The sequence below is a fragment of the Micromonospora rosaria genome, assembly GCF_001567585.1.
Lineage (GTDB): Bacteria > Actinomycetota > Actinomycetes > Mycobacteriales > Micromonosporaceae > Micromonospora > Micromonospora rosaria.
This window is the reverse complement of sequence record NZ_LRQV01000055.1, coordinates 1-40,786: the sequence shown is the minus strand read 5'-3', so window position 1 is coordinate 40,786 and position 40,786 is coordinate 1. Positions and strand designations below refer to the sequence as shown.

Genomic DNA, 40,786 nt, shown 5'->3' with positions numbered 1-40,786 from the left:
CTGCAACGGGCGCAGCCCGGTCAGCCCGAACCGGGCGGCGAGGGCGTCCGACACGCCCGGCCGGGCCACGTCGGCGTTGGTGTGCGCGGTGTACAGGGCCACCCCGGCGCGGATCAGCCGGTGCACGATCCGCCCCTTCCAGGTGGTGGGCGCGACCGAGGAGACCCCGCGCAGCAGCAGCGGATGGTGGGCGACGATCAGGTCGGCCCCGGCGTCGAGCGCCTCGGCGACCGTCTCCGGCAGCACGTCGACCACGCACGCGACCCGGCGGACCGGGGCGGTCGGCTCGCCGAGCACCAGCCCGACCCGGTCCCAGTCCTCCGCCCAGGCCGGCGGGTACCGCCGGGCCAGCTCGGCCACGACGTCGGCCACGGTCGGGGCACCCGGATCCCGGGGCCCGGCGGTGGTGGCCGCGCCCGGATCGCCGGCTCGGGGTGCACTTGTGCTCACGGCGGGCCAGCTTACCGGCGCGCGGCCGACGGACTGGTCCCGGCGGGCCGGACCGCGCCTGGAGAGCCGGCGCCGCCGCTCACCGCAGCGCGGCCAGCGGCGCCTGCCAGGGGAAGGCGTGCAGGTGGGCCTCGCCGGTGCCGGGTGGGTGCAGCGGGACGACGTGCTCGCCGAAGAGCACCCGCACCCCCCAGCCGCGCAGCCGGGTCAGCCCGTCCAGGAACGCCGGGTGGGCCGCCATCGCCGAGTTGGTGAACGGCACGGCCACGATCGGTACGCCCCGGCCCTGCGCCTCGACGAGCAGCCCCAGGGCGAGGGTGTCGGTGATCCCGGCGGCCCACTTGTTGACCGTGTTCACCGTGGCCGGGCAGACGATCATCGCGTCGGCCGGGGGCAGCAGGTCCGGATCGCCGGGCTGCTTGTACCGGCTGCGCACCGGGTGACCGGTCTGCCGGGCCAACGCCTCGTGGTCGAGGAACTTCGCGCCGTCGGGGGTGGTCACCACGCAGACGTCCCACCCGTCGCGCTGGGCGGCCCCGACCAGCCGGCCGACGTGCCGGGCCAGGGGCGAGCCGCAGGCCACGACGTAGAGCACCGGACGCCGGGCGGCGGCACCGGGCGGGTCGGCGGCGGGCGGCGACCCGCCGCCGACGGGCGGGCCGTCGCTCTGGTGCGGCACGGTACCGCTCACACCCCCACCCCCATCTGCTCGGCCAGCTCGGCCAGGTGGCAGTGCGGGGTACCCCGGGTCCGGCGCAGCACGTCGGCCATGACCTCGTGCGCGAGGGGGCGGCAGCGGATCTCGGCGGGGGCCAGCCGGTCGCCGCGCAGCAGCATCTCCCCGGCCGTGCCCACGTCGCCGATCTGGGCGTACGCCCGGGACAGGTCGAGCAGGTGGTGCGCGCGGCGTTCCGGCAGCAACGCGTTGAACAGCGGCTCCGCCAGCCGTTGGTGGGTCTCCACGGCCCGCCCGCCGTCACCCAGCTCGACGGCGGCGGCGGCCCGGTGCAGCTCGACGTTGGTCGGCCCGAACGACGTCCAGTAGTGGTTCTCGTCGCCGCCGACCTGGCCGGCGACCTCCTCGGCCCCGATCAGCAGGTCGTCGACGGTGGCCGAGTCGCCGAGCCGGGCGGCGGCCATCGCCCCCTGCAACAGGAGCTGCCCGTGCACCGACAGGGCCGCCGGGTCTCCCCTGCTGGTGTCGATCCGGTGGGCGATGTTGACGTTGAGTTCCAGGGCGGGCCGGGCCCGCCCCATGGCCAGCAGCGCGTTGCCGACCCGGGTGGTCGCGATGCCGGCCAGCAGCGGGTCGTCGGCCCGCTGGGCGACCGCGGTGGCCCGGTCGGCGGCGAGCCAGGCCAGCTCGCACTCGCCGATCTTGCGGAGCACCGAGGAGGCGATCTGGTACACCTGGCCGAGCAGGTTGGCGGCGAGCCTGACCTCGTCCCCGGCGGAGCCGGCGTCGGCGGCCTGGGCGTCGCGCAGCAGCTTCGGCAGGGACCGGGTCAGCTCGCCGTACCGGCTGTACTGGTAGGTGAGCCAGGCGTGGTTGACCGCCTTGCCGAGGTCGACCAGTGGCGGCGGCTGCGGGGCGGCGTCGAAGTACGCGGTCATCGCGTCGTACCGCTCCAGGGCGGCCCGGATCTCCTGCACCTCCACCTGGTCGATGCAGGTGAGGGCGTCGCTGCGGCGCTCCGGGTCCTTGCCGAGCAGCAGTTGCACGTCGATCTGGAGGATGTCGGCGATCTCGTGCAGCACGGAGAACTTGTCCAGCCGGCGGACCCCGCGTTCCACCTTGTCCACCCAGCTCTTCGACTTGCCCAACCGGTCCGCGAAGACCTGCTGCGACAGCTTGCGCCGGCTCCGCCAGTACGCCACTCGCCGGCCGATGGGCAGTTCGTCCATATCGGTCCTCCCCGGCTCCGATCGGATCGGAGCTATCAGTCGACGGCGGTGGCACGCCAACCCGCCGTGTTCAGGTTTTCGCTGGTCGCACAGGCTGTACGTCACCCGTACAGCCGGTCCTCATAGTTTTCGTGCAAGTTGCATCAGCCGTTCGTCGGCTTCAACGACCACAGATCAGCCGCAGTGACGGCGCTCGAACTGCGAATCAGTCACGCAGATGGAACAGGTGAGGGGAGATCGGAGCGAATGTGGCGGAACGTCGGACCGCGGGTCGCGCAACTGTCACCGCTGGAGCGGGTCCGGTTGCGCCGGATCGCCGTGCGGTACGCCCTGCACGGCTGGGAGGTGACCCCCGGGGCCTGCCTGGCCCGCAGCCGCTTCGTCTGTGGACGCGCCGGCTGTCCGACGGTCGGCTGTCATCCCGCCCTGGAGAACTGGGAGCACGCCGCCAGCACCGACCCCGCCCGGGTGGCCACCTGGTGGCACACCCGTCCCCACGGCGTGCTGCTGCCCACCGGTCGGGCGTTCGACGTGCTGGAGGTCCCCACCAGCCTGGGCCGGCACGTGCTCGCCGCCGTCGGTACGCACCCGGCCGGCTTCGGCGTCCGCGGCCCGGTGGTGGTGACCCCCACCGGACGGTGGATGTTCCTGGTCCGCCCCGGTGACCCGCTCCGCCCGGAGTTGGAGCACTGCTTCGACGTGGTCCGGCACGGCCTCGGCTCGTGGATCGCGGCGCCCCCGACGCGGCTGCCGGAGGGGCCGGTCCGCTGGGCGGTGGCCCCGGAACAGGCCCGCTGGCAGTTGCCCGACTCCTACCTGGTGCAGAACGCCCTGATCGACGCGCTGCGCGCCACCGGCGCCACGTTCCCCGCGGAACTGCTCTCCACCCATCTGCCCCTGCCCCGCCGCGCCACCTGAGCGCCGCCCGTACCGGCCCCTGCCACCGTCACCCGGCGACCCTGCCTGGCGACCTCCCCGCCGGAACCCGGACGTGTCCTATTGACGGGACTCGTTTTCCATTCTGGACGATCGAGGCCCCCGGCGTCACGACGGACCCGACGGACGTGCCCGTTCGGCCGACCGGCGGTCGGTGGAGCGCACAGCAGCCACCACCCTCAGTGACCGCCCCCGCAGGACCCTCGGCCCCCACGTCCGATTCGGGCGTGTCGCGCTCCGGCGGACAGACCGAGCGAGCGAGATACCTGACAGGCATTTTCATACCTCTCAGGTATGTCGCGCACAGACACCATCTCCGGGCGGGCGGGCGGCGGGAAAAGTAGCGGCAGCGGGAGCGCGTTATCCCTGGCCTCAGCGGGTATTCCGCCGCACCGCTGAACGCCTGAGGGGACGCACCCCGGACGCCTGAGGGGAAGGCACCGCCATGCTCAGCAAAGAGGACCAGCGCAGGTTCGACGCGATCACCCGCCAGTTGCGGCAGAGCGATCCGGGCTTCTTCGAACGCCTGGACCAGCGGGCCCGCTCCCGGGTCCGGCGCGGCCGGTACCTGATGTTGTTGACCATCGTGCTGTGGGCCTCGTTGCCGGCTGTCACGGTGCTCGCCGGCCGGCCGACCGGCGCCGCCTTCGCGGTGGTGCTGCTGGCCAACGCCGGGCTGCTGTGGCGGTACCGCCGTCGACTGCTCTGACCTCACCCCTGGGGCCGCCGACGCCCGCGCCGACCCCGGTCGGCGCGGTCGGCGCCGGCGGCCCCACGACGCCGGGGGGCGACCCGACGCCGGGGGCGGCCCGGTCAGCTCCGGTCGCTGGCGACCGTGTCGGTGCCGTCGGGGTCGTCGGGTCCGCCCGTGTCGACGCCGCCGCCGGGCGGGCCACCGAGGACGCGGTACGCCCGGCGTAGCCGTTCCACCAGGCCCGGACCGCCGATCGCGGCCCCGGGCGCACCGAGTTGGCGCAGCAGCAGTTCCGGCTCGGTGGCGAGGGTGGGCGGCCGGGCCGGCAGCGGCACCGGCGCCACCCAGAACCGGTCGAGGCCGTCCACCAGCGACGCCGTCGGCTGCCCGGCGAGCGCCCGGTACGCCCCGACCGCCGGCACCGCCCCGGATGCCGGCACCACCTCGGCTGCATCCACTGTGGTCGGTCCGCCTGCCGGCGCCGCGCCGCTGGTGGCGGTCGGGTCGGCGGGTGCGGGGATCGCGGCGGCGGTGGCTCGCAGCTCCCGCAGCCGGGCGAGCAGCTCGGGGCGGCTGCGTCCGCGCCAGTGCAGCAGCTCGAAGGGGTCCGCGTCGAACGCCTCGGCGAGCAGGTAGAAGGTGGCCGCGAGATGCTTGCACGGGACCGCGAAGTCGGGGCAGGAGCACTGCTGCGTCAGCTCGTCCACCCCGGCTGGGAAGAGGGGCGTGCCCGCCGTGGCGAACAGGTCCTCCAACTCGGCGGGCAGGTCACCGGCGAGCAGCCGGGCGCTGAAGAACGCCTGCGCGGCCAGGTCCGTCTCGATCCGCTGCCAGGTCGCCGCCGGGAACGCCGACAGGGCGATCCGCACCCGGTACGGCTGCGGCCGGGAGCCCTGCACGGTCGCGGTGACCAGCCCCGGGGCCACGGTCAGGGTCAGCACCTGCCCGGCGCGGGCGTACGCGCGACCCCGGGTCAGCCGGGTACCCAGCGCGAACGACTCCAGCACCTCCAGGAACCGCCGCGACCACCAGGAACTGCCGATCGTCCCCCGGGTGCTGCGGGCCCGCAGGCCACCGTCGACCCGGCGGGGTCGACCGTAGTCGGCGTACCGGTCGGTCACTCCACCACCACCCCGGCGTCCAGGGTGAACAGCTCCCGCAGGTGGTCGGTGGACAGCTCGGTGATCCACTGCTCGCCGCTGCCCACCACCCGGGCCGCCAGGTCGCGTTTCCCGGCGATCAGCGCGGCGACCTTCTCCTCGACCGTGCCGGCGCAGACGAACTTGCGGACCTGCACCCGGCGGCGCTGGCCGATCCGGAACGCCCGGTCGGTGGCCTGGTCCTCCACCGCCGGGTTCCACCACCGGTCCACGTGCACGACGTGGTTGGCGGCGGTGAGGGTGAGCCCGGTCCCGCCGGCCTTGAGCGAGAGCACGAAGACCGCCGGCCCGTCCGGGGACTGGAACCGGGTGACCATGGCCTCCCGGTCGGCCTTGCCCACCCCGCCGTGCAGGAACAGCACCTCCCGGCCGAACCGGGCGGACAGGTGGGCGCGCAGCATCCCACCGAACTCCGCGTACTGCGTGAACAGCAGCGCCTTCTCCCCGGCCGCCAGCACCTCGTCGAGGATCTCCTCCAGGCGGGCCAGTTTGCCGGAGCGGCCGGGCAGCGCGGAGCCGTCGCGCAGCAGGTGCGCCGGATGGTTGCAGACCTGCTTGAGCCGGGTCATCGTGGCCAGCACCAGGCCCCGGCGCTCCATCCCGTCACTGGACTCGATCTTCGCCAGCATCTCGTCGACCACCGACTGGTAGAGCGCGGCCTGCTCGGCGGTGAGGGTGCAGACCACCTCCATCTCCAGCTTCTCCGGCAGGTCGGAGATGATCGACGAGTCGGTCTTGAGCCGGCGCAGCACGAACGGGCCGGTGATCCGGCGCAGCCGGGCGGCGGTGGGCGCGTCGCCGTGCCGCTCGATCGGCACCGCGTACGACTGTTTGAAGCTCGACGCCGGGCCGAGCAGCCCCGGATTGGCGAACTGCATGATCGACCAGAGGTCGGCGAGCCGGTTCTCCACCGGCGTACCGGTGACCGCCACCCGGTGCCGGGCGGGCAGTGCCCGGACCGCCTCGGCCTGGCGGGTCGCGGCGTTCTTGATCGCCTGCGCCTCGTCCACCACCACCCGGTGCCAGTCGACACCGGCCAGGTCGACCGCGTCCCGGGCGGCCACCGCGTACGTGGTGAGGACCAGGTCGGCGTCGTGCACGGCGGCGGTGAACTCCTCGCCCCGCGCCCGCTCCGCGCCGTGGTGCACGTGCACGCGCAGCTCCGGGGTGAACTTCGCGGCCTCCCGCTGCCAGTTGCCGACCAGCGACATCGGGCAGACCAGCAGGGTCGGACCGGCCTGCGGCGGGTCCCCGGCGAGCAGGGCGAGCAGTTGCACCGTCTTGCCCAGCCCCATGTCGTCGGCGAGGATCCCGCCCAGCCCGAGGGACTGGAGGAACGCCAGCCAGGCCAGCCCGCGCCGCTGGTACGGCCGCAGCGTCCCGGTGAAGGACGGGGGCGGGTCCAGCGGGGTGAGCCGCCGCTCCACCTCGCCGGCCAGCAGGTCACCGAGGGCCCCGTCGGCGCTGATCTCCAGTACCGGAAGGGTGTCGGCGGTGTCGGCGTCGGTGAGCCCGAGTCGCAGCAGGTCGGCGACGGTCAGCTCGCCGGAGGAGCGGAGCAGGCGCAGCCCGGCGGCCAGCCGTTTCGGGTCCAGCTCGACCCACTGGCCGCGCAGCCGGACCAGCGGGGTCTTCAGCTCGGCGAGCGCCGCCAGTTCGTCGGCGGTCATCGGCTGGTCGCCGAGGGCCACCTCCCAGCGGTAGTCGACCAGGGCGTCCAGCCCGACCCCGCCGCCCGCGCCGGCGACCGTGCCCGGGGCGGTCCGCCCGCGCGCCTGGAGCCGGGCCCCGAGGCGGGCCGACGGGCGACGCCACCAGCCCGGCAGCAGCACCCCGAAGCCGGCGGCGTGCAGCACCGGCGCGCCCTCGCGGAGGAACCGGTGCGCGCCCTCGACGTCCAGGTCCAGCCCCTGCGGGGTGGCGGTCCGCAACGCGGACTCCAGCTCGGGCCAGAGCCGGCTGGCCCGTCCCAGCTCGGCCAGGAAGGTCTCCTGCGGGCTGTGCCCCCGGCCCGCCGGCCCGGCGGCCGGGACCAGGTCGCCGCCGATCGGCTCCGGCGGGGCGTGCCAGACCTGCTCGGCGTCGATGTGCAGGCCGGGTTGGTCGGCCACCTGGAGGCCGAACTCCACCCGCCAGGTCCCGCCGCCGGCCGCGACGAGCGCCCCGTCAGGATCGGACGTGGGAAGCGGCCCGCCAGGGTCGGACGTGGCGAGCGGCCCGTCGGGATCGGGGTACAGCCCGGCCAGCGGGTCGGGTGGGAGATCGTCGACCGGCTCGACCAGCCGGAAGCTCGCCCGGACCGCGCCACCGGCGGCGTCCCGCTGCCAGGCTTCCAGCTCGGCCCGGAGCGCCGCGAGGGCGGCCGGCGCGGCGGTGAACTCCCCGTCCGGCCCGGTCAACGCGGCCAGCCAGGCGGGCGCCGCGCCGCCGCGCGGGCCGCCCCGGGTCAGCCCGGCACGGTCCAGCCCGCCCCGCGTTAGCGCGGCCCGGACGGCGGCGTCGGTCAGCGCGTCCAGCGCGTCGGCGACGAGCAGCGCCGGCTCCGGCTCCCCCACCGCCGGATCGTCGGCCGGTACGGCGGCCCGGACAGCCGGCGGCAGGGCCAGCAGCAGCGACCGCGCCCAGGCGGCGTCGGCCCCGGTGAGCAGCGGTCTCCACACCGCCCGCGCCACCTCCCCGGCGGCACCGGAGTTCCCGGCGGCAGCCCCGGACCGGCCGGCGGCCCCGGCAGCTCCGGACCGGGTCGGCGTGGCCCGTCGGGTACCCGCCGGCCGTCGGCCGGACGGCGGGGAGGCCGGGCCGGGGTCCGGCGCGGCCACCCCCGGCAGCACCCGCCCCCGGCCGACGAGATCCTCGGCGAACCGGGCCAGCTCCACCAGCCAGCGCAGCGACGCACCGACCGCCCACGGCTGCTCCCCGGCTGTGCCCGTCCACGGCTGCTCGCCGGCTCCTTCCGCGCCTGGCCGTTCCCCGGCTCCGACCGCGGCTGCACGGGTACCGGACCCGGTGGTCGGCCCGGCGAGCGGGCGCAGCAGGAAGGGGCGGGCGGCGGCAGGGGCGTACCGCAGCGAGGGGGCCCGCCAGGTGGCGAGGGTGACCCGACCGCGCGGCGGGTCGCCCTCGGTGGTCCGGACCAGTTCCGGGGAGTCGAGCGGTACCCCGCCCCGGGTGGGCAGGGTGAGCAGGGTGCTGCCCACCTCGGCCGACGGGGCCGCCGCTCCGGCACCCGCCGGGGCGAGCAGCGCGGTCAGGGTGGTGTGGTCAGCGGCGAAGGGATGCGGGCGGTCCCGGGGCGGGCGGCCGGGGCGGCGGGGGACAGGGTCCGGCGCGACGCTCTCCTCGGCCCAGACGGCGAGCCCGGCACCGGGCAGCCACACCCCGTGGACGACCAGCACCCGGCCCCCTCCGCACGACGACTGCCGAGGATATCGGGCCGACGCGGGGGCCCGGCCGCCGGACGCGCCCACCCGCCACGCCGGTACGGTCTGCGTCGTGATCGATCTGCTCGTCCTCGGTGGGCTCGGTGTGGACGTCCGGGTGCGGGTGCCTGGTTTCCCGTTGCCCACCGTCGACTCCTGCACCGTCGACCCGATCGAGCTGCGGGTCGGCAATACGGGGGCCGGGGTGGCGCTCGCCGGGCACGCCCTCGGGCTGCGGGTGACCGTGGTCGACGTGCTCGGCGCGGACCCGGCCGGTGACCTGGTCCGGGTGGCCCTGGCACGGGCCGGGGTGCCGGCCGTGCTGGCCGAGGCCCCGGCCGGTACCCGTCGCTCGGTGAACCTGGTCGACCCGGCCGGGCGGCGGATGTCGCTCTACGATCCGCGCCCGTGGGCCGGGCCGTCGCCGTTTCCGGCGCGGGAGCTGGCCGACCTGGTCCGGCAGGCCGCCCACGTCCACGTTTCGATCATGGACTGGGCGGCGGCGTCGCTGCCCACCGTCCGCGCCGCGCTGCCCGGGGGCGCCCTCGTCTCCACCGACCTGCACGACTGGGACGGCGTGAACCCGTACCACCGGCCGTTCGCGGACGCCGCCGACCTGGTGTTCGTCAGCGGGGTACGGCTGGGTGACCGGGCGGCGGCGGTCGCCGCCGGACTGGCTCCCCGCACGGTGCTGGTCACCCGGGGTGCCGACGGTGCCGACCTGTACGGCGACGGTCCGCCCGTCCGGATCCCGGCGGCCCCCGCGCCGGCGCCGGTGGTGGACACCAACGGCGCCGGGGACGCCTTCGTGGCCGGGCTGGTCGCCGCCCGGTCGCGGGGCGCGGCGCTGCCCGAGGCGGCCGGGTACGCGGCCCGGGTGGCCGCCGCGGCCTGCACCCACGACGGCATGGAGTACCCGCCGGGGCTGCTGCCGACCCGCTGACCCGCCGCGCTGCCCCGCGCGCCGAGCCGGCGGCCCGCCGGACGTCCGGCGGGCTGCCTGGTGGCCGGCGGGCTGACTGGTGGCCGGCGGGCTGACTGGTGGCCGGCGGGCTGAGCCGCTATCCGCTGCGGGCCGGGCCGGGCCGGGGCAGGATGGGCGCATGGCTTCCACGGTGCAGATACCGCTGGTGGGTGGCACGGCCGACGGGGAGACCGTCACGGTCGAGCTGGACTCGAACGGCCGCCCGCCGTTGACCCATCATCACCTGGGCAGGGAGGGGCTGGCCGGGGCCCAGATCTACGAGCTGGAGTCGACGGCCGGCGCACCGGGCTGGCGGTACTGCTGGCGCGCCGCCGCGAGCTGAGACAACATTCGATTTTGAATGACCATGCACAGCAGTGCATACTTTTCCCATGTCCAAGGTTCTCACCTCCCTGCCCATCGGCGAGCGCGTCGGGATCGCCTTCTCCGGAGGCCTCGACACCTCGGTCGCGGTCGCGTGGATGCGCGACAAGGGTGCCGTCCCGTGCGCCTACACCGCCGACATCGGCCAGTACGACGAGCCCGACATCGCCTCGGTGCCGGGTCGCGCCCTGGCGTACGGGGCGGAGGTCGCGCGCCTGGTCGACTGCCGCGCCGCCCTGGTCGAGGAGGGCCTGGCCGCGCTGACCTGCGGCGCCTTCCACATCCGCTCCGCCGGGCGGCCGTACTTCAACACCACGCCGCTGGGCCGGGCCGTCACCGGGACCCTGCTGGTCCGGGCGATGATCGAGGACGACGTCCAGATCTGGGGCGACGGCTCGACGTTCAAGGGCAACGACATCGAGCGGTTCTACCGGTACGGCCTGCTCGCCAACCCGCACCTGCGGATCTACAAGCCGTGGCTGGACACCGACTTCGTCACCGAGCTGGGTGGGCGTACGGAGATGTCGGAGTGGCTGCTCGCCCACGGCCTGCCGTACCGGGACAGCACCGAGAAGGCGTACTCGACCGACGCCAACATCTGGGGCGCCACCCACGAGGCCAAGACGCTGGAGCACCTGGACACCGGCATCGAGACGGTCAGCCCGATCATGGGGGTCCGGTTCTGGGACCCGTCGATCGAGATCCCCACCGAGGACGTCACGATCGGCTTCGAGCAGGGCCGGCCGGTCACGATCAACGGCAAGGAGTTCGCCAGCGCGGTGGACCTGGTGCTGGAGGCGAACGCCATCGGCGGCCGGCACGGCCTGGGCATGTCGGACCAGATCGAGAACCGGATCATCGAGGCCAAGAGCCGGGGCATCTACGAGGCCCCCGGCATGGCGTTGCTGCACGTCGCGTACGAGCGGCTGGTCAACGCGATCCACAACGAGGACACCCTGGCGAACTACCACAACGAGGGCCGGCGGCTCGGCCGGCTGATGTACGAGGGCCGGTGGCTCGACCCGCAGGCGCTCATGCTGCGCGAGTCGTTGCAGCGCTGGGTCGGTACCGCCGTCACCGGCGAGGTGACGCTGCGGCTGCGGCGGGGTGAGGACTACTCGATCCTGGACACCACCGGCCCGGCGTTCAGCTACCACCCCGACAAGCTGTCGATGGAGCGGACCGAGGACTCGGCGTTCGGGCCGGCGGACCGGATCGGCCAGCTCACCATGCGCAACCTCGACATCGCCGACTCCCGGGCCAAGCTGGAGCAGTACGCCACCCTGGGCATGGTCGGCTCCACCCCGCAGCGGCTCGTCGGCGCCGCCCAGGCGGCCTCGACCGGGCTGATCGGGGCGATGCCGCAGGGTGGCGCCGAGGCGATCGCCTCCCGGGGCATCACCTCCGAGGAGGACGAGGCGCTCGACCGCGCCGCCATGGAGGCCGGCGTCGACTGACCGGCCCGCCCGCGCGGTCGCGCCCGGTCCCGGCCTGGGGTCGCCGTCGGTCGCGGTGGCCGTCAGGTGCGGACGCCGTCAGTTGCGGATCAGGGCGCGGTTGCGGATGGTGTCGAGCACGGCTCGGGTGACCTGGGAGGTTCCCCGGGCCTGCTCGCACACCTCGCTCACCCGCAGGGCGGTGGCGGCGGCCCGCGCCTCCCGCTCGTCCCACAGCCGGTCGACCTCGGCCAACAACGGCCCCTCCACCTCGCGGGCCACGCCCTTGAGCGCCGGCACGCCGAGTCGCTGGGCCAGGTCGAAGACCTTCCCGGCGTACGGCAGGGGCAGGAACGGGGTACCGACCATCGCGGCGAAGATCAGGAAGTGCAGGCGCATCCCCACCGCGAGGTCGAAGTGCCGCATCAGGCCGAGCACCTGCTCCGGTGCGTAGTCGCCGTGCAGGATGCGCCCCCGGTCGGCGGCGGTCATGTGCGACATCACCCCGTGCGAGTGCCGGATGTCGTCCCGCTCCATCGGGACGAAGAGCACGTACGCGTCGATCCGGTGCACCAGGAAGTCACCGATCTGGGCGAGCAGCCGGTGGTACCCGTCGACGTCCAGCCGTTCGGCGGCCCGGCCGGGCTCCCGCACGCTCATCCCGACCAGCCGGCGACCAGCCGGTACGCCCTCCTCGCGCAGGAGCTGCGTCGGAAAGTCCTCCGGTTGCAGCAGGAACGCCGGGTCGGCGGTGACCGTGATCGGATTGAGCAGCCCCGCCTCCTCCAGCACCACCCGGGACTCCTGGTCCCGGACGGTCACCTCGACCGCGCCGGAGAGGGTCTCCCGCACCATCGCGGTGTCCACCCCGTCGGTGAGCGGCCCCACCCCCACCGCGTACGTCAGCAGGGGCAACCCCCGCTCCTGGGCCGACCGGACCACCCGCATGTACCGCCGGGCCTCCCGGTCGTAGAGGATCCCGCCGCCGCCGAGGATCAGCAGGTCCAGTTCACCGAGGATCGGCGACGAGTCGACCCGGCTGACGCCCTCCCAGGGCACGGCCTCGACATCCGGATGCGCGATCCGGGTGTGCTCCGGGTTGCGGGAGAAGACGACGATCCGCCCGTGCGGCTCCTGCGCCCGCAGATCGGCCAGGAGACCGGTGAGAATCGCCTCGTCGCCGAGGTTGCGCCCACCGTAGGAGCCGAGCACCCCGATGGTCAGTCCGGTGCCGTCCCTCATCCGCCCGCCCCTCCTCCGCCCGCCGAACCGGGCACGATCTGCCGGGCTTTCCCACTGCCGGCCCCGACATGCCGCTCCCGCGCGCGGCCCCGACCGTGGCTACGGGTCGGCGACCAGGCGGGACACCAGGGCGGTGACCACCTCGTCGGGGTCGAAGCCGGCGTCGATCGAGGTGGTGAGCAGGTCGAGCAGGAGACCGTCGACGGCGTAGTGCAGCAGCGCCACCTCGAACGCCCCGCCGGGCAGTCCGGCGGCCAGGTGGAAGGCCACGTCGTCGCGGTACCCCCGGCGCAGGGTGTCGCCGAGGATGCGGGCGAGGTCGGGGCGGCGGGCCGCCTCCAGACGCAGTTCGATCAGGGCCCGGGTCAGCTCGGGCTGGCGGGTGGTGCGCTCGACGATGTACCGGACGTAGTCGGTGAACAGTTCCCGCGAGGGTTCCCGGGCGCCCAGGTCGGCAAGCACCTGCTCGTCCGGGGCGAACCGTTCGATGATCCGCTCGCCGAGGGCGCCCAGCAGCGCGTCCCGGGACCGGAAGTAGTTGGAGGCGGTGCCGACCGGCACCCCCGCCTCGACGTCGACGGCCCGGTGGGTCAGTCCACGCGCGCCGGTCGCGGCCAGCACCCGCAGGCCGGCGTCCGCCAGGGCCGCGCGTCGCTGCGGATTCTTCGCCATGCCGAACACCCTAGCAACATCCACGACAGGTGTTGTACTGTCAACCACGACAGCAGTAGTGATTCGGGGAGGCGGTATGCGCAAGCTCGTGTACTACGTGGGCAGCACCATCGACGGGTTCATCGCCGGGCCGGGCGGCGAGTACGACTTCTTCCCGACCGAGGGGGACCACGCGGCGTACCTCACCGCGACGCTGCCCGAGGCGATCCCCACCGCGTACCGGTCGGTGCTTGGCGGCGATCCGCCGAACGCCCGGTTCGACGCGGTGGTGATGGGCCGGGGCACCTACGACCCGGCCCGTACCGTCGGCATCACCAGCCCCTACGCCCACCTGCGGCAGTACGTGGTCAGCCGGTCCCTGCCGCCGGCCGACTACCCCGACGTGGAGATCGTCTCCGGCGACCCGGTGGCCTTCGTGCGTGACCTGAAGAGTCAGCAGGGGCGCGACATCTGGCTCTGCGGCGGCGGGAACCTCGCCGGGCAGCTCCTGCCCGAGATCGACGAGTTGTTCGTCAAGCTGTACCCGTTCGTCGCCGGCAGCGGCATCCCGCTGGTCGACCGGGGCTTCGACCCGCGCCGGTTCACCCTGATCGAGGCGCGGCCGTTCGACAGCGGCGCGGTCGTCCTGCGGTACGCCCCCGCCGGCCCGCAGCCGGCGTGATGAGCCGGCGCCGCCGCTGAGCCGGCCCCGGTCAGCCCGGAACCCCCAGCGGATGGGTGAGGAAGGGCAGCACCACCCCGGGCAGGGCCGGCGAGGTCAGAATGTCGGCGTGGGTCAGGCCGGGCAGCACGGCCAGCCGGGACACGGGCCGGTCGGTGCCGTCCCGGCCGGCGTCCCGGCGACCCCCGCCGAGCAGACCGTAGAACTCGGCCACGTGGGTCACCGGGATCGCGTCGGCGTCGGCGTAGACCAGCAGGGTGGGGGTGTCGAGGGCGGCGACCTCCGCCGACCAGTCGTAGTCGCGGCGCAGCAGGTCGGCGCTGCGCGCCCAGAGCCGGGGCCAGTCCTGGGGCCGGGGGGCGATTCGCTGGTACAGCTCGTGTGCCGGCGTGCCGCGCATCCGGTCCCCGGCCCGTTCGTCCTGCGCGACCATCGCGGCGAGCACCTGCGGGTACCAGCCCCGCTGCCGGTACGGGGTGGAGACCAGCACCAGCCGGCGGACCAGCCCGGGGTGCTGGATCGCGGTGCGCAGCGCGACCCCGCCACCGAGGGAGTACCCGAGCAGGTCCACCCCGGTCAGGTCGAGCTGACCCAGCAGGGCGGCCACGTCCTCGGCCAGCGACTCGTACCGCAGGGGCCGGTCGACGTCGGCGGTGCGGCCGTGCCCCTGGAGGTCGAGGGCGATCAGGCGGCGGCGGGTGGCGAGGGCGGGCCGGATCGGGGCGAAGTCCTCCGTCGCGCCGTACCCGCCGTGCAGCAGCACCAGTGGCCGACCCGAGCCGTGCGTCTCGTACCAGATCCGCACCCCGTTGACCTCCGCGTACGCCATGTCACCCCCTCACCGGTCGGTCAGCCGGGCGGCCCGCATCAGCAGGTACCGCTGCTCGGGCAGGCTGTTCGTGCCGGCCGCCGCCGCCCGGTAGTCGGTGCCGGCCGCCGCCCGGTCGCCGGCCATCTCGTGCAGGTGGGCGCGGGCGGCGAGCAGCCGGTGGTGCCCGGCGAGCCGGCGGTCGGCGGCCAGGGCGGCGAGCGCGTCGAGGCCGACGGCCGGACCGTGCACCATGGCCTGCGCCACCGCCCGGTTCAACGCCACCACCGGGTTGTCGGTACGTCGTTCCAGCTCCCGGTAGAGCGCGAGGATCTGCGGCCAGTCGGTCGCCTCGGCGGTCGGCGCCTCGTCGTGCAGCGCGGCGATGGCCGCCTGGATCTGGTACGGCCCGACCGGACCGACCGGCAGCGCCCGGGTGACCAGGGCGACCCCCTCGGCGATCGCGGCGGCGTCCCACCGGCTGCGGTCCTGCTCGGCGAGGGTGACGAGTTCGCCGGCCGGCCCGGTCCGCGCCGCCCCGCGCGCCTCGGTGAGCAGCATCAACGCGAGCAGGCCGGCCACCTCACCGTCGGCGGGCAGCAGCGCGTGCACCGCCCGGGTGAGCCGGATCGCCTCCTCGGCGAGGTCCACCCGGCGCAGGTCGCCGCCGGAACTGCTGGCGTACCCCTCGTTGAAGATCAGGTACAGCACGTGCAGCACGGTGGCGAGCCGGCGCTCGCGGTCCCGGTCGTCGGGCATCCGGAAGGGGACGCCCGACGACCTGATCCGCTCCTTGGCCCGGCTGATCCGCTGCGCCATCGTGGCCTCGGGCACCAGGAAGGCGTGGGCGATCTCCCCCGTGGTGAGACCGCCCACCGCCCGCAGCGTCAGCGCGATGGCCGACGCCGTCGTGAGGGCCGGGTGGCAGCAGAGGAAGAGCAGGGTCAGCGTGTCGTCCCGGTCCGCCGGCCGGTCCAGGTCCGCCGGGGCGGCCCACCGCCGGTCCGCCGGCTCCCGCCGGGCGACCAGGTCCTCCCGGCGACGCCGCGCCTGCTCGCCCCGGACCAGTTCGACCATCCGCCGGTACGCGACCTGGATCAGCCAGCCGCGCGGGTTCTCCGGCACCCCGTCGCGGGACCACTGCACGGTGGCGTCCAGCAGCGCCTCGCCGACGGCGTCCTCGGCCGTCGCGAAGTCCCCGAACCGGCGGGTGAGCACCCCGGTGACCTGCGGCGCGAGGTCGCGCAGCAGGTGTCCGACGGCGGGGGTACGGTCGGTCACCGGTCCTGCGGTGGCCCCGACATGACCGCGCGTACCTCGATCGGCATGTTCACCGGTGCCCCGCCCGGACCGGGCGCGGCCGAGATGTACGCGGCGAGTTCCACCGCCCGCTCGACGGTCTCGGTGTCGACGATCCAGTACCCGGCCAGGAACTCCTTCGTCTCGGCGAACGGCCCCTCGGTGACCACCGGCCGCCCGCCCTCGCCGGCCCGGACGATCCGCGCCTGGTCCGGCATGGCGAGCCCCTGCGCGTCGACGAACTCACCGGCCGCCATGAGCTTGCCGTTGACCTCGCCCATGAACTCGATGTGCGCCCGGATCTCCTCCGGCGTCCAGGTGTCGACCGTCGGGAAGTCGGCCCCCGTCGTGTTGTACTGCATCAACAGGATGTACTTCACCGTGCGTCTCCTCACGTCCGCGCACCCGTCCGGCGCGCTCACCCGGGGGTCGACGCTGCTCCGGCGTTCTCGACATCCCCGCCGACATCTTTCCGGGAAACTTTTCCGCCCCTGGTCAGGCGCGGGCGGAAACGTCGGCCGGCGTGGCGTCCCGGCCCCTGACCAGGGCGGCGGCACCGCCCGGTTCGAGGACCCGCCGGGCGACGGCCACGAACTCGTCCCGCTGGCGGGCCCGCGCCCCGATCGCGGCACGATGCTCGGGCCGGCACCGTTCCGCCAGCGGCTCGCCGCCCGTCCCCGCCGCCGGGGTGAGCCGACGCTGCCCGGCGTACTCCTCGTTGACGCTGCGCACCACGGCCCCGGCGGCGTCGGCGGCCGGCTCCGGCCCTGCCAGCAACACCCGGTTGTACGCCTCGTCGAGCCCGCGCAGCGCCGCGTACGGGCTGTCGACGCCGGTCCCCCGCGACCCGCCCGGCCCGACCCAGTCCCGGTCCAGTTCCCGGTACGCCTGGTCGCAGGCGGCCAGGAACCCGAGGTACGCGTCCCGCCGGTCCTGGTCCCGCCGTTGCGTCCGCTGCTCGGCGCGCTCCTCCCGGGCGGCGGTGAGCTGCCCCGCCACCTGCCGGCGCACCGTCAGCGCGGTGACCAGACCGGTGAGCCCGGCGGCGGTCAGCGTGGCAAGAGCGGTGATGAGCGCGATGGCAACGGTCTCCCCCATACCGCCCATGATCGCCGTCCCCGTCCAGCCGTCCACACGGGAGCACAGCGGCCAGCCGGCGACCTGGACTAGAGTCCAGTCTCGTGGACTCCCCGCCGCCAGGCCGCACCTGGTGCCACCGCCCGAAGCAAAGTGAACAAGATCCGAGATGTTGATCTTTATCACCGCAGGTCAAGAAGTCTCTTCCCCGCGCACGCGGGGGTGATCCCACGTGGGGCTCCTCAGCGGGTGCGGGCGGCGGCTCTTCCCCGCGCACGCGGGGGTGATCCCTTGCCACCCCAGTCCTCGGGCAGGGCGACCTTCTCTTCCCCGCGCACGCGGGGGTGATCCCATCGGCGTACTGCTCCGGTGGACCGACCAGGGCTCTTCCCCGCGCACGCGGGGGTGATCCCGCGGGCGCTGCCGCTCGTCCAGCCCGCCCACACTCTTCCCCGCGCACGCGGGGGTGATCCGGAGGCCGGCAAGGCGGTCGAGATCACCGACAACTCTTCCCCGCGCACGCGGGGGTGATCCGGAAAAAGCGAGTGAAGAAACAGAATCCCGAGCCTCTTCCCCGCGCACGCGGGGGTGATCCCGCCCCGAAGCGGCTCAACGCCCGGTCGGGGTGCTCTTCCCCGCGTACGCCGGGGGTGATCCGCAGCGTATAGGGCCTTCGACGAGCAGCCGGACCTCTTCCCCGCGTACGCGGGGATGATCCCTCGCCGGTCGCGACGCCCGCCCAGTAGGTGCACTCTTCCCCGCGTACGCGGGGGTGATCCCTCCTGCTGCGACGGGGCGCCCTCGTTGATCGTCTCTTCTCCGCACACGCGGGGGTAATCCGCAGTAGCTGCCGTCCTCGTCGCCGCCGAACGGCTGTTCTCCGCAGGGCGCGCGGCGATGATCAAATCCCCTGATCCGCGTCGCCAAGAGGAATCGCTCCGTTCGCACGCAGGGGTACTTTGTTGATGCTCACATAAAGAAGGGTCAGCACCCCTGGCATTCAGCCAAGTACGCGGACGAGGACGTCCATCGACGGCCCCCACGGCGCGGCGATCCTCGCCACCTGCTGCCAACCGGCGCGGGCATAGATCTCCCTAGCCGGCGCGCGGGGGTCTGCGGCGAGGGTGGCCCAAGGCTCGGGGCGGCCAGCGAGGAGTCGTGTCATCAGCCCGGCCCCCACTCCTCGCCCCTGTTCGCCCGGCACGACCATCCACTCCATCACGGCGAGTTTGTCCGCGCCGAGGATGTGGGCCGGAGGGTCCTGGTCGGCGCTCGACCACCACCGGCCGGCGGCCATCCGCAGGCCGTACGCCGCACCAATCAGCACCCCGTTCTGCTCCGCACTGATCAGCGTGAAACCGGGCCGTCGTGCCTCGTCCGACAGCCCGGCGGCAAACCGGCTTACCTGCTCCGGCCCTTCCTCGTACGGCGGTTCGGCGTACACCCTCGCGTACAGTTCGGCCAGCCTTGGAAAGTGGGCAGTGGCAGTGCTCCCGTCATGCCTGGTGTAGAGAACGCTCATGCTCGCCAATGCTAGGGGGATCTGCTGCGTGGCATGCAGCAGCCGCCGAGGCAGCAGCTACCAGCATGTTGCTTGTAGCCGAACCAGATCCGACCGGCAGGCAGACCATCTTGTACCCTTATGCCCTAAGGGCTGCCAGCTCACGAGGCCCACACTGAGGAATCTTGGAGTGAAACGGCCCCCAGGGGGGCCGAAATCTTCCAAGGTCTATCTGCTCGGAAGATCTGCCCGGCGCACCAGGGGTGCAATGCACTGATTCGACGCCCTTCACGCCTGCGCGGTGTCCTAACAGGCCAGCCGTTTTGGAGCATGTGCAGGACCCGCAGGCCGAGCCCTGCCAAACGGCCTGGAGCGCGGCCACGACCACCGACCATCGACGCTGGCCCTAACACCAGTTGCCTGCTTAAGTCGCTGGACCTCAGTCACCGATCAGGCATGGAGCCGTTGGGACAGCTCGTCAAAGATGGGGCGCTTACGCTCGGCCACGGGCACCGCCTTGATGACGAAACGGGCCACCTGCCGCACCAATTCGTTATGGTGCTCCGTGGGCAGGCCGTCCAAGGTCGAGGTGGCCATGTGAAGCCCGTCGGTAATGTGCCCGGTACGGATCAGGCAGGCCGCTCGGTGCAGTTCGACCTGCGCCCGGAGACGACGTTGAGAACCCGGATAGAGCTGGGCGGCGCGGTTCTGCGCCTCATCCGCACGTGTCAGGTCGCCGGCATAGCTGTAGATCCAGGACTGCGCATGCCGTAGCCGGTGCTCCGGCCATCCCCACAGAGATTCGGCATCCGCGATGACCATGTCGGGTAGTCGCTCAGTAAGATCACTAACCTGCTGCATCAGCGCAACCGCCTCGGTGTGCCGACCGGCCAGCGAGAAAGCCTGCGCCCGACCGCTGAGAAGACCGCAGGTGGCAGCCGTAGGCTCGCCGGCGACCAATGGCATCACCTGGTCGGAAATAGCGACCACCTGCCCCGGCAGCCGGCCGTCGTAGCAGCCATTTACTGTCTCCCAGGCTCGGGTGAGAACCATCGTCTCCGAGTCTCGAGACTCGTCGGCAAGGCGATGCGCTGTCGACCACCATCTACGGGTGAGCATCGCCTGTCCGGCGGCAGTTGATTCGAGGGCGACGATGACCGACAGCCGCGCTGCTGCCTGCAACAGCCGCGACCGTACCGGCTCGGTCGACGCCGCGAGCAGGCCGTGCAGGACAGCCAAGTCGGAACGAAGATGATCCATCAGAACCTCGCGGGGGAGGCGATAGAAGCCCAGTCCGTAGTCCGCGACAATCTGTTCCCACTCGTCGTGTCCGACCCTCGCCGCCTCGTTCAGCATCTGGCGTAGGGCTTCCAGCCGCTCGGAGGGGCCAGCGGCCGATACGGCGGCGAGGGTGCTCATCGACCACAACACGGTCCTTCTACGCATGTCTTGATCACCTACCTGGCTTTCGTACGCGGTCATCAGGGCACCGTTGGCGTGCAAGGCCCGGTCGCAGACCTCGGCGAACTGCGCTGACGGTCTCTTCGTCCCACACTCGACCTGCGATATGTGGGTGAAGTTGAAGTTAACGAGAGCGCCGAGTTGCCGAAGAGACAGTCGCCGGGCTGTCCGGTGTCGCCTGAGGATGTCGCCAAACTTCTCCATGGTCGCCTCAGTTCGTTTCCTGGCTTGTATGCCCACGGCCAACACCTGTCGGCTCGTCGCCGTTTGGATGACGCTACACGTGTAGCCGCCAACTGAGGTGGACCTGCATAGGTGCCGCCCGATGGCGAACTCGAAGACGATCTCCGATTTGTGAAGGGGATCTTGCCGTCGAGGCGCACGGGGATTCGGAACGACGCGGACACAGCATGGATGAAGAGGTTGGTCTGTCGATGTGGACAATGATCCGGGGCTGGTGGAAACAGCGGTCCACCCCACGAGTGGTCGACGCCGGACGGGCTGGTCAGGAGGCGGAGTTTCGGGCGGCGCAGCGGCGCATCCTTGATGAGGCCGAGCGGCAGCGCGGTACGCCCGAGGGTGGGCGGCACCGGTGGTACGACGGGCCGACCCGGCTCGTCCCGCTCGCCCAGCGGCGCGCTCCCCTGCTCACGTACGGCCAGCGGCGCGGCTACCGGTGCCGTGGCTGAGCTGCCCGGCGGCCGGCGGCTGGCGTACTGGCGCAACCAGCGCGGAATGTCCCAGCAGGCCTTCGCCGACGCCCTCGGCAAGTCGAAGAGCTGGGTCGACAAGGTGGAGCGGGGTACCCGCCGGCTGGACACACTCTCCAACCTCCGGGAGATCGCCCGCACCCTCCGGGTCGACGTCGACGTCCTCGTCGACACCGACACCAACGCCGAGACGGCGGCGGCCGGCCCGACCACCGTCCCGGTCGGCCCGGTCGGCGGCCGGGACCTGGACACCCTCCGGGCGGCCCTGTTCGCGTACGACGCGACGCTGGCCCCGCGCGACGGCGCGGAACCGGCCCCCGCCGAGCCGCGGCGCGGCGTCGGCCACGCCTGGTTGGCGCTCCAACACGCCGACTACCGCACCCTGCTCGGCACACTGCCCCCGCCTGCTGCGCGACGGCCACCGCCGCCGGGCGGCCCACCCCGACGACCCGCAGGCCTGCCACCTGCTCGCACAGGGCTACCAGCTCACCTCGGCAGTGCTGCGCAAGCTGGGCGATCCCGGCCTGGCCTGGCTCGCCGCCGACCGCGCGATGACGGTCTGCCGGGACGCCGACGACGACGCGCTCACCCTGGCGGCCACCGGGCACCTCACCCGCGTCCTGCACACCCTGGGCCGCCACCGGCACACCGTGGAGGTCGCGCTCACCGTCGCCCACCGGCTCACCCCACCCGACCCCCTCACCGCCCCACCCACCCACCTCACCGGGTACGGCAATCTGCTCCTCCAGGCGGCACGCGGCGCCGCCGGCCGAGGCGACCCTGTCGGCGTCGCCGACCTGCTCGACCAGGCCGACGAGGTCGCCACCCTGGTCGGCGACGACCGGCACGACCACGGCACGAGCTTCGGGCCGACCCTGGTCGCACTGGCCCGGGTCGTCACCGCGCTCGACCTCGACCAGCACACCACCGCCGTCACCCGGCACCGCAGCGCGCTCGACTCGACGGCGTTCCACCGGCTACCCCCGGAACCCCGAGCCGCCCACCTGCTCGACGTGACACACGGCTGCGTACGCCTGAACGACCTGCCGGAGGCGGGCCGCGCGCTGCTGCTCGCGGACCGGGCCGCGCCCGCCGAGGTCCGCAGCCGCCCCGCCGCCCGGGAGACCATCCGCACCCTGCTCCGCCGCTGCGGGAAACCCCACCCCGGGATCGTCCGCCTCGCCGAGGCACTACGGATCGCCGTCTGACGCTGCGGATCGCCGTCTGACGCTGTGGATCGCCGTCCGGCCTGCTCGCGGCGCTCCCCTGACCTGCGTCGGTGGTCTCCGGCTGACATGATCAGCACATGCCCGAGATCGAAGTGGTGCAGGGTGACATCACCCAGGAGAACGTCGACGCCATCGTCACCGCGGCGAACGAGTCGCTGATGGGCGGTGGTGGGGTGGACGGTGCGATCCACCGGGCGGCGGGGCCGCGCCTGGCGCAGGCCGGTGCCGCGCTCGCGCCGTGCCTGCCGGGCGACGCGGTCGCCACGCCCGCGTTCGACCTGCACCCACCGGTCCGGCACGTCATCCACACCGTCGGCCCGATCTGGGCGGGCGGCGGCGACGGCGAGGCCGAGACGCTGGCCTCCTGCTACCGGCGCAGCCTGGCGGTGGCCGACGGGATCGGGGCGAACAGTGTCGCCTTCCCGGCCATCTCCACCGGCGTGTACGGGTACCCGCCGGAGCAGGCCGCGACGATCGCGGTCACCACCCTGCGGGCCACGCCCACCGCCGTCGAGCGGATCCGGCTGGTCGCCTTCGACGATGCCACGTACACCCTGCTGCGCACCGCCCTCGCCGCCCCCGGCTGAGGTGTGCTGAGGTGTAAGGAAGGGCCCCCTGTTAAAGCATTCTGTAGTAGAAGGGCCCCTTCCTAACCGGGCGGACGGTCTTCGAGCGCCGTCACGAGGGCCGAGGCGAAGAGGGCTATCCGACGGTCGTCGTCGTGGGACAGGTGCCGCAGGAGATCGAGCGCGACGGTCCCCGGCATCTCGGCGAGCGCCTGGGTCAGTCGCATCCGTACCGTGAGATCTCCGGGGTGGGCGGCGAGTTCGGCGGCGAGCGTACCCATGATCCGGTCTGCCCACGACGTGTCCCGCGCCAGCGTGGCCAGCAGCTCGGCGGCCTCGACGTCGTTCGCGCCCTCGACCACCATGGCGACGAGCGTCGGCACGGCGGCGGTCACGCCCCGCGCGCCCAGCGCGAGGGCGGCCCGCCGCCGGATCGCCGGGTCCGGGTCGTCGAGCGCGTCCGTGAGCAGCGCGGTCGCCTCGTCGTCGGGCAGCTCGGCGAGCGCCAGCACCACGCGCCGCCGGACGTCCACGTCGTCGGAGGCCAGGCCGGCCGCCAGGGTCGCCACCCCGTCACCGCCGGCCCGCGCGAGGGCCCAGCGCAGGGCCCCCGCGACGTGCGGATCGGATTCGGCGAGGACCGCCCCGGCCAGCAGATCGGTGGGTACCGACAGCGAATCGGCCGGGGCCAGGACGGCCTGCTGTCGCCGCGCGGCGCTCGGCGAGTTCAGCCCGTGCAGGAGTTCGACGATCCGCGCGACGTCCGGCCAGCCGGCGGGCCCGGCCGCGTCGACGGTCCGGAGCCGGTCGAGGAGTTCCTGCTCCCGGGTCAGTCGTTCCTCGGTCCTGCGGATGAGGTCGCCGACCAGCGCGGACGGGGTGAACCCGGGATCGTCGAGAGCGCGGGCGATCTGGCGCAGCGACAGCCCCAGCGACCGCAAACCCTCCACGTGGAAGATCCTCCGGAGGTCCTCGGCGGTGTACTCCCGGTAGCCGCCTACGGTGCGGCCGGTCGGCCGGACCAGCCCCAGCGTGTCGTAGTGCCGGAGCATCCGGGCGCTCACCCCCGAGCGGCGGGCCACCTCACCGATCAGCACGCAGTCGTCTCCTCCCCGTCCGACGGCCCCTTCCGGTCCGGGCCGAGCGCGACGACCCTGATCGCCTCGTCGACGGCGAGGTCGAACCCGGCCTCCGGGTCGTGCAGCAGCCGCTCCGTGGCCTGCGCGTGCGCCCGGACCGTCGCGTCGTGGTGGGTCGCCGCCGTCCGCAGGACCGGCTCGACCACCTCGCCGAGCGCGACCAGGGCGCGGCTCAGGCTCAGCCGTACCTCCCGGTCACCCCGGCCGAACTGCGTGGCCAACTCGGCGGCCAGCGCCGCCCGCTCCCCGTCGGGCACCAGCACGACGGCGGTACGCCACGCGGTCCGCGCGACCTCGTCGTCGGGGTCGTGCAGCAGCGACCGGGTGATCGCGGACCACGCGCTCCGGTCCCCGATCTTCGACAGGGTGTGCAACGCCTGGCTCCGAGCCTGGGTACGGGCGGACCCGAGTTCCGTGCGCAGCCTCGGGACGGTGACCTCCGCCGGGAGGCGGGTCAGCGCCCACGTGAGCATGTCGCGCACGAAGAAGTTCGGCTCGACCGCGCACCGGGCCACCAGCGCGTCCACGAAGCCGGGCTCGGGCCGTGTACCGATCGCCAGGGCCGCCTTCAGCCGCGTCGACGAGTCCCGGGCGGCCAGTGCGTCGAGCAGTCGGTTGTCCTGTGGTTGCCTGTGTGCCGTGTCGATGGGAACCACCTCCGACCACCAGTGAAGACCTTGTCACAGTGTCAAGGTCAACCCCCGGCCCAGACGCCGCACCCCCGAAACCGATAAGTACCACCAACCGCCTCATACACCATCACATGGCATGCCGCCCGAGCGGCGAGTCGACATAATCGACAACCATCACGTCGGGTACGGCATGAGGGGTTCTGGATGCGGCGAACGATCCGTCACCTCGTGGTGTCGACCGTGCAGATCTCGGGGATCGTCATCGCCCTCGCCTTCACCATGACGCTCCTCTTCGAGCCTGGCGAGTGGCGGAAGCTGGCGTGGCTGACGGATCTTCTGCCCCTACTGACGACGATCATCGTCTTGAACCTGCTGCTCCAACTCCGGCGACTGCGCCAGCAGGCTGAGAAGGAGTAGGTTCCCGCCGACTCAACCGAACGACGAACACACGTCCCGGTGCCGGTGGTAAAGGTGGTGGGCGCGGCAGGTTTCGAACCTGCGACCCCTCGCTTGTAAGGCGAGTGCTCTCCCACTGAGCTACGCGCCCGGTACGCCCGTGCGGCGGGCCGGTGGCTGGTCAGCTTACCTGCCGGCCACCGGCCCGGTCGAACGGGATCAATCGTGGATCGCCCGTCGGAGCGTCAGGCGGCGGCGGTCTCCGCCAGGGCCTTGCGCCAGGACTCCTGGTCCCGGGCCTCGCCGGGCAGGTTCATCTCGGCGAACCGGACCACGCCGGCCTTGTCGATCACGAAGGTGCCCCGGTTGGCGATCCCGGCGATGTCGTTGAACACCCCGTACGCCTGGGCCGTCGCGCCGTGCGGCCAGAAGTCGGCCAGCAGCGGGAACTGGTACCCCTCCTTGTCGGCCCACACCTTGTGCGCGTAGACCGAGTCGACGCTGACGGTGAGCACCTGGACGTCGTCGTTGACGTACTGGTTGAGGTTGTCCCGCACCTCGCACAGCTCGCCGGAGCAGATGCCGGTGAAGGCGAGGGGGTAGAAGACCAGCAGGACGGTGCGCTTGCCCCGGTAGTCCGAGAGCCGGACCTCCTGGTTGTTCTGGTCCTTGAGCACGAAGTCCGGCGCCTCGGCACCAACCTCGATCGGCATGCGAGCTCCTTGGGTAGTCACGGTGGCACCAGCCTGCCACACGTGGGTGACGGCGGCTCGTCCCGTCCACCGGGCCATGGCGCCGCCCCGGCTGGCTCACCGCCGACCGGAGCGGACACCGTCACTTCTTGCTCTTGCTGCCCCGGCGCAGGACCAGGCGGGCCCCGCTCCAGTCCACGCCGGCGTTGATGGTGGAGGTCTGCTGGAGGCCGGCGGTCTGCGCGGACTCGGCGACCTCGCTCGGCTCGACGTGCCCGTCCCGCCCGGCCTTGGGCGTCAGCAGCCACACGACACCGTTGTCGGCCAACGGGCCGAGGGCGTCGACGAGGAGTTCGAAGAGATCACCGTCGCCGTCGCGGTACCAGACCAGTACCGCGTCGACCACCTCGTCGGTGTCCTCGTCGACCAGCTCTCCACAGCGGTCGGCAAGGGCGTCACGGAGGTCGTGGTCGACGTCCTCGTCGTACCCGATCTCCATGACGACCATCCCCGGCTCGATACCGAACCGGTCCGCCAGGCTGCGTACCCCGTCGGCGGCCTGACCTGCGGTCGCGCTCACTGTCGCGTGCCTCCTCATCTCGTGCTGACCGGCATCGTGTCATGACGCCGTCAGGGCAAGTCCACACACTTGTGCCGCCGCGCGCAAGTGGCGCACCGGGTGGAACGGAATTTACCGCGCCAGCAGGGTACGGGCACCCTGGGTAATGGCATCTTCGGAGACCAGCACCCGACGCGCCGCCGGGCCTAATGGTACAAAAGAGTCAATTGCTGCCACTCTGCGTGCGGCACCCACATATCCGGCATCCACCAGCGCGGCGAGCACCCCCTCGCCGACCCCGCCGGTACGCCGCGTCTCGTCCACGACCAGCACCCGGCCGGTCGCCGACGCCTCCCGGATGAGATCCGCCACGGGCAGCGGGGCCAGCCAGCGCAGGTCCACCACCCGGGTCCCAATCCCCTCGTCGGCCAGCGTCGACGCCGCCCGCAGCGACATCCGCACCCCGTTACCGAACGTCACGATGGTGACGTCCTCGGCGGAGCCCACCCCGTACACCCGGGCCCGCCCGATCGGTGCGTGCCCGGCCGGCCACGCACCGGGTTCGGCGTACTCGCCGAGCCACTCCCCGTCGCCGTCGGTGTAGAGGTCGCGGGTGTGGTACAGCGCGATCGGCTCCAGGAAGACGCAGACCGTGCCGTCCACCGTCGCGCTGGCCAGGCAGGTACGCAGCATCGGCGCGGCGTCGTCCGGCCGGGCCGGCACCGCGACCACCAGGCCCGGCACGTCCCGCAGCACGGCCACCGCGTTGTCGTTGCGGAAGTGCCCGCCCAGCCCCTCCTGGTACGCCAGCCCCGCCACCCGGACCACCATCGGGTTGCGGAACGCCCCCTGCGAGAAGAACTGGAGGGTGGCCGCCTCGCCGCGCAACTGGTCCTCGGCGTTGTGCAGGTACGCCAGGTACTGGATCTCCGGCACCGGCAGCATCCCGGCCAGCCCGGCACCGAGCCCGAGCCCGAGCACGGATGTCTCGTCGAGCAGCGTGTCGAAGACCCGGGCCGGGCCGAACCGGTCCCGCAACCCCTTCGTCACCCCGTACAGCCCGCCCTTGGCGGCGACGTCCTCGCCGAAGACCGCCATCTGCGGGTGGTCCAGCATGGCGTCGGTCAGCGCGGCGTTGATGCTCTGCGCGAGGGTGAGCGGCCCGGCCAGTTCCGGCGGCTTCCCGCCGAACGCCTCCGCGCGGGCGGCGGCACCGGGCCCGGCGGCCCGCGCCGCCGCGTCGGCCACCAGCCGGGAGACCCGGGCCGGGCGGCGCGGGGCGAGCGGAGCGACGACCTCGGCCGGCTCGTCGAGCTTCGGCTCGCCGATCACCTCCTCGGCCAGCCGGCGCACCTGCCAGCCCACCTCGTCGTACCGGGCCAGCAGGTCCTCGCCGGTGACGAAGCCCGCCGACACCAGCATCCGGGCGGTGGCGAGCACCGGGTCCCGCTCGGCGTCCGCGGCGATCTCCGCCGCGCTGCGGTACGCCGCCTCGGTGTCCGCGCCGGCGTGCCCCATCAGCCGTACCGTGCTCAGGTGCAGCACGGCAGGGCGTCGGTGCCGGCGTACCCAGGCCGCCGCCTCCGCCGCCACCCGGTACGTCCCGACCAGGTCGCCCCCGTCGGCGGCGAAGTACCGCAGGCCGGGCCGGGAGCGCAGCGTCTGCTCCACCCAGCCCTGCGGGGAACGGACGCTGATGCCCAGCCCGTTGTCCTCGCAGACGAAAAGCACCGGCACCCGCAGCCCGGTGTGGTCGCACCAGCCGGCGGTGTTGAACGCGGCGGTGGCGGTGGCGTGGTTGACCGAGGCGTCGCCGAACGAGCAGACCACGATCGCGTCCGGCGGCCACGACCCACCCGCCGGTCCGGTGCCCGCGCCGTCCCCGGTGGTGGTGCCGTCGAGCCGGCGCAGCCGTTCCAGGGCCAGCCCCAGCCCGACGGCGCGGGGCAGGTGGGAGGCGATCGTGGCGGTCGTCGGCACCACGCTGAGGTCGGCCCGCCCGAACACCTTGTGCCGGCCACCGGCGATCGGTTCGCGGGCGGAGGCGACCATCCCCCGCAGCACGTCCCGCGCCGCGTCGAGGTAGCCGGCCCCCGCGCCCGTCGCCGCCGGGGCGTCCCCCTCCCCCGGCTGCGCCCCGCCCGCGCGCCGGTCTGCGGGCCCGGCCCCGTCGGGCGTCGGCCCCTCCCCGGGTACGCCCGCCTCGGTGCGCCCGGCAGCGGCCTCCTCAGGGGTACCGCCGCTGCCGGTGTGCCCGGTGGCGGCGGCCCCGGGCGGGCCGCCGGGCCCGTCCTCCCCGGCCGCCGGGCCGGTGCCGACCTGGGCGGCGCGCACGCAGTAGAACGCCCCGGAGCGGTAGTGCAGCAGCGCGGGGTCGGTGGGGCGCAGCGCGGCGGCCACCGCGGCGTTGCCCTCGTGGCCGGCCGACCCGACCGTGTAGAAGCCTTCGCCGAAGCTGCGCAGCCACCGGCCGGCGAGGTCCAACTGCCGGCTGACGATCTGCGCGTCGAAGAGGTCGAGCGCCTGCGCACCGGTCAGCCCCGCCCCGGCCGTCGCCGCCGGAGCGGTCCCGTCACCGGTCGGCCCCGCCCCGCCGACCGTCGCCGCCGGACCAGCCCGGCCACCGGCCGACCCCGACGCGCCAGGGTCGACGGTCGACGGGGCACCCGGCGGCACGACGGTCGACCCGCCCTCCACCGGGCCGACGGACGGCGCGGTCGCCGGCCGCGCCTCGGACGGCGGTGCCGCCTCACGCGCATCGACCGGCGACTCCGCCGCACGGGTATCGGCCGGCGGAGCCGTCTCACGGGCGTTGGCAGGCGGAGCCGTCTCACGGGCGTTGGCAGGCACGATGGCCCCACGGGCGTCGGCTGGCGGGATCACCTCAGGGCCGTCGGCCGGCGCGGTGGCCCCATGATCGCCGGCCGGCGGGGCCGCCGCACGGGTATCGGTCGGCATGGCTCCCACCCGGGCGTCGGTCGGTGCCGGTTCCGCCCGGTCGGCGGCCGGGTTGGCCGTCTCGGGGACGGGATCGCCCAGGTCACGTCGCTGCGGCGGGGCGGCCAGCGCGGCCAGCGCCTCCCGGAACCGCTCGTCGAGATCTTGCGGGGTGGTCACGTCGGACAGCATTACCGAATCCGGCCGGGTCCGCCCACTCAGACACTCGCCGGCGGATATCTCCGCGCCCCCGGACCGGCGGCACCCCACCCCGACGGGCATCGACGACCGTCGCCACCGCCGGGCACCGATGGCGAGGTCAGGGGAGCATCCGCAGGGGCGGACGACGCCGCCTACCGGGACGGCCACCCGGACCGGCTGATTCGGCAGAGTCCGAAACCGGATTCACCGCCGCCGGCCGACCGAGCAACCGCGCGCCGGCCAGCCGCCTCCGGGTCGGGCGGCCGGGCCGGTCAGCCGGGCAGGAAGGAGAAGCGGACCTTTCGGGTCGGGTTGTCGCCGTTGGTGTCGACCAGGCAGATCGACTGCCAGGTACCCAGGGCGAGCCGCCCGTCGAGGACCGGCACCGTCGCGTACGGCGGGACGAAGGCGGGCAGGACGTGGTCGCGGCCGTGCCCGCGCGAGCCGTGCCGGTGCCGCCAGCGGTCGTCGGTCGGCAGGATGTCGTCGAGCGCGGTGAGCAGGTCGTCGTCGGAGCCGGCACCGGTCTCGATGATCGCCAGCCCGGCCGTCGCGTGGGGCACGAAGACGTGCAGTAGCCCGTCGCCCTGCCCGGCGACGAAGCTCTCGGCCTCCCTGGTGATGTCCCGGACGGTGGGCCGGGAACCGGTCTGTACGGTGACCACCTCGCTGCGCATACGCCGCATTCTGCCCCAGTCGCCGACGCCCCGCCCGCCACCGCCCGCCCCGACCGAAGTGCCGCCCCGCGCCACCCTGCGCCACCCCGCGCCGCGATCTTGCACTTGCTGCCCCGACATGTGCCGCATGAGGCCCTTTCCGGGGGCCGCAACTGCAAGATCAATCGCGGGAAGGGCGGGGTGGGAAGGGTAGGGCGGGGTGGGTGGGGTGGGAAATGGCGGTGGTCAACGGGTACTGGTCACCAGCCGCCGCCCCCGCCGCCGCCCGAGTCTCCCGACGAGCCGCCGCCGGACCAGCCGGACCCGCTGTCGCCGGACCAGCCCGACGAACCGCCGGAGCCGGACCAGGTCGACCCGGCGGGATCCGATCCAGCGGAACCGCCGTCGCCCGACCCGCTCTGACCCGGTCGACCGTGGTCGTCCGACCAGCCGTGTCCGGCGTGCTGGTCCGGGGTCGGTGCGAAGTAGGCGCCGGGCTGGGCCGGCAGGGTGTGCGCGTAGCCGTACGGGACGTGGTTGTCACCGTTGTCGAGAAGCAGTTTCAGGCCCACGGCCAACAACAGCAGCCCGAGCAGGCCGAACGGGGCCACCCGCAGGTCACCGCCGATCGCCGCGAGCACCGCCAACAGCAGAATGAGCCCACCGACCAGCGTCAGGACGCTCGCCACGGCCCGCCGTATCGTCATGTCCGGCACGGTAGGCCACCCGGGCAAGCCGGCCGTCGCGCCCGCGCGCCAGGAGGGGGCCGGAGGGGTCACCCAGAGTGATCACAACCGGTCGTCGGCGCATCCGCAGCACCGGGCGGAAGGGCCGAAAAACGTCGTGTTGCCAGGAAGTTACCAGTGAGTACCTGTGTCGAGTGTCGCGTCTGTGGGCCGCAGAGGTGACGAGGGGTGCCACCAAAGGGCAGGATGGCGACAGAGACCTGTCCCACACACAACCGAGGGAACGCCTGTGGCTACGGAACGCAAGCGCCCGGTGATCACCGCTGGTCTGCCGAGCCAGCTTCCGGACATCGACCCTGAAGAGACCGGCGAATGGGTCGAGTCGCTCGACGGTGTCATCGACGAGCGCGGAACCAAACGCGCCCGGTACGTCATGCTCCGCCTCCTTGAGCGGGCCCGTGAGCGCCAGGTCGGGGTGCCGTCGCTGACCACCACCGACTACATCAACACGATCGCTCCGGAGAGCGAGCCGTGGTTCCCCGGCGACGAGCACGTCGAGCGGCGGATCCGGGCGTACGTCCGGTGGAACGCCGCGATGCTGGTGCACCGCGCGCAGCGTCCGGAGATCGGGGTCGGCGGGCACATCTCGACCTTCGCCAGCTCGGCGTCGCTGTACGAGGTGGGCTTCAACCACTTCTTCCGCGGCAAGGAGCATCCCGGCGGCGGTGACCACATCTTCTACCAGGGTCACGCCTCGCCCGGCATGTACGCGCGGGCGTTCCTGGAGGGGCGGCTGACCGAGCACCAGCTCGACGGGTTCCGCCAGGAGGTGTCGCACCCGGGTGGTGGGCTGCCGTCGTACCCGCACCCCCGGCTGATGCCGGACTTCTGGGAGTTCCCCACGGTCTCCATGGGCCTCGGCCCGCTGAACGCGATCTACCAGGCCCGGTTCAACCGGTACCTGCACCACCGGGGCATCAAGGACACCTCCGACCAGCACGTCTGGGCGTTCCTCGGTGACGGTGAGATGGACGAGGTCGAGTCGCTCGGCGCGATCGGCGTGGCCGCCCGCGAGGAGCTGGACAACCTCACCTTCGTGATCAACTGCAACCTCCAGCGCCTCGACGGGCCGGTGCGCGGCAACGGCAAGGTCATGCAGGAGCTGGAGGCGTTCTTCCGGGGCGCCGGCTGGAACGTCATCAAGGTGGTCTGGGGCCGGGAGTGGGACCCGCTGCTCGCGGCGGACACCGACGGCGCGCTGGTGAACCTGATGAACACCACGCTCGACGGCGACTACCAGACGTACAAGGCGGAGTCCGGCGCGTACGTCCGGGAGCACTTCTTCGGCCGCGACCAGCGGACCCGCAAGATGGTCGAGGGGCTCACCGACGACGAGATCTGGAACCTGAAGCGGGGCGGCCACGACTACCGCAAGCTCTACGCGGCCTACAAGGCGGCGATGGAGCACACCGGGCAGCCGACGGTGATCCTGGCCAAGACGATCAAGGGCTGGACGCTCGGCTCGCACTTCGAGGGCCGCAACGCCACGCACCAGATGAAGAAGCTGACGCTGGAGGACCTGAAGACCTTCCGCGACCGGCTGTACCTGGACATCCCGGACGCGACGCTGGAGGAGAACCCGTACCTCCCGCCGTACCTGCAGCTCGGTGAGAAGTCCGACGAGCTGGCGTACCTCAAGGAGCGGCGTCAGCAGCTCGGCGGGTACCTCCCCTCCCGCAGGACCGGCAGCAGGGCGCTGAAGATCCCCGGCTCCGAGCGCTTCTCCGACGTCAAGCGCGGCTCGGGCAAGCAGAAGGTCGCCACCACGATGGCCTTCGTCCGGCTGCTCAAGGACATCATGAAGGACAAGGAGTTCGGCAAGCGCTGGGTGCCGATCATCCCGGACGAGGCTCGTACCTTCGGGATGGACTCGCTCTTCCCGACGCAGAAGATCTACTCCCCGCACGGCCAGCAGTACACCTCCGTCGACCGGGAGCTGTTCCTGTCGTACAAGGAGTCGACCGCCGGGCAGATCCTGCACGAGGGGATCAACGAGGCGGGCTCGGTGGCCTCGTTCACCGCCGCCGGCACGGCGTACGCCACCCACGGCGAGCCGATGATCCCGATGTACATCTTCTACTCGATGTTCGGGTTCCAGCGCACCGGCGACGGGTTCTGGGCGGCGGCCGACCAGATGGCCCGGGGCTTCGTGCTCGGCGCCACCGCCGGCCGGACCACGCTCAACGGTGAGGGTCTCCAGCACGAGGACGGCCACTCGCTGCTGCTGGCCGCCACCAACCCGGCCGTGGTCTCCTACGACGCGGCGTTCGCCTACGAGCTGGCGCACATCGTGGAGAACGGTCTGCACCGGATGTACGGCGAGGACCCGGAGAACATCTTCTACTACCTCACCATCTACAACGAGCCGATCCACCAGCCGGCCGAGCCCGAGGGCGTGGACGTGGAGGGTCTGCTCAAGGGGATCTACCGGTACTCTCCGGCCCCGAACGTGGACGGCCCGAAGGCGCAGATCCTGGCCTCCGGCACCGGCATGCAGTGGGCCCTCAAGGCCCAGGAGCTGCTCGCCCAGGACTGGGGGGTGGCCGCCGACGTTTGGTCGGTGACCTCCTGGACGGAGCTGCGCCGCGACGCGGTGCAGTGCGAGGAGCACAACCTGCTCAACCTGGGCAGCGAGGCGAAGGTGCCGTACATCCAGCAGAAGCTGGCTGACGCCGAGGGGCCGAAGGTCGCGGTCAGCGACTGGATGCGGGCGGTACCGGACCTGATCGCCCGCTGGGTACCCGGGGACTACACCTCGCTGGGCACCGACGGGTTCGGGCTCTCCGACACCCGGCACGCCCTGCGCCGGCACTTCCACGTCGACGCCGAGTCGGTCGCCGTCGCGACGCTGCGCCAGCTCGCGCTGCGCGGCGCGGTGCCGGCCACCGTCCCCGCCGAGGCGGCCAAGAAGTACGCGATCGACGACGTCAGCGCGGCCCCGGTCGGCGAGACCGGCGGCGACAGCTGACCCACCCCCACCGGTACCACCAGGGGCCCGACGCTTCCGCGTCGGGCCCCACCCGTTCCCCCACCTCCCCCGCCCCACCCCCACCGCCCCGTTGATCATGGAGTTGGCGGGGGTGAGGGCGATCAACTGTGCCGCTAAGTCCATGATCAACGGGACGGGACGGGCGGGGGGCGGGGCGGGGACGGGCGGCGGGGGCGGGCGGGTCTCAGGGCGGGGGGAGGTGGGTGGCGGCGGTGCGGAGGCGGGCGGTGGCGGCGGTGCGGGCCGGGGTGCCGTGGCCGAAGCAGGCCAGGTCGACGTCGAGGTCGGCGAGCCGGCGCAACGACGCCGCCGCCTGCTCCCGGTCGACGTGGAAGAGCCCGAAGATCACCTCACCGTTGTACTCGGCGGCGATGTCGCCGGTGAAGAGCACCCGGTGCCGGGGCAGGTGCAGGGCGAGGCTGCCGTCGGTGTGCCCCGGGGTGCCGACCACCTCCGCGCCGCCGCCGAAGTCCAGCCGGTCGCCGTCGACCACCTCGCGGTCGACCCGCACCGGTGGGGCCGGGGGCAGCCCGGCGGCGAACCGGGCGTGCAGTTCCCGCTCGAACGGGGTGAACGCGGGCGGCGGGGCGGGGCGCTCGCCCCGCAGCACCGGCGCGTCCGCGGCGTGCGCCACCACCTCGACGTCACCCCAGGCGGCGACCTCGGCGGCGGAGCCGGCATGGTCCTCGTGGCAGTGGGTGAGCACCACCCGGCGCAGGTCACCGGGGGTGAGGCCGAGGCCGCGCAGGGCCGCCTCGATGGCCGGCCCGGAGCCGGCCGGGCCGGTGTCGACCAGGGTCGCCCCGTCGTCGTCGCACCAGAGGTACGCCTGGAAGGAGCCGAGAGGAATCCGGTGCAGCCGGGCGTGGAGCCGTTCGGTGGTCACCGGGACAGCGTAGGAGCGCACGGCGGGCGGGGCGACCACGACAGCAGGCGGTGGCCCGGACGTCCCTGGCGGGGACGCCGGGGCCACCGCCCTTCGCGGGTGACGCCCGGGATACGGACCCGGTCAGCCGACGGCGGCCAGGTCGGTCAGCCGGGCCAACGAGTCCTCCAGGTCGGCGCCGACCCGACGCAGCCCGAGCCGGAGCAGGGCCGCCTTGACCGGACCGGCCGGCCAGCGCACGACGATCAGCCGGACGACGGTGCCGCCCTGCTCCTCGTCGGCGGTGAGCTGCACGTAGATCTCCGTGCGCGCCTCGGCGCGGGCACCGGCGCCCTTGGCCCGTTCCCGCCACCCGATGAGGGTCGGCTCCTGGTAGGCGATCACCTCCGCCTCGTGCGCCGCACCGCGCCCGGCCTGGACCAGTTGTCGGCGGCCGAAGCCCTCCCCCGAGAGGACCTCGGCCGCTCGGACCCCCGCCAGCCAGGCCGGCAACTGCTCGGCCCGCTGTACGACGTCCCAGACCGCTTCCACCGGCGCCGCCACGTGCGCACTGCGTTCCACGAGGATCATTTCTATTCCCCCATTGAGGACATCCGCGATATTCGTCACTCTAGGCATCAAAACGGACTCATCGGGACGTGTTCGGAAAAGACACGCCGAAAACCCTTGCGCGCGGATCGTTGACCACCTATGGCGCATCCCGCCCCGGAGCCCTAGAGTGCGAGCACCATTCACGTTCTCGCTCGCGTCCTGGGAGGGTGCATGACGACCGCGCCGATGCCCGCGTTCCCCGCCGGATTCCGTTGGGGCGTCGCCACGTCCGCGTACCAGATCGAGGGGGGCGCGAGCGCCGACGGGCGGGGTCCGTCCATCTGGGACACCTTCGCCCGTACCCCGGGCCGGATCGCCGACGGCAGCAGCGGGGACGTCGCCTGCGACCACTACCACCGGCACCGCGAGGACGTCACGCTCCTCGCCGACCTGGGCGTCTCGGCGTACCGGTTCTCCGTCGCCTGGCCCCGGGTCCGGCCCGGCGGCACCGGCGCGGCCAACCCCGCCGGCCTCGACTTCTACGAGCGGCTGGTGGACGACCTGCTCGCCGCCGGGATCGACCCGGTCGCCACCCTGTACCACTGGGACCTCCCGCAGCCGCTGGAGGACGCGGGCGGCTGGCTGAACCGGGACACCGCCGAGCGCTTCGCCGAGTACGCCGACCTGGTCGCGGCCCGCCTCGGGGACCGGGTCAAACTCTGGATCACCTTCAACGAGCCGTTCATCCACATGAGCCTGGGCTACGGCACCGGCGAGCACGCCCCGGGCCACGCCCTGCTGATGGACGCCCTCCCGGTCGCCCACCACCAACTGCTCGGGCACGGCCTGGCGGTCGCCGCGCTGCGCGCCCGGGGCGCCGGCCCGGTGGCCATCACCAACCACTACTCCCCGGTCGTGCCGGCCGGCGACACCGCCGCCGACCGGGCCGCCCAGCGGGCGTACCACGCGCTGCACAACCGGCTCTTCACCGACCCGCTGTTCGGCCGGGGGTACCCGCCCGGCTTCGAGTCCCCGGTGCTGCGCGACGGCGACCTGGACGTGATCGCCGCCCCGCTCGACCTGCTCGGCGTCAACTACTACAACCCGACCGGCATCCGGGCCGCGCCGCCGGACGCCCCGCTGCCGTTCGAGATCGTCGACCTGACCGGGTACCCCCGCACCGCCTGCGACTGGCCGGTGGTCCCGGACGGGCTGCGTACCGTGCTGACCTGGCTGCACGCCGAGTACGGCGACGCGCTGCCGCCGGTCCAGGTCACCGAGAGCGGCTGCGCGTACGACGACGAGCCCGACGCCGACGGGCGGGTGCACGACCCGGAGCGGATCGCGTACCTCGACGGGCACCTGCGCGCGGTCCGGGCGGCGCTCGACGCCGGGGTGGACATCACCGGGTACTTCGTCTGGTCGCTGCTGGACAACTGGGAGTGGGCGGAGGGCTTCGACAAGCGCTTCGGCCTGGTGCACGTCGACTACGACACCCAGGCCCGCACACCCAAGTCCTCGTACGCCTGGTTCCGGGACCTGATCGCGGCCGACCGGCCGTGACCACCGTCGACCCGACACCGGCGTCCCTGCCGGCGGCGCTGGCCGAGCCGACCGTGCCGGTCCGGCGCGGCTGGATCGCGCTGATCTTCGCGGCGAACCTGGGCGTCTGGATGGCCTTCCTCACCCCCATCCAGGTGCTCCTGCCGCAGCAGGTGGAGCGGATCGCGCCCGGCGACAAGGAGGCCATGCTCGCCGTGGTCACCGGGCTGGGCGCGCTCGCCGCGGTGCTGGCCAACCCGCTCGCCGGGGCCTGGTCGGACCGGACCTGCCTGCGGCTGGGCGGGCGGGAGTTCGGCCGCCGGCACGTCTGGACCGCCGGCGGCGCGGTGCTCGGCGCGCTCGCCCTGGTGCTGCTCGCCCGGCAGCACACCATCGTCGGGGTGGCGCTCGGCTGGGTCGCGGCGCAGGTCTGCTTCAACGCGATGCTGGCCAGCCTCACCGCGGCCATTCCGGACCGGGTGCCGGTCGCCCAGCGCGGCGGGGTGGCCGGCTGGGTGGGCATCCCGCAGGCGCTCGGCCTGGTCGCCGGGGCGGTGCTGGTCACCGCCCTGATCCGGGGCAACGCCGCCGGGTACCTGGCCGTCGCGGTGGCGGTGCTGGTGCTGGCGCTGCCGTTCGCGCTGCTCACCGCCGACGACCCGTTGCCCCGCCGGCACCGGCCGCCGCTGCGGCTGCGGGCCCTGCTCGCCTCGATGTGGATCGACCCGCGCCGGCACCCCGACTTCGCCTGGGCCTGGCTCACCCGGTTCCTGGTGCAGGTGGGCAACGCCCTGGCCACCCTGTACCTGCTGTACTTCCTCACCGACAAGGTGCGCCACGCCGACCCGGAGGGCGCGCTGCTGATCCTGATCCTGCTCTACACCGCCGGGCTGATGCTCACCGCCGTGGTCGCCGGCCGGCTCTCCGACCGCTCCGGCAAGCGCCGGATCTACGTGATCGTCGCCGGGGTGGTGATGGCCGGGGCGGCGCTGCTGCTCGCCGCCGTACCGACCTGGCCGGCGGCGCTGGTCGCGGCGCTGGTGCTCGGCACCGGCTACGGGGTGTACCTGTCGGTGGACGCCGCCCTGATCACGCAGGTGCTCCCCCGGGCCACCGACCGGGCGAAGGACCTCGGCGTCATCAACATCGCCAACAGCGCCCCGCAGGTCCTCGGCCCGGCGCTCTCCGCGCCGATCGTCGTGCACCTGGGCGGCTACCCCACCCTGTACGCGGTCACCGCCGTGGTCACCCTCCTCGGCAGCGTCCTCGTCCTGAAGATCCGCTCCGTGCCCTGAGGTGTAAGGAGGGGCCCCTTATTAACAGACGTCTGTTAATAAGGGGCCCCTCCTTAAACCTACGGCGGGCGGTCGTAGGCTGGGGGGCGTGACGGTACGTGTACGCTTCGCCCCCTCCCCGACCGGTATGTTCCACGTCGGCGGCGCCCGCTCCGCGCTCCAGAACTGGATCTACGCCAGGCAGCAGGGCGGGGTGTTCGTGCTGCGGATCGAGGACACCGACGCGGCCCGCAACAAGCCCGAGTGGACCGAGGGCATCCTGTCCGCGCTGGACTGGATCGGCATCGAGCGGGGCAGCTACGAGGGCCCGTACTTCCAGTCGTCGTACGCGGGCGAGCACCGGGCCGCCGCGCAGCGGCTGTACGAGGGCGGCCGGGCGTACTACTGCGACTGCACCCGGGAGGCGGTGCAGGCGCGCAGCGGGTCCCAGTACTCCGGGTACGACGGGTACTGCCGGGACCGAGGGCTGGAGCCGGCGCCGGGGCGGGCGCTGCGCTTCCGCAGCCCGGACGAGGGCGCGACGGTCGTGGTCGACCTGATCCGGGGCGAGCCGACCTTCGAGAACAAGCTGATCGAGGACTTCGTCATCGCCCGGGGCGACGGCTCGCCGGTCTTCCTGCTGGCCAACGTGGTCGACGACATGAGCATGGGGATCACCCACGTGATCCGGGCCGAGGAGCACCTGCCGAACACCCCCAAGCAGCAGTTGCTCTGGGACGCCCTGGGCGTGAAGCCGCCGGTCTGGGCGCACGTGCCGGTGGTGGTCAACGAGAAGCGGCAGAAGCTGTCCAAGCGCCGGGACAAGGTCGCGCTGGAGGCGTACAGGGACGAGGGGTACCTCGCCGACGCGATGCGCAACTACCTGATGCTGTTGGGCTGGGCGCCCTCCGGGGACCGGGAGATCGTGCCCTGGTCGGTGATCGAGGAGGAGTTCCGGCTGGCGGAGGTGAATCCCTCCCCCGCCTTCTTCGACGAGAAGAAGCTGCGCGCCTTCAACGGGGAGTACATCCGGGCGCTGCCGGTGGACGGGTTCGTCGCCGCCTGCCAGCCGTGGCTGACCGGCACCGACACCATCCCCCCGCCGCCGTGGCAGCCCGAGGAGTTCGACCCGGCGGCGTTCGACGCCGTCGCGCCGCTGGCCCAGACCCGGATCGCGGTGCTCAGCGAGATCGTGCCCAACGTCGACTTCCTCTTCCTCGCCGACCCGCTGATCGACGAGGGCGCCTGGGCGAAGGCGATGAAGGAGGGCGCCGGCGAGCTGCTGGACGCCGCGATCACCGCTTTCGAGGCGCAGGCCACCTGGGACGCGGAGACGCTCAAGTCGACGCTGGAGGCGGTCGGCGCGCAGCGGGGCCTGAAGCTGGGCAAGGCGCAGGCGCCGGTGCGGGTCGCGGTCACCGGCCGTACCGTCGGGTTGCCGTTGTTCGAGTCGCTGGAGGTGCTCGGTCGGGAGCGGACCCTGACCCGGCTGCGCGCGGCCCGCGTCCGGCTGCCCTGACCCGGCATTCCCCACCCGACCCGCCCCGGCCCGCTGCTGCGGGCCGGGGCGTCGCGGATCCGGGGTCCGGTCGTCAGCGGGTGGCGCGGCGGCGCAGCAGCAGGCCGGCGGCGAGGGCTCCCACCAGGGCCAGGCCCCCGAGTCCCCAGAGCCAGGGCCGGCCGTCGTCGGTGCTGCTCTCCGCCGCCGGCACCGGGCTCGCCGCCGGCTGCGCGGTGCTCGGCTCGGCGGAGGGTACCGCCGGTTCGGGGCTGGGTGAGGGCTCCGCCGAGGGGGTGGGCTCGGCGGTGGGCTCCACCGGGGCTCCGGTGGTGAGGGTGAAGGTGACCTTCCCCTTCATCAGGTGCCCGTCGGCCGAGGGGAGCTCGTAGGCCACCGTGTACTCCCCGGCCGGGCCGGGGGTGAAGGGCACCCGGACCCGACTGCCGGCGAACTCCGGCTTACCGCCGACGGCGGAGGCCTCGTCCGGACCGGTGATTGTGATCTTCATCGTATTCTCCGGCAGCTTCGCCAGGAAGCGCAGCTCGACGGACTCGGGCGCCTTCGCCACCCGGGCCCCGTCGCGCGGGTTGCTGCCGGTGAACGAGTTGTGCGCCGCGGCCGGTGACGCCGGCAGCAGCAGGGTCACGCCGAGCACCGCACCGAGAACGGCCAACGAGGCCCGCGCCACGCGTACCACCCTGCCCCCCATGAACACCTCCGCAAAGGTAAGATCCGCCCGCTGATCAAACGGCTGGTCATTGGTCGAGTCGCGATCGCAGATAGTTCCAATTACTGTGCCAAAAGCTGCAATCGGGCGCCGTTCTGCAACCCTTGAGGTGGACACCGGCCGGTGGCACGGTCACGTCCGTCCACGACCACACGCGTAACCTGCAGCAGCACAGCCATCGATCGACGGGGCGGAGGGGGCGGCCGATGGGCGAGAAGACGAGGCGACTGTCGCGGGTGCTGGCCGGAGTACTGGTGGCCGGGGCGCTGTCCCTGGGCGCCGCCGGCACGGCGCGGGCAGCCGCGCCGAAGCCACCACCGGCCGGGGTGGACATCACCGGCGAGGGTCTGGCCGAGCCGCTGCAACTGCGCGCCGGCGCGCAGCCGGCCCACGTCACCGCCGTCATCGACCAGGTCAACTGGCTCGGCCGCATCGGCCAGAGCAAGGGCCCGAAGGCCGCCGACCTGGGTCCGAAGTACACCGTCGTGGTGCTCGCCGGCGACGAGCCGAAGCAGACCTACGACCTGTACCCGAAGGCCGCCGGTGGTCCCCGGGTCTACCGGCCGGCCAAGCAGCCGGGTGACCGCAAGGTCTCCGCCGGCTGGTTCCTGGGCCGGCTGAACATGTCCGAGACGCTGCGCATCGCGGGCGTCCCGCTGGAGCGGCAACTCGACACCCTCAGCGGCGGGGTCGGCGGCGGTGAGCGGGTCATCCCCGACGACTCGCTCGACCCGCGCAAGAGCATCGACGAGACGATGGGCGAGCTGCAACGGCTGCTGCTGCTCAACGTCGCGGTGGTGGTGA

The 40,786-nt window shown here is 73.2% G+C and carries 38 protein-coding genes, 1 tRNA gene, 1 pseudogene and 1 CRISPR repeat array; of the genes and pseudogenes, 16 read left to right on the top strand and 24 right to left on the bottom strand.

Annotated elements, in window-relative coordinates:
- The 3 genes from AWW66_RS16405 to AWW66_RS16395 all read right to left on the bottom strand — a co-directional run.
- Window positions 1–372 (bottom strand): Nif3-like dinuclear metal center hexameric protein (locus AWW66_RS16405; protein WP_245648337.1); only part of this gene is annotated, 372 nt, incomplete at its 3' end.
- 157 nt (window positions 373–529) lie between these two features.
- The gene (locus AWW66_RS16400) at window positions 530–1,045 is read right to left on the bottom strand and encodes a flavoprotein (protein WP_067366715.1); all 516 of its coding nucleotides are present in this window, start codon (window positions 1,043–1,045) and stop codon (window positions 530–532) included.
- A gap of 92 nt (window positions 1,046–1,137) precedes the next feature.
- Window positions 1,138–2,355 (bottom strand): helix-turn-helix domain-containing protein, encoded by a 1,218-nt coding sequence (locus tag AWW66_RS16395; RefSeq protein WP_067366695.1) that lies wholly within the window; start codon window positions 2,353–2,355, stop codon window positions 1,138–1,140.
- 246 nt (window positions 2,356–2,601) lie between these two features.
- On the opposite strand from AWW66_RS16395, the gene AWW66_RS16390 reads away from it, so the two are divergent.
- A complete protein-coding gene (locus AWW66_RS16390) occupies window positions 2,602–3,273 on the top strand; it encodes a bifunctional DNA primase/polymerase (protein WP_067366691.1) in 672 nt (223 codons plus the stop codon).
- A gap of 463 nt (window positions 3,274–3,736) precedes the next feature.
- The gene (locus tag AWW66_RS16385) at window positions 3,737–4,000 is read left to right on the top strand and encodes a DUF3040 domain-containing protein (RefSeq protein ID WP_067366688.1); all 264 of its coding nucleotides are present in this window, start codon (window positions 3,737–3,739) and stop codon (window positions 3,998–4,000) included.
- Window positions 4,001–4,104: 104 nt separating this feature from the next.
- On the opposite strand, the gene AWW66_RS16380 is transcribed toward AWW66_RS16385, so the two are convergent.
- Entirely contained in the window at window positions 4,105–5,106 is a 1,002-nt protein-coding gene (locus tag AWW66_RS16380; protein WP_157527507.1) for an SWIM zinc finger family protein, read from the bottom strand.
- Complete coding sequence (locus AWW66_RS16375) at window positions 5,103–8,540, bottom strand: DEAD/DEAH box helicase (protein WP_067366685.1); 3,438 nt, start codon at window positions 8,538–8,540, stop codon at window positions 5,103–5,105. Before AWW66_RS16375 ends, AWW66_RS16380 begins: the two co-directional genes overlap by 4 nt.
- Window positions 8,541–8,637: 97 nt before the next feature.
- Here AWW66_RS16375 and AWW66_RS16370 point away from each other — a divergent pair, with 97 nt between their 5' ends.
- From AWW66_RS16370 to argG, 3 genes are all read left to right on the top strand, one after another.
- Window positions 8,638–9,507, top strand: a complete 870-nt coding sequence (locus AWW66_RS16370; RefSeq protein ID WP_067366682.1) for a carbohydrate kinase family protein — start codon at window positions 8,638–8,640, stop codon at window positions 9,505–9,507.
- A 160-nt stretch (window positions 9,508–9,667) separates the two neighbouring features.
- On the top strand, window positions 9,668–9,871 hold the full coding sequence (locus tag AWW66_RS16365) for a hypothetical protein (protein WP_067366679.1): 204 nt from the start codon (window positions 9,668–9,670) through the stop codon (window positions 9,869–9,871).
- 49 nt (window positions 9,872–9,920) lie between these two features.
- Window positions 9,921–11,369, top strand: coding sequence for an argininosuccinate synthase (gene argG / locus AWW66_RS16360; protein ID WP_067366677.1), 1,449 nt, complete (start codon window positions 9,921–9,923; stop codon window positions 11,367–11,369).
- A gap of 78 nt (window positions 11,370–11,447) precedes the next feature.
- Here argG and AWW66_RS16355 read toward each other — a convergent pair whose 3' ends face one another.
- Together AWW66_RS16355 and AWW66_RS16350 are read right to left on the bottom strand one after the other, a co-directional pair.
- The gene (locus tag AWW66_RS16355) at window positions 11,448–12,590 is read right to left on the bottom strand and encodes a polysaccharide pyruvyl transferase family protein (protein ID WP_067366674.1); all 1,143 of its coding nucleotides are present in this window, start codon (window positions 12,588–12,590) and stop codon (window positions 11,448–11,450) included.
- Window positions 12,591–12,689: 99 nt separating this feature from the next.
- A complete protein-coding gene (locus AWW66_RS16350) occupies window positions 12,690–13,262 on the bottom strand; it encodes a TetR/AcrR family transcriptional regulator (RefSeq protein ID WP_067366712.1) in 573 nt (190 codons plus the stop codon).
- Window positions 13,263–13,338: 76 nt separating this feature from the next.
- Here AWW66_RS16350 and AWW66_RS16345 point away from each other — a divergent pair, with 76 nt between their 5' ends.
- Entirely contained in the window at window positions 13,339–13,923 is a 585-nt protein-coding gene (locus tag AWW66_RS16345; protein ID WP_067366671.1) for a dihydrofolate reductase family protein, read from the top strand.
- Between the two features lie 31 nt (window positions 13,924–13,954).
- On the opposite strand, the gene AWW66_RS16340 is transcribed toward AWW66_RS16345, so the two are convergent.
- The 6 genes from AWW66_RS16340 to AWW66_RS16315 form a co-directional block, all read right to left on the bottom strand.
- Entirely contained in the window at window positions 13,955–14,752 is a 798-nt protein-coding gene (locus AWW66_RS16340) for an alpha/beta fold hydrolase (protein WP_067366668.1), read from the bottom strand.
- Window positions 14,753–14,761: 9 nt separating this feature from the next.
- Window positions 14,762–16,012 carry an RNA polymerase sigma factor gene (locus AWW66_RS16335; RefSeq protein WP_067366666.1) on the bottom strand — a complete coding sequence of 417 codons (1,251 nt, stop codon included), beginning with the start codon at window positions 16,010–16,012 and terminating at the stop codon, window positions 14,762–14,764.
- Window positions 16,009–16,410 (bottom strand): YciI family protein, encoded by a 402-nt coding sequence (locus AWW66_RS16330; RefSeq protein WP_067366663.1) that lies wholly within the window; start codon window positions 16,408–16,410, stop codon window positions 16,009–16,011. The genes AWW66_RS16335 and AWW66_RS16330 overlap by 4 nt, the downstream gene beginning before the upstream one ends.
- A gap of 115 nt (window positions 16,411–16,525) precedes the next feature.
- Window positions 16,526–17,128: a hypothetical protein gene (locus AWW66_RS16325; protein ID WP_067366660.1), complete on the bottom strand. Its 603-nt coding sequence runs from the start codon at window positions 17,126–17,128 to the stop codon at window positions 16,526–16,528.
- A 180-nt stretch (window positions 17,129–17,308) separates the two neighbouring features.
- Window positions 17,309–17,703: direct repeats of the CRISPR family, unit length 29 nt; unit sequence CTCTTCCCCGCGCACGCGGGGGTGATCCC.
- 404 nt (window positions 17,704–18,107) lie between these two features.
- Window positions 18,108–18,629 carry a GNAT family N-acetyltransferase gene (locus tag AWW66_RS16320; RefSeq protein WP_083978539.1) on the bottom strand — a complete coding sequence of 174 codons (522 nt, stop codon included), beginning with the start codon at window positions 18,627–18,629 and terminating at the stop codon, window positions 18,108–18,110.
- Window positions 18,630–19,058: 429 nt separating this feature from the next.
- Window positions 19,059–20,273 (bottom strand): helix-turn-helix domain-containing protein, encoded by a 1,215-nt coding sequence (locus AWW66_RS16315; RefSeq protein WP_083978543.1) that lies wholly within the window; start codon window positions 20,271–20,273, stop codon window positions 19,059–19,061.
- A 206-nt stretch (window positions 20,274–20,479) separates the two neighbouring features.
- On the opposite strand from AWW66_RS16315, the gene AWW66_RS35365 reads away from it, so the two are divergent.
- The 4 genes and pseudogenes from AWW66_RS35365 to AWW66_RS16300 all read left to right on the top strand — a co-directional run bounded on the left by AWW66_RS35365 (window position 20,480) and on the right by AWW66_RS16300 (window position 22,595).
- A complete protein-coding gene (locus AWW66_RS35365) occupies window positions 20,480–20,758 on the top strand; it encodes a hypothetical protein (RefSeq protein WP_067366656.1) in 279 nt (92 codons plus the stop codon).
- Window positions 20,649–20,933, top strand: a pseudogene (locus AWW66_RS36440) (helix-turn-helix domain-containing protein); the annotation flags it as partial. The gene AWW66_RS35365 and the pseudogene AWW66_RS36440, both read left to right, overlap by 110 nt.
- A 343-nt stretch (window positions 20,934–21,276) precedes the next feature.
- Window positions 21,277–21,987 (top strand): hypothetical protein, encoded by a 711-nt coding sequence (locus AWW66_RS35360; RefSeq protein ID WP_083978538.1) that lies wholly within the window; start codon window positions 21,277–21,279, stop codon window positions 21,985–21,987.
- 98 nt (window positions 21,988–22,085) lie between these two features.
- Window positions 22,086–22,595, top strand: coding sequence for an O-acetyl-ADP-ribose deacetylase (locus AWW66_RS16300; protein ID WP_067366653.1), 510 nt, complete (start codon window positions 22,086–22,088; stop codon window positions 22,593–22,595).
- Between the two features lie 62 nt (window positions 22,596–22,657).
- Here the strand turns inward: AWW66_RS16300 and AWW66_RS16295 are convergent, their stop codons facing one another.
- A complete protein-coding gene (locus tag AWW66_RS16295; RefSeq protein ID WP_067366650.1) occupies window positions 22,658–23,671 on the bottom strand; it encodes a HEAT repeat domain-containing protein in 1,014 nt (337 codons plus the stop codon).
- Window positions 23,665–24,369, bottom strand: a complete 705-nt coding sequence (locus tag AWW66_RS16290) for a HEAT repeat domain-containing protein (RefSeq protein ID WP_067366647.1) — start codon at window positions 24,367–24,369, stop codon at window positions 23,665–23,667. The genes AWW66_RS16295 and AWW66_RS16290 overlap by 7 nt, the downstream gene beginning before the upstream one ends.
- Before the next feature lie 180 nt (window positions 24,370–24,549).
- On the opposite strand from AWW66_RS16290, the gene AWW66_RS16285 reads away from it, so the two are divergent.
- The gene (locus AWW66_RS16285) at window positions 24,550–24,762 is read left to right on the top strand and encodes a hypothetical protein (RefSeq protein WP_083978537.1); all 213 of its coding nucleotides are present in this window, start codon (window positions 24,550–24,552) and stop codon (window positions 24,760–24,762) included.
- A 55-nt stretch (window positions 24,763–24,817) separates the two neighbouring features.
- Here the strand turns inward: AWW66_RS16285 and AWW66_RS16280 are convergent.
- From AWW66_RS16280 to AWW66_RS16255, 6 genes are all read right to left on the bottom strand, one after another.
- Window positions 24,818–24,892, bottom strand: a tRNA-Val gene (locus AWW66_RS16280).
- Window positions 24,893–24,986: 94 nt separating this feature from the next.
- Window positions 24,987–25,454: a peroxiredoxin gene (locus tag AWW66_RS16275; RefSeq protein ID WP_067366641.1), complete on the bottom strand. Its 468-nt coding sequence runs from the start codon at window positions 25,452–25,454 to the stop codon at window positions 24,987–24,989.
- Between the two features lie 121 nt (window positions 25,455–25,575).
- Window positions 25,576–26,013, bottom strand: coding sequence for a DUF3052 domain-containing protein (locus AWW66_RS16270; RefSeq protein WP_067366637.1), 438 nt, complete (start codon window positions 26,011–26,013; stop codon window positions 25,576–25,578).
- Window positions 26,014–26,124: 111 nt separating this feature from the next.
- The gene (locus AWW66_RS16265) at window positions 26,125–28,530 is read right to left on the bottom strand and encodes a transketolase C-terminal domain-containing protein (protein WP_245648336.1); all 2,406 of its coding nucleotides are present in this window, start codon (window positions 28,528–28,530) and stop codon (window positions 26,125–26,127) included.
- 872 nt (window positions 28,531–29,402) lie between these two features.
- Window positions 29,403–29,807 carry a secondary thiamine-phosphate synthase enzyme YjbQ gene (locus tag AWW66_RS16260; protein ID WP_211271961.1) on the bottom strand — a complete coding sequence of 135 codons (405 nt, stop codon included), beginning with the start codon at window positions 29,805–29,807 and terminating at the stop codon, window positions 29,403–29,405.
- Window positions 29,808–30,046: 239 nt separating this feature from the next.
- Window positions 30,047–30,493: a hypothetical protein gene (locus AWW66_RS16255; RefSeq protein WP_157527505.1), complete on the bottom strand. Its 447-nt coding sequence runs from the start codon at window positions 30,491–30,493 to the stop codon at window positions 30,047–30,049.
- Between the two features lie 268 nt (window positions 30,494–30,761).
- Here AWW66_RS16255 and aceE point away from each other — a divergent pair, with 268 nt between their 5' ends.
- Complete coding sequence (aceE, locus tag AWW66_RS16250; RefSeq protein WP_067366629.1) at window positions 30,762–33,500, top strand: pyruvate dehydrogenase (acetyl-transferring), homodimeric type; 2,739 nt, start codon at window positions 30,762–30,764, stop codon at window positions 33,498–33,500.
- Window positions 33,501–33,705: 205 nt separating this feature from the next.
- Here the strand turns inward: aceE and AWW66_RS16245 are convergent, their stop codons facing one another.
- Window positions 33,706–34,407, bottom strand: a complete 702-nt coding sequence (locus tag AWW66_RS16245; protein ID WP_211271960.1) for an MBL fold metallo-hydrolase — start codon at window positions 34,405–34,407, stop codon at window positions 33,706–33,708.
- Window positions 34,408–34,530: 123 nt separating this feature from the next.
- Window positions 34,531–34,977, bottom strand: coding sequence for an SRPBCC family protein (locus AWW66_RS16240; protein ID WP_067366626.1), 447 nt, complete (start codon window positions 34,975–34,977; stop codon window positions 34,531–34,533).
- A gap of 192 nt (window positions 34,978–35,169) precedes the next feature.
- Here AWW66_RS16240 and AWW66_RS16235 point away from each other — a divergent pair, with 192 nt between their 5' ends.
- From AWW66_RS16235 to gltX, 3 genes are all read left to right on the top strand, one after another.
- Window positions 35,170–36,501, top strand: coding sequence for a GH1 family beta-glucosidase (locus tag AWW66_RS16235; protein WP_067366623.1), 1,332 nt, complete (start codon window positions 35,170–35,172; stop codon window positions 36,499–36,501).
- Window positions 36,498–37,775 carry an MFS transporter gene (locus tag AWW66_RS16230; RefSeq protein WP_067366620.1) on the top strand — a complete coding sequence of 426 codons (1,278 nt, stop codon included), beginning with the start codon at window positions 36,498–36,500 and terminating at the stop codon, window positions 37,773–37,775. Before AWW66_RS16235 ends, AWW66_RS16230 begins: the two co-directional genes overlap by 4 nt.
- Window positions 37,776–37,863: 88 nt before the next feature.
- Window positions 37,864–39,273 carry a glutamate--tRNA ligase gene (gene gltX / locus AWW66_RS16225; RefSeq protein WP_083978536.1) on the top strand — a complete coding sequence of 470 codons (1,410 nt, stop codon included), beginning with the start codon at window positions 37,864–37,866 and terminating at the stop codon, window positions 39,271–39,273.
- A gap of 73 nt (window positions 39,274–39,346) precedes the next feature.
- On the opposite strand, the gene AWW66_RS16220 is transcribed toward gltX, so the two are convergent.
- Window positions 39,347–39,964, bottom strand: coding sequence for a copper resistance CopC family protein (locus tag AWW66_RS16220; protein WP_067366701.1), 618 nt, complete (start codon window positions 39,962–39,964; stop codon window positions 39,347–39,349).
- Window positions 39,965–40,188: 224 nt separating this feature from the next.
- Between AWW66_RS16220 and AWW66_RS16215 the strand changes: the two genes are divergently transcribed.
- A partial coding sequence (locus AWW66_RS16215; protein WP_067366698.1) for a hypothetical protein occupies window positions 40,189–40,786 on the top strand: 598 nt, incomplete at its 3' end.

Bases quoted from the DNA above. Each gene is read 5' to 3' on its own strand.
- AWW66_RS16395 (WP_067366695.1), bottom strand. From the start codon at position 2,355: ATGGACGAACTGCCCATCGGCCGGCGAGTGGCGTACTGGCGGAGCCGG.
- AWW66_RS16390 (WP_067366691.1), top strand. From the start codon at position 2,602: ATGTGGCGGAACGTCGGACCGCGGGTCGCGCAACTGTCACCGCTGGAG.
- AWW66_RS16385 (WP_067366688.1), top strand. From the start codon at position 3,737: ATGCTCAGCAAAGAGGACCAGCGCAGGTTCGACGCGATCACCCGCCAG.
- AWW66_RS16365 (WP_067366679.1), top strand. From the start codon at position 9,668: ATGGCTTCCACGGTGCAGATACCGCTGGTGGGTGGCACGGCCGACGGG.
- argG (WP_067366677.1), top strand. From the start codon at position 9,921: ATGTCCAAGGTTCTCACCTCCCTGCCCATCGGCGAGCGCGTCGGGATC.
- AWW66_RS16355 (WP_067366674.1), bottom strand. From the start codon at position 12,590: ATGAGGGACGGCACCGGACTGACCATCGGGGTGCTCGGCTCCTACGGT.
- AWW66_RS16350 (WP_067366712.1), bottom strand. From the start codon at position 13,262: ATGGCGAAGAATCCGCAGCGACGCGCGGCCCTGGCGGACGCCGGCCTG.
- AWW66_RS16345 (WP_067366671.1), top strand. From the start codon at position 13,339: ATGCGCAAGCTCGTGTACTACGTGGGCAGCACCATCGACGGGTTCATC.
- AWW66_RS16340 (WP_067366668.1), bottom strand. From the start codon at position 14,752: ATGGCGTACGCGGAGGTCAACGGGGTGCGGATCTGGTACGAGACGCAC.
- AWW66_RS16325 (WP_067366660.1), bottom strand. From the start codon at position 17,128: ATGGGGGAGACCGTTGCCATCGCGCTCATCACCGCTCTTGCCACGCTG.
- AWW66_RS16320 (WP_083978539.1), bottom strand. From the start codon at position 18,629: ATGAGCGTTCTCTACACCAGGCATGACGGGAGCACTGCCACTGCCCAC.
- AWW66_RS16315 (WP_083978543.1), bottom strand. From the start codon at position 20,273: ATGGAGAAGTTTGGCGACATCCTCAGGCGACACCGGACAGCCCGGCGA.
- AWW66_RS35365 (WP_067366656.1), top strand. From the start codon at position 20,480: ATGGATGAAGAGGTTGGTCTGTCGATGTGGACAATGATCCGGGGCTGG.
- AWW66_RS16300 (WP_067366653.1), top strand. From the start codon at position 22,086: ATGCCCGAGATCGAAGTGGTGCAGGGTGACATCACCCAGGAGAACGTC.
- AWW66_RS16285 (WP_083978537.1), top strand. From the start codon at position 24,550: ATGCGGCGAACGATCCGTCACCTCGTGGTGTCGACCGTGCAGATCTCG.
- AWW66_RS16275 (WP_067366641.1), bottom strand. From the start codon at position 25,454: ATGCCGATCGAGGTTGGTGCCGAGGCGCCGGACTTCGTGCTCAAGGAC.
- AWW66_RS16260 (WP_211271961.1), bottom strand. From the start codon at position 29,807: ATGCGCAGCGAGGTGGTCACCGTACAGACCGGTTCCCGGCCCACCGTC.
- AWW66_RS16255 (WP_157527505.1), bottom strand. From the start codon at position 30,493: ATGACGATACGGCGGGCCGTGGCGAGCGTCCTGACGCTGGTCGGTGGG.
- AWW66_RS16240 (WP_067366626.1), bottom strand. From the start codon at position 34,977: ATGATCCTCGTGGAACGCAGTGCGCACGTGGCGGCGCCGGTGGAAGCG.
- AWW66_RS16235 (WP_067366623.1), top strand. From the start codon at position 35,170: ATGACGACCGCGCCGATGCCCGCGTTCCCCGCCGGATTCCGTTGGGGC.
- AWW66_RS16220 (WP_067366701.1), bottom strand. From the start codon at position 39,964: ATGGGGGGCAGGGTGGTACGCGTGGCGCGGGCCTCGTTGGCCGTTCTC.